Source organism: Stakelama sediminis, assembly GCF_014199335.1.
Taxonomy (GTDB): Bacteria; Pseudomonadota; Alphaproteobacteria; order Sphingomonadales; family Sphingomonadaceae; genus Sphingomonas; species Sphingomonas sediminis.
This window is the reverse complement of sequence record NZ_JACIJI010000005.1, coordinates 1-42,500: the sequence shown is the minus strand read 5'-3', so window position 1 is coordinate 42,500 and position 42,500 is coordinate 1. Positions and strand designations below refer to the sequence as shown.

Annotated in this window: 35 protein-coding genes, 2 tRNA genes, 1 rRNA gene and 2 pseudogenes (1 of these 40 running past the window's edge); 11 read left to right on the top strand and 29 right to left on the bottom strand. The window is 60.5% G+C overall.

Annotation, left to right across the window (positions count from 1 at the left end; genetic code table 11):
• The 3 genes and pseudogenes from FHR23_RS12560 to FHR23_RS12550 all read right to left on the bottom strand — a co-directional run.
• Positions 1 to 1,362, bottom strand: a 16S ribosomal RNA gene (locus FHR23_RS12560) (it extends 126 nt beyond the left edge of the window).
• A 746-nt stretch (positions 1,363 to 2,108) separates the two neighbouring features.
• Positions 2,109 to 3,122, bottom strand: a pseudogene (locus tag FHR23_RS12555) (methyl-accepting chemotaxis protein); the annotation flags it as partial.
• Between the two features lie 327 nt (positions 3,123 to 3,449).
• Positions 3,450 to 3,878 carry a CBS domain-containing protein gene (locus tag FHR23_RS12550; RefSeq protein WP_184004524.1) on the bottom strand — a complete coding sequence of 143 codons (429 nt, stop codon included), beginning with the start codon at positions 3,876 to 3,878 and terminating at the stop codon, positions 3,450 to 3,452.
• Between the two features lie 64 nt (positions 3,879 to 3,942).
• Between FHR23_RS12550 and FHR23_RS12545 the strand changes: the two genes are divergently transcribed.
• The gene (locus FHR23_RS12545; RefSeq protein WP_184004521.1) at positions 3,943 to 4,230 is read left to right on the top strand and encodes a hypothetical protein; all 288 of its coding nucleotides are present in this window, start codon (positions 3,943 to 3,945) and stop codon (positions 4,228 to 4,230) included.
• A gap of 81 nt (positions 4,231 to 4,311) precedes the next feature.
• On the opposite strand, the gene FHR23_RS12540 is transcribed toward FHR23_RS12545, so the two are convergent.
• From FHR23_RS12540 to hisS, 4 genes are all read right to left on the bottom strand, one after another.
• Entirely contained in the window at positions 4,312 to 4,956 is a 645-nt protein-coding gene (locus tag FHR23_RS12540) for a DUF4167 domain-containing protein (RefSeq protein ID WP_343043142.1), read from the bottom strand.
• Positions 4,957 to 5,213: 257 nt separating this feature from the next.
• Positions 5,214 to 6,032 carry a peptide chain release factor N(5)-glutamine methyltransferase gene (gene prmC / locus FHR23_RS12535; protein ID WP_184004515.1) on the bottom strand — a complete coding sequence of 273 codons (819 nt, stop codon included), beginning with the start codon at positions 6,030 to 6,032 and terminating at the stop codon, positions 5,214 to 5,216.
• Positions 6,022 to 7,101, bottom strand: coding sequence for a peptide chain release factor 1 (gene prfA / locus FHR23_RS12530; RefSeq protein ID WP_184004512.1), 1,080 nt, complete (start codon positions 7,099 to 7,101; stop codon positions 6,022 to 6,024). The genes prmC and prfA overlap by 11 nt, the downstream gene beginning before the upstream one ends.
• Positions 7,098 to 8,348 (bottom strand): histidine--tRNA ligase, encoded by a 1,251-nt coding sequence (gene hisS / locus FHR23_RS12525; RefSeq protein ID WP_184004510.1) that lies wholly within the window; start codon positions 8,346 to 8,348, stop codon positions 7,098 to 7,100. The genes prfA and hisS overlap by 4 nt, the downstream gene beginning before the upstream one ends.
• A 122-nt stretch (positions 8,349 to 8,470) precedes the next feature.
• Between hisS and FHR23_RS12520 the strand changes: the two genes are divergently transcribed.
• A tRNA-Gly gene (locus FHR23_RS12520) sits at positions 8,471 to 8,544 on the top strand.
• A 353-nt stretch (positions 8,545 to 8,897) separates the two neighbouring features.
• On the opposite strand, the gene FHR23_RS12515 is transcribed toward FHR23_RS12520, so the two are convergent.
• Positions 8,898 to 9,827, bottom strand: coding sequence for a LysR family transcriptional regulator (locus FHR23_RS12515; RefSeq protein WP_184004508.1), 930 nt, complete (start codon positions 9,825 to 9,827; stop codon positions 8,898 to 8,900).
• Positions 9,828 to 9,953: 126 nt separating this feature from the next.
• Between FHR23_RS12515 and FHR23_RS12510 the strand changes: the two genes are divergently transcribed.
• The 3 genes from FHR23_RS12510 to FHR23_RS12500 are packed head-to-tail and all read left to right on the top strand — an operon-like array spanning position 9,954 to position 14,169.
• Complete coding sequence (locus FHR23_RS12510) at positions 9,954 to 11,153, top strand: HlyD family secretion protein (RefSeq protein WP_343043141.1); 1,200 nt, start codon at positions 9,954 to 9,956, stop codon at positions 11,151 to 11,153.
• Entirely contained in the window at positions 11,150 to 12,673 is a 1,524-nt protein-coding gene (locus FHR23_RS12505) for a DHA2 family efflux MFS transporter permease subunit (protein WP_184004505.1), read from the top strand. Before FHR23_RS12510 ends, FHR23_RS12505 begins: the two co-directional genes overlap by 4 nt.
• 5 nt (positions 12,674 to 12,678) lie before the next feature.
• Entirely contained in the window at positions 12,679 to 14,169 is a 1,491-nt protein-coding gene (locus FHR23_RS12500; RefSeq protein ID WP_184004502.1) for an efflux transporter outer membrane subunit, read from the top strand.
• A gap of 5 nt (positions 14,170 to 14,174) precedes the next feature.
• Here FHR23_RS12500 and FHR23_RS12495 read toward each other — a convergent pair whose 3' ends face one another.
• On the bottom strand, positions 14,175 to 15,398 hold the full coding sequence (locus FHR23_RS12495) for an NAD(P)/FAD-dependent oxidoreductase (RefSeq protein WP_184004499.1): 1,224 nt from the start codon (positions 15,396 to 15,398) through the stop codon (positions 14,175 to 14,177).
• A gap of 103 nt (positions 15,399 to 15,501) precedes the next feature.
• A complete protein-coding gene (locus FHR23_RS12490) occupies positions 15,502 to 16,107 on the bottom strand; it encodes a TetR/AcrR family transcriptional regulator (protein WP_184004496.1) in 606 nt (201 codons plus the stop codon).
• A gap of 49 nt (positions 16,108 to 16,156) precedes the next feature.
• Here FHR23_RS12490 and FHR23_RS12485 point away from each other — a divergent pair, with 49 nt between their 5' ends.
• The gene (locus tag FHR23_RS12485) at positions 16,157 to 17,002 is read left to right on the top strand and encodes an oxidoreductase (protein ID WP_184004493.1); all 846 of its coding nucleotides are present in this window, start codon (positions 16,157 to 16,159) and stop codon (positions 17,000 to 17,002) included.
• A 12-nt stretch (positions 17,003 to 17,014) separates the two neighbouring features.
• Here the strand turns inward: FHR23_RS12485 and FHR23_RS12480 are convergent, their stop codons facing one another.
• Genes FHR23_RS12480 through FHR23_RS12450 form a run of 7 tightly spaced genes read right to left on the bottom strand, consistent with a single transcriptional unit; the run spans position 17,015 to position 25,370 of the window.
• Positions 17,015 to 17,875 (bottom strand): DMT family transporter, encoded by an 861-nt coding sequence (locus FHR23_RS12480; RefSeq protein WP_184004489.1) that lies wholly within the window; start codon positions 17,873 to 17,875, stop codon positions 17,015 to 17,017.
• Entirely contained in the window at positions 17,868 to 18,440 is a 573-nt protein-coding gene (locus FHR23_RS12475; RefSeq protein ID WP_184004487.1) for a nucleotidyltransferase family protein, read from the bottom strand. Before FHR23_RS12475 ends, FHR23_RS12480 begins: the two co-directional genes overlap by 8 nt.
• Positions 18,427 to 19,350, bottom strand: a complete 924-nt coding sequence (locus tag FHR23_RS12470; protein WP_184004485.1) for an XdhC family protein — start codon at positions 19,348 to 19,350, stop codon at positions 18,427 to 18,429. Before FHR23_RS12470 ends, FHR23_RS12475 begins: the two co-directional genes overlap by 14 nt.
• Before the next feature lie 24 nt (positions 19,351 to 19,374).
• The gene (locus tag FHR23_RS12465) at positions 19,375 to 21,585 is read right to left on the bottom strand and encodes a xanthine dehydrogenase family protein molybdopterin-binding subunit (RefSeq protein ID WP_184004483.1); all 2,211 of its coding nucleotides are present in this window, start codon (positions 21,583 to 21,585) and stop codon (positions 19,375 to 19,377) included.
• A gap of 52 nt (positions 21,586 to 21,637) precedes the next feature.
• Positions 21,638 to 23,860, bottom strand: coding sequence for a xanthine dehydrogenase family protein molybdopterin-binding subunit (locus FHR23_RS12460; RefSeq protein WP_184004481.1), 2,223 nt, complete (start codon positions 23,858 to 23,860; stop codon positions 21,638 to 21,640).
• Positions 23,857 to 24,843, bottom strand: a complete 987-nt coding sequence (locus FHR23_RS12455) for an FAD binding domain-containing protein (protein ID WP_184004479.1) — start codon at positions 24,841 to 24,843, stop codon at positions 23,857 to 23,859. The genes FHR23_RS12460 and FHR23_RS12455 overlap by 4 nt, the downstream gene beginning before the upstream one ends.
• Complete coding sequence (locus tag FHR23_RS12450) at positions 24,840 to 25,370, bottom strand: 2Fe-2S iron-sulfur cluster-binding protein (RefSeq protein WP_184004477.1); 531 nt, start codon at positions 25,368 to 25,370, stop codon at positions 24,840 to 24,842. The genes FHR23_RS12455 and FHR23_RS12450 overlap by 4 nt, the downstream gene beginning before the upstream one ends.
• Before the next feature lie 68 nt (positions 25,371 to 25,438).
• Here FHR23_RS12450 and FHR23_RS12445 point away from each other — a divergent pair, with 68 nt between their 5' ends.
• Both FHR23_RS12445 and FHR23_RS12440 read left to right on the top strand, forming a co-directional pair.
• Positions 25,439 to 26,512 (top strand): glycerophosphodiester phosphodiesterase, encoded by a 1,074-nt coding sequence (locus FHR23_RS12445; RefSeq protein ID WP_184004474.1) that lies wholly within the window; start codon positions 25,439 to 25,441, stop codon positions 26,510 to 26,512.
• A gap of 3 nt (positions 26,513 to 26,515) precedes the next feature.
• Complete coding sequence (locus FHR23_RS12440) at positions 26,516 to 26,797, top strand: hypothetical protein (protein ID WP_184004472.1); 282 nt, start codon at positions 26,516 to 26,518, stop codon at positions 26,795 to 26,797.
• A 144-nt stretch (positions 26,798 to 26,941) separates the two neighbouring features.
• On the opposite strand, the gene FHR23_RS12435 is transcribed toward FHR23_RS12440, so the two are convergent.
• Both FHR23_RS12435 and FHR23_RS12430 read right to left on the bottom strand, forming a co-directional pair.
• Entirely contained in the window at positions 26,942 to 27,700 is a 759-nt protein-coding gene (locus tag FHR23_RS12435) for an esterase/lipase family protein (RefSeq protein ID WP_246359875.1), read from the bottom strand.
• The gene (locus FHR23_RS12430; RefSeq protein WP_184004470.1) at positions 27,691 to 28,386 is read right to left on the bottom strand and encodes a TIGR02117 family protein; all 696 of its coding nucleotides are present in this window, start codon (positions 28,384 to 28,386) and stop codon (positions 27,691 to 27,693) included. The genes FHR23_RS12435 and FHR23_RS12430 overlap by 10 nt, the downstream gene beginning before the upstream one ends.
• Before the next feature lie 25 nt (positions 28,387 to 28,411).
• On the opposite strand from FHR23_RS12430, the gene phhA reads away from it, so the two are divergent.
• Positions 28,412 to 29,302 (top strand): phenylalanine 4-monooxygenase, encoded by an 891-nt coding sequence (phhA, locus tag FHR23_RS12425; RefSeq protein WP_184004469.1) that lies wholly within the window; start codon positions 28,412 to 28,414, stop codon positions 29,300 to 29,302.
• A 177-nt stretch (positions 29,303 to 29,479) separates the two neighbouring features.
• On the opposite strand, the gene FHR23_RS12420 is transcribed toward phhA, so the two are convergent.
• Entirely contained in the window at positions 29,480 to 30,307 is an 828-nt protein-coding gene (locus FHR23_RS12420; RefSeq protein WP_184004468.1) for a DUF1134 domain-containing protein, read from the bottom strand.
• 174 nt (positions 30,308 to 30,481) lie between these two features.
• Between FHR23_RS12420 and FHR23_RS12415 the strand changes: the two genes are divergently transcribed.
• Positions 30,482 to 30,574, top strand: a tRNA-Ser gene (locus tag FHR23_RS12415).
• A 51-nt stretch (positions 30,575 to 30,625) separates the two neighbouring features.
• A pseudogene (locus FHR23_RS12410) lies at positions 30,626 to 30,759 on the top strand (transposase); the annotation flags it as partial.
• Positions 30,760 to 31,193: 434 nt separating this feature from the next.
• Here the strand turns inward: FHR23_RS12410 and FHR23_RS12405 are convergent.
• From FHR23_RS12405 to FHR23_RS12365, 9 genes are all read right to left on the bottom strand, one after another.
• Positions 31,194 to 32,153, bottom strand: a complete 960-nt coding sequence (locus FHR23_RS12405) for a CBASS cGAMP-activated phospholipase (RefSeq protein WP_184004467.1) — start codon at positions 32,151 to 32,153, stop codon at positions 31,194 to 31,196.
• Positions 32,140 to 32,778 carry a Thoeris type III anti-phage system protein ThcA gene (locus FHR23_RS12400; protein WP_184004466.1) on the bottom strand — a complete coding sequence of 213 codons (639 nt, stop codon included), beginning with the start codon at positions 32,776 to 32,778 and terminating at the stop codon, positions 32,140 to 32,142. Before FHR23_RS12400 ends, FHR23_RS12405 begins: the two co-directional genes overlap by 14 nt.
• Positions 32,778 to 33,929 carry a Thoeris type III anti-phage system protein ThcB4 gene (locus tag FHR23_RS12395; RefSeq protein WP_184004465.1) on the bottom strand — a complete coding sequence of 384 codons (1,152 nt, stop codon included), beginning with the start codon at positions 33,927 to 33,929 and terminating at the stop codon, positions 32,778 to 32,780. Before FHR23_RS12395 ends, FHR23_RS12400 begins: the two co-directional genes overlap by 1 nt.
• A 21-nt stretch (positions 33,930 to 33,950) precedes the next feature.
• Positions 33,951 to 34,445, bottom strand: coding sequence for a TIR domain-containing protein (locus tag FHR23_RS12390; protein WP_184004464.1), 495 nt, complete (start codon positions 34,443 to 34,445; stop codon positions 33,951 to 33,953).
• A 197-nt stretch (positions 34,446 to 34,642) separates the two neighbouring features.
• Entirely contained in the window at positions 34,643 to 35,248 is a 606-nt protein-coding gene (locus tag FHR23_RS12385) for a hypothetical protein (protein WP_184004462.1), read from the bottom strand.
• Positions 35,249 to 35,431: 183 nt separating this feature from the next.
• Positions 35,432 to 38,641, bottom strand: coding sequence for a type I restriction endonuclease subunit R (locus tag FHR23_RS12380; protein ID WP_184004460.1), 3,210 nt, complete (start codon positions 38,639 to 38,641; stop codon positions 35,432 to 35,434).
• Positions 38,641 to 39,621, bottom strand: a complete 981-nt coding sequence (locus FHR23_RS12375; RefSeq protein WP_184004458.1) for a DUF4268 domain-containing protein — start codon at positions 39,619 to 39,621, stop codon at positions 38,641 to 38,643. The genes FHR23_RS12380 and FHR23_RS12375 overlap by 1 nt, the downstream gene beginning before the upstream one ends.
• Positions 39,618 to 40,913, bottom strand: coding sequence for a restriction endonuclease subunit S (locus tag FHR23_RS12370; RefSeq protein ID WP_221227527.1), 1,296 nt, complete (start codon positions 40,911 to 40,913; stop codon positions 39,618 to 39,620). Before FHR23_RS12370 ends, FHR23_RS12375 begins: the two co-directional genes overlap by 4 nt.
• Complete coding sequence (locus tag FHR23_RS12365; RefSeq protein WP_281377244.1) at positions 40,900 to 42,402, bottom strand: class I SAM-dependent DNA methyltransferase; 1,503 nt, start codon at positions 42,400 to 42,402, stop codon at positions 40,900 to 40,902. The genes FHR23_RS12370 and FHR23_RS12365 overlap by 14 nt, the downstream gene beginning before the upstream one ends.
• Positions 42,403 to 42,500: the final 98 nt, after the last annotated feature.

The following is a 42,500-nucleotide window of genomic DNA, read 5'->3' as shown; positions in this document are numbered from 1 at the left end:
TCCCATGGTGTGACGGGCGGTGTGTACAAGGCCTGGGAACGTATTCACCGCGGCATGCTGATCCGCGATTACTAGCGATTCCGCCTTCATGCTCTCGAGTTGCAGAGAACAATCCGAACTGAGACAGGTTTTGGAGATTAGCTCACACTCGCGTGATTGCTGCCCACTGTACCTGCCATTGTAGCACGTGTGTAGCCCAGCGCGTAAGGGCCATGAGGACTTGACGTCATCCCCACCTTCCTCCGGCTTATCACCGGCGGTTCCTTTAGAGTACCCAACTAAATGATGGTAACTAAAGGCGAGGGTTGCGCTCGTTGCGGGACTTAACCCAACATCTCACGACACGAGCTGACGACAGCCATGCAGCACCTGTGTCCCAGTCCCCGAAGGGAAGGAATCCATCTCTGGAAACCGTCCGGGCATGTCAAACGCTGGTAAGGTTCTGCGCGTTGCTTCGAATTAAACCACATGCTCCACCGCTTGTGCAGGCCCCCGTCAATTCCTTTGAGTTTTAATCTTGCGACCGTACTCCCCAGGCGGATAACTTAATGCGTTAGCTGCGCCACCCAAGTTCCATGAACCCGGACAGCTAGTTATCATCGTTTACGGTGTGGACTACCAGGGTATCTAATCCTGTTTGCTCCCCACACTTTCGCACCTCAGCGTCAATACCAGTCCAGTGAGCCGCCTTCGCCACTGGTGTTCTTCCGAATATCTACGAATTTCACCTCTACACTCGGAATTCCACTCACCTCTCCTGGATTCTAGCGATGCAGTCTTAAAGGCAGTTCTGGAGTTGAGCTCCAGGCTTTCACCTCTAACTTACAAAGCCGCCTACGCGCGCTTTACGCCCAGTAATTCCGAACAACGCTAGCTCCCTCCGTATTACCGCGGCTGCTGGCACGGAGTTAGCCGGAGCTTATTCTCCAGGTACTGTCATTATCATCCCTGGTAAAAGAGCTTTACAACCCGAAGGGCCTTCATCACTCACGCGGCATTGCTGGATCAGGGTTTCCCCCATTGTCCAATATTCCCCACTGCTGCCTCCCGTAGGAGTCTGGGCCGTGTCTCAGTCCCAGTGTGGCTGATCATCCTCTCAGACCAGCTATGGATCGTCGCCTTGGTAGGCTTTTACCCCACCAACTAGCTAATCCAACGCGGGCTCATCCATGGGCGATAAATCTTTGGTCCGAAGACATTATCCGGTATTAGCGCAAATTTCTCTGCGTTATTCCGAACCCAAGGGCAGATTCCCACGCGTTACGCACCCGTGCGCCACTAACTCCGAAGAGTTCGTTCGACTTGCATGTGTTAGGCATGCCGCCAGCGTTCGTTCTGAGCCAGGATCAAACTCTCAAGTTTGATGTTCCACTCTAGCGCCGCGGAATAACGACGCCGGAGCAGCTCATTTCAAGGAGCCGTTCCTGCACAAATCTTTTGATCACAATCAGGCGAACCCGATCGTCATCGTCACGTAATGGAAACGTGTAAGGACATGTAACGGACAACCATTCAGAGCGAACCCTGAAAGGAAATCCTTGGAACGGCTTGGTTTTTCCGAGTATCCGACACCTTGAATGCCGGACCCGGGGCCGCCGCCCACATGTCCCTTCATCTAAAATCACAATGTCAAAGAGCGCAAAAGACCGACGCTCCGCCAAACCCCTTTTTTATCGGGGCGACTAAAGCGCCTGGTTTTTGGTGACCGTTGCGGCGTTCCGTGTGGCTCACCGCGTCGGTGAAGTGGCTTCTACGGATGGACCCCCTACCCGTCAAACCCTTTTTGCAATTTTATGTCACTTTTTTCTGAAAGCGCAGATTTCTGCGGCTTACACAAAGCGACCCAACCCCAGTCGACATCGCCTCCCCGTCAATGCACGCGTCGAATCGACGAATCAGGCCTCGAATCGAGCTGGAATTATGTGCGTGGAACTCCATTCTGCATCCGAATATCGGTTTTCCGGCCCGATCGCCTGCTGGCCTCCGACGATTCGAATCGTCAGCCCTGCCGATAGAGTCCGTTGCAGGCACCTCTGAGTTTCTTTCGTGTCTTGTCGGCGAGGTTCAGGCCCGAAGACTGACGCATGCCATTATCCAGCGCAGCCGCATCAGGCAGCGCGGTGGCTGACCATATCCTTCGAAGCATCGGTGAGACGCATTTTCCCGCCACCCCTGAGTGCCGCGTCGATCGCTGCTTCATCCGGCACCTTCTGCTCGATCACGCAGCGCAGCTTCAGACCGTCAAAGCCATGATAGGGCCGCGGAGGGGCCTGTGCCACGATCGCACCGTCTTCGGCATCGACCGCAGGCTGGTTCAGCACCGAACGGATATCCAGCCTCTGGTGAAACACATAACTGCCGGTGCTGGCGACCACTCGGTTTTCGATGTCGACGACGGATACGATGGCATCTCCGGTGGTTTGCCCACCGGAATGCAGAATCTCATCGGTCTGCCCCTCGAAATCATATTCCAGATAGCACACCCCGATCACCACACCGTCCTGACGAATGGGCGCGACATAGATCAATACCCTGCGACCACCCGACCAGGGGTTGTCCCATACCGCATCGGTAAACCAGTCCTCTCCCGGACCTGCCGCCATCGCCCTGCGATACTGATCCGCCCGGGACAGGTTTTCGTTGCGGACATTGGCATTTTCATGGGCGCAGACGACAATCTCGCCGCGCGCATTGCATATGAATGCATTCAGAAAATAGGGAGAGAAGCCCAGCATGGTCCGTAACCGTGCCAGCGCACGCTCTTCAACATCGGCCGCGGTTTGCGCACGGGCGGCACCGTCGATCACCGCCGGATCGCTGGCCAGGATTCGCACGTCGATCGATCGGTCGTAGAGTGAGCGGCAAATCGTCTGCGCCATCGACTGCGCCAGTTCCGCGAGTCGGGCACGCTCCACTTCGGCAACCAGTTCTTCGGAGATCGCCGAGCCACGGGCAAGCCGTTCCATCACCTCAGCGCGGAATTTGGTGCTGGAGGCGCGCGCCTGCTGGGCCAGACTCTTGACCTCCTGCGCGACCACGGAAAACCCCTTGCCCGCATCGCCCGCACGCGCGGCCTCAATCGACGCATTGAGCGCGAGCAGGTTGGTGCGCCCGGCTATCTCCTCATTTTCGCCCGCATAGAACTGCACTTCTTCCTGCAGCGTTGCGAGCAACTTCTTGATCCTGCGCGGCATTCGCGGTCCCCCGATTGGCCCATTTATGGCAGTTTTACCGATAGTTGGTTAATAAGCCGCCATCATGCCGGGCCGGGGTCACACTGGCCCTGGGGCGGATCGACATTCAGAAGATGATGTGACGGAGTCGCAGACGTTCGTAGAACAATATGATGGATTTTCGTGACCCGGCGCGCAGCGTACTTTCAGTACGTGAGCACCGGAAGCGCGGAAAGCCGCCTTTTGCAGACCACCAGGGCTAAATGCCGATCCGTCCTAAGCCTGCCGGATATAATCGCGCATCGCCTCTGCCTCGGACTCGATCTTGTCGATCCGATATTTGACCAGATCCCCGATCGATACGAAACCGGTCAGCCTGCCGTGCTGCATCACCGGCAGATGGCGGATACGCCGCTTCGTCATCATACCCAGCGCATCGAGCACCGCATGGTCCGGTTCGACGGTCACCGCAGGCGCGGTCATCAGCTCGCGCACTGGACGGTTCAACGCCGCCGCGCCATCCTTGCCCAGACAATAGATGATGTCGCGTTCCGAAAAGATACCGGCGACGGAATCGCCATCCATCACCGGAACCGCGCCGATCCTTCGCTCGGCCAGCAGCGCCACCGCATCGCTTACCGTAACGTCACCGGTAATGGTGACGATATCGCTTTCTTTACTTTCCAGGATTGCCGCTATGGTCATCGGCCTTCTCCTCTTCCCTGTTATGGGATTGAGAGTTTCACGAATCGGGCGCAAATGAAAGACCATGCACGACCAACGGTCCCCTTTGGACGATGACGAATATGCCGCCTTTGCCTGGGCGCGTTATCGCCGCATCCTGAAATGGATGGGTGCCTTTGCCGCATTCGTCGCGATCGGGTGCGTGCTGTTTCTGTGGTGGTGGGCCGACATGATGCCCCTCCACATGGCGATTGCCACGGCGCTCGGGGTCTGGCTGACTATCATGCTGGCGGCGGCGCTGATGGGTCTGATGTTCCTAAGCTCCGGCTCGGGCCATGACGAAGCCGTCGACCGGTTCAATCGCGACGCATAGCGCACCTGATCCAGGCACCGATAAAAAAGGCCGGGCTGCACTGACTGTACAACCCGGCCTCATCGGTGATTTTCAAGACGTTCAGGCGGCGGAGGCCGCTTCGTCCCCGTCATCGTTACGCGCAGCAGCGGCACGACGGCGGCGCGGCTTCTTTTCTGCCGGTGCCGCATCGGATTCGCTTTTCAGCGCGGGCGGCAGGCGATCCGCCTCGATCGCGGCATCGCCGCTTTCCTGTTCGGTTTCGCTCCGACGCGGACGACCGCGACGACGCGGCTTGACCTCGACTTCGCCCTCTTCGTTTGCAGAAGAGTCGTCGGGTTTGTCGGCCTTTGCCTGATCGTTCCGGTCCTCGCCGTTTCCGGCCTGCCGACGCGACCGTGTATTGCGGCGCTCATTGCGGGTGTCGTCGCCCTGCTGCGCATCAGCGTTCTGCTCGTCATCATCGCGATCGTCGGATCCGTCCTCGCGCTGCCGTTTTTCCTCGGCACGCTGGCGATTATCGTTGAGCACGCGGAAATAATGATCGGCAAACTGCAGATAATATTCGGTATTCACCCGGTCGCCCTGCATTTGCGCATCACGAGCGAGGTTTTTGTATTTTTCGAGCAGTTGCGCGGCATTACCGCGATTCCGGCTGTCGATACGATTGGCGCTGTCTGGGCGACCGCCGCCCTGTGGCCGCTGGCCGCCGCGGCCGCGACGGCGGCCGGCTTGACGATTGTTCATCAAGGTCTCAATGTCCTGTTATCAACACTATAGTCCGTCGATCCACCTGATCCCGGATGCGAGTCATACCCGCGAGTATGCCGGCCCCCGGCAATACTCGCCTGCCACGGCCACCGGACTGCAGCGGCACACATGACGTTGGAGTGGGTCAGTGCCCAAAGCTCAACACAATCTGGTTGAAGTGCCTTCCCCGATCTCTGCTGTAACGGGTTCGCAGCCATTCTCCAAGGGGAAATATGGCCATTTCCGTCAATTATTCAAACCGCGATCAATGCACGGGGATGCCCGGCCAGATCATGACGGCATGTAACGTGCAGCATCTGCGCCTCCAGCAACGCCGTCACCGCCACCTGCTGACGATAGCCGATTTCCAGAACCGCCGCGCCGCCGGGACGCAACAGCCGGGGAAGGTCCGGAATGATCGCGCGATAGGCGTCCAGCCCGTCCTCCCCGGCGAATAGGGCATCACCGGGTTCGTGCCCCGCCACCTCCTGCGCCAGCACCGTATCGGCTTCGATATAGGGCGGATTGGCGAGGATCAGATCGAACCGCTGCCCGATCCCGCTTGCCCAGTCACCCGCGCGCATCTCTGCCCGCCCCGGCGCAATCCGCGCCGCATTGCCCCGGGCATAGGCAAGCGCCGTCGCGGATCGCTCGACCCCCAGCCCCGTCGCCTCCGGCCATTGATCGAGCGCGGCGAGCAGCAGCGTCCCCGGCCCGGTCCCCAGATCGAGAACGGTTTCCGGCGCACGCCCTGCGAAATGCGCCGCCGCCGCCTCGATCAGCGTTTCGCTGTCGGCGCGCGGCACCAGGCATCCCGGCCCCACCTCCAGCGTGATCGTCCAGAAATCGCGGCTGCCGACGATATAGGCCACCGGCTCGTGCGCCAGCCTTCGTTCCAGCAAGTCCGCAAAACCATCGGGCACCGCCCGGCTCAACCCGCCCAGCAGCATCGCATCGCGCGTCACCCCCAGCGCATGCGCCATCAGCAGTTCGGCATCGAGCCGCGGAGTATCGCTGACCGGTTCCAGCGCGCGTGCGGCATCGTTCAGCGCGGCGCGCAGGTCAGGCTGCATCTTCCAGCGTCGCCAGCCGCTCCGCCTCATCCTCCGCGATCAGCGCGCCGATCAGTTCGTCCAGTTCGCCTTCCAGTATCTCCGGCAGGCGGTGCAGCGTTAGGTTGATCCGGTGATCGGTCACACGGCCTTGCGGGAAATTATAGGTGCGGATGCGTTCCGAACGGTCGCCCGACCCGACCATCGACTTGCGCGCACCCGCCCGGTCGCTGGCCAGCCGCTCACGCTCTGCCTCATACAGCCGCGTGCGCAGTACCTTCATCGCCTTGGCGCGGTTCTTGTGCTGCGATTTCTCGTCCTGCTGAGTAACGACGATCCCGGTCGGGATGTGCGTGATGCGCACCGCCGAATCGGTGGTGTTCACATGCTGTCCGCCCGCCCCAGACGAGCGATAGACATCGATGCGCAGATCCTTGTCCTCGATCTGCACATCCACGTCCTCCGCCTCGGGCAGCACCGCGACGGTGGCAGCGGAGGTATGGATGCGTCCGCCCGATTCGGTCACCGGCACGCGCTGCACCCGATGCACGCCGCTTTCGAACTTCATCCGCGCGAACACGCCCTGTCCCGTTACCGAGACGACGACTTCCTTATACCCGCCCGCTTCGGAGGCACTGGCGGAGATCAGTTCGACCCGCCAGCCGCGCGTATCGGCATAACGCTGATACATGCGCAACAGGTCGCCCGCGAACAGTGCCGCCTCGTCCCCGCCGGTGCCCGCACGAATTTCCAGCATCGCCGAGCGTTCGTCGGCCGCATCGCGCGGCAACAGCGCCAGCGCCAGCGTGCGCTCCGCGGTTTCCAGCGCCTGCCGGTTTGTGTCCAGCTCTTCGGCGGCCATCGCACGCAATTCGGCATCGCCTTCGCGCGTCATCTCGGTCAGCGTCTCGCCCTCGGCCCGCAACCGGCGGACATTGGCGGCGGCCTTCGCCACCGGCTCGATCTCGGCATATTCCTTCGACACCGCGACGAAGCGGTCCCCCGGCAGGTCGCCGGTCGCCATCAGCGCCTGCAACTCATCGCGCCGCGCCTCGATCTGCGCAATCCGGTCTGCCGGGATACGGGTCATGCTTTCCGCAACGCCTTCGCCAGTTCGCTGAAAGCAACCGGCTGTTGCTCCCCGGAAGCCAGATTTTTCACGCCTGCCTGCCCCTGAGCAATTTCCTCATCGCCCAGAATCACCGCATATCGCGCATTCTGAGCATTGGCCCTCGCCATGCGCTTTTTCATGTTGCCGCGAAAACCAATATCGGCGGTCAGCCCTGCACGGCGCAATTCCGCGACCAGCCCTTGCGCGCGAAGCGTCGCCGCTTCACCCAACGGAATGACCGCTGCATCGACGTAATTAGCCTGCGGCTCTTCAATCAGCATCGCCAGACGCTCAACTCCTGCGGCCCAGCCGACGCCCGGCGTCGAAGGGCCGCCCAGATTCTCGACCAGCCCGTCATAGCGCCCACCCGCCAGCACCGTGCCCTGCGCGCCCAGCCGGTCGGTGACGAACTCGAACGCGGTGTGGCGGTAATAATCCAGCCCCCGCACCAGTCGGCTGTTACGCGTCCACTGTACCCCGGCCGCGTCCAGTCCCGCCGTCACCGCGTCGAAAAACGCCCGCGCCTCATCGGTCAGATAGGCATCGATATCCGGCGCGCTATCCGCCACCGGCCGGTCGCGCGGGTCTTTCGAATCGAGGATGCGCAGCGGGTTCTTGTCCAGCCGCGTCAGGCTGTCCTCCGACAACTGATCACGATGCGCTTCGAAATGCGCGACCAGCGCGGCGCGCCATGCTTCACGCGTTTCGGCATCGCCCAGCGTATTGAGCTGCAAGGTCACGCCGTCTGCAATGCCCAGTTCGTGCAGCAACTGATCCGCCATCACCAGCAATTCGACATCGGCCGCCGGTTCGGCCGCGCCGATAATCTCCGCATCGATCTGGTGAAACTGGCGGAACCGCCCCTTTTGCGGGCGTTCATAGCGGAATACCGGCCCGCTGGTGGTCAGCTTCATCGGCGCGTGCTGCTGCCAGCCCTCGGTGATGAAGGCGCGCACGATCCCGGCGGTGAATTCGGGACGCAGCGTGATCAGATCGCCGCCCTTGTCCTCGAACGTATACATCTCCTTCGACACCACGTCGGAGGTTTCGCCCATCGAGCGCGCGAACACGCCGGTCGCCTCAAACACCGGAATATCGACGCGCTGAAAGCAATAGAGCGCACGCACGCGTTCAAAGGTCGAAAGCACCTGCGCGAATCGGCGCTGATCCTCGCCGAAAATATCCTGAGTGCCGCGAATGCGGTTAGGGGTCGTGTTTCTGGCCATTTGGGCGGGCTATCTAGGACAGGCTTTCCGAAAGCGCCAGTATTTAGCGCATTAAGCATTTGGGCATGCAGGTTGATCTTGCGCCCGCGCGCGGGCAAAGCTACATGCTCGCTCCCGGCCGAGCGGGTATAGCACAATGGTAGTGCAGCAGCCTTCCAAGCTGAATATACGGGTTCGATTCCCGTTACCCGCTCCACTTTATCCCAGCAGCCGCAGAAAACCGCCACCCAGAGGCGGCCATGCGAACCAATGCTCACTCCACGCTGATCGCGAACAATTTCGAACGCGGAACGCTCACCATCGACGAGCAACGCTGCCTCAGGCGTCAGGCGCTCGAAGATGAGCTCGCCCATGCGATGCGCCAGATGCTAATGGCGAAGCGGACAGGTATTTCGCGAAAGCGGCTCCTCACCATTGAGCAGGGCGATCGGATATCGCGAGCGGCGCTTGATGCGCTTGTCCAGATATTAATAATGTCACCCACCCACTTCTGGTTAGGCGCAGCGGCGACCAAACAGCCAGGAATAAAAGTGCCTCAGCGGACATATTTCAGCGATGGTCCGGGTCGCGGCCGAACGCCCGCAATTTATCCAGCAGCCATAAAATCCCGGCATCCTGCCGCAGGCGACTGTGCCACAGCGCCGACAAGGTGAAGAGGACGTTCGGTTCAGCGGCATCGACTATCCTCACCCCCATCACATCGCCGACACGATCAGCCAGACGGCGCGGCACCTGTGCGATCAGATCGCTTGCGCCCACTGCGGCAACGGCGGTCAGCCCCTCATACACGACCGCATCGGGATGCCGTTCGTGCGGCAGTTGCAAGCCGACGACTTCGGACACCTGACGTATCTCAATCAGCGAAGTGGGCAGGCCAAAGGGGTGAACCGTACCGATCTGCAACCGCGGACAGGCATCAAGTTCGGCGCGATCTATCGAACGCCCAATCAGCGGATGCTCCCTTGCCGCAATCCATACGAAATCATCTGAAAACAACGTTTCCGTCACGAAGCGGTCGGGGACGTGCTCAAACAATCCGACCGCCAGATCCACCGCGCCCGCCTCCAGCATCGCCGGCAATTCCTTGTCGAGCGGCACCAGCCGGATCGTAATGCCGGGCGCCACGTCGCGCGCCCATGCGATCAGCTGCGGGGCCATCAGTGTGCAAAAATAAGATCCCACCGCCAGAGTGATCGTCCGCTGTACCGTAGTCGGGTCAAAACTGCCGGGTGCCAGCGCGCTGCGCAGGCGGATCAGGCCGGCATGCACCTCCGGCGCCATCTCAATCGCGCGTGCAGTCGGTTGCAAGGTTCGCCCCGAACGTACGAACAACGGATCATCCACCGCATCCCGCAACCGGCGCAGCGCATGGCTGATGGCCGACTGCGTCAGGCCCAGCCGGTCGGCGGCACGCGTAGTGCTGCGCAATTCATACAGCGCATCGAAGGTCTGCAGCAGGTTGAGGTCGATCTGAATCATGAATCTTGTTCATAGTATAATCGCCAAATGACCATTTTGTAAATTATTGCACCGCACTATATTCGTATTTCTGCGTATGCGCGGCCGTTGCCGCCCTTTCAGTTTGCATTTTGAGGAACAAGCGTGGTGGACAAGGCCTCTACCCTGGAAAAATCGCGTCCGGCCCAGGGCCATGACGTTCTCGGTGACGAATGGACTGAGGATCGTGCCTTTTCGGAAGAAACCGGCACCGAAGCTGAGCCGGATCTTCAGACGGAGCGGCCTGCGCGCGCCAGGCGCTGGCGCAAACCATTGCTGCTGCTGGCCCCCATCATTCTGCTGCTGGGCGGCCTCTATGTCTATCTCAGCGGTGGGCGGTATGAATCGACCGATGACGCGTTTCTGCAAACCGGTCTGATTTCCGTCAGCCCCCAGATTTCCGGCCGGGTCGTGGCAGTCGCAGTGCACAACAACGAACGCGTACATAAAGGACAGATACTGTTCCGCATCGACCCCGCCCCCTATCAGGCGGCGGTCGAACAGGCACAGGCGCAACTTGCCAATGCCCGTACGCAAATCGCTTCCCAGCGGGCCGATTATCGCAAGGGCGAAGCACAGCTTGCCGCCGCGCAGGCACAGGTGCGCTATGCCGACCGCGAAGCAGCGCGGCAAAAGGAGTTGCTGGCCGAGGGGATTTCCAGCCAGAACCAATATGATCAGGCCGTGCTGGCGGCGAAGACCGCGCGGCAGGATGTCGCGACCGTCGGCCAGCAGAATGCGTCCGTGCAGGCGCAACTGTCCGGCAATGTCAGCGCACCGATTGCTACGCAGCCCGCCGTGCGCGCAGCACAGGCGGCGCTCGATCAGGCACAGCTCAACCTGAGCTACACGGTCGTGCGCGCTGCACAGGACGGCATCGTCGCCAAGGTCGATCAGCTTCAGGTCGGCGATTATGTCACCGCCGGACGCCCCGTCTTCACGCAGGCCAATCCCCGCATCTGGGTGGAAGCCAATTTCAAGGAAAACCAGTTGCAATATATGCGGCTGGGTCAGCCCGCGACGATCAAGATCGATGCCTTTCCCGATCTGAAGCTGACCGCGCATCTCACCAGCTTCAGTCCCGGCACCGGTAACGCCTTTTCGGTGCTTCCCGCAGAAAACGCGACAGGTAACTGGGTGAAGGTGGTACAGCGCCTGCCGGTCGAACTGACCATCGACAAGCTGCCAGCCAGCATATCGCTTCACGCGGGGCTTAGCGTCGAGGTGACGGTGGATACCGGGCATCAGCGCCATTTGTTCAGCCACGATACGCCGCCCACCCAGCCGGAGGCCGCGCAGGCACAATGACCGACGTCTATCCCGCCCCGGCAACGCGGCGGTTCATCACGGCGTCGGTGATGGCGGCGACGGTGATGAATTCGCTCGACAGTACGATTGCGAATGTCGCCCTGCCGCATATACAGGGCAGCGTCGCCGCCTCTGCCGATCAGATTACCTGGGTTCTGACCAGCTATATCATCGCGGCCGCGATCATGACGCCGCTGGCCGGGTGGCTGGCCGGACGGATCGGGCGCAAGCGGCTGATCCTGGCATCGATCATCGGCTTTACCTTCGCGTCGGGCCTGTGCGGACTTGCCACCAGCCTGGGCGAACTGGTCGGCTTTCGACTGCTTCAGGGCATGTTCGGTGCCGCCCTTGTGCCGATGAGTCAGGCGATCCTGCTCGACATCAATCCGCCCGAACGCCACGGCCCGGCCATGTCGATCTGGGGCATGGGAGCGATCCTGGGGCCGATCATCGGCCCGGCACTGGGCGGTTATCTGACGCAGAATTACAATTGGCGCTGGGTGTTTTATATCAACCTGCCGGTTGGCGTCATTGCGTTTATCGGTCTGTCGCTGTTTCTGAGCGAAACCAAATCGGGGGAGAAATCCCGGCTGGACCTGTTCGGCTTCGCCATGCTGGCGCTTGCCATTGCATCGCTGCAACTGATGCTCGACCGCGGCCAGTTGCTTGACTGGTTCAATTCCTGGGAAATCTGCATCGAAGCAGCGCTGGCGGCGACCTTCTTCTACCTGTTCATCGTCCACACGCTGACGGCGGACAAGCCGTTTATCGACCTCGCCCTGTTCAAGGACCGCAATTTCGTCTCCGGATCGGTGCTCGGCTTCTTCCTCGGCGTGCTCATCTTTTCGGTCCTCGCACTGCTGCCGCCGATGCTGGAGGGGCTGATGGGCTATCCGGTGGTTCTGACCGGTCTCGTCACCGCGCCGCGCGGTCTGGGCACGATGGTATCGATGATCATCGTCGGTCAGTTGATCAAGCGTGTCGATGCGCGCATCCTGATCGGCGCCGGCCTCGCAATCGCCGCCTATGCAACCTATTCGATGAGTGGCTTTTCGCTGGGCATGGACGAAAGCCTTGTCGTCAGCAGCGGCTTTGTACAGGGGATCGGCACCGGCCTGATCTTCGTGCCGTTGTCGACCATCGCCTTTGCCACGCTCAATCCGCGCCTGCGCAATGAAGGGGCGGCGATGTTCACGCTCATCCGCAATATCGGGTCGGCAATCGGTATCTCGGTGTTGCAGGCCATGACGATCCGCAACGGTGCCATCGTGCATTCCCGGCTTGTCAACGGTGTTCGACCCGACAATCCGGTATTTCAGAATGTCATGCCGAATTTCGATTTTTCGATGAGCGGCGCAGTGGCGAAGCTGAATGCGGAAATCACCCGGCAGGCCGCGATGGTGTCCTATATCGATGCCTTCCATTTCCTGTTCGTGACCACGCTGGTGGTCGCCCCTCTGATCCTGTTGATGCGCCCGCCGAAAAAGAACGCGGAAGCACCCGCCATGCATATGGACTGAAGACCATGCGTTTTCCTCTCTCTCCCCGAACCCTGCTGCTTGCGACCGGTACGGCGACGTTGCTCGCCGGATGTACCGTCGGTCCGAACTTCACGCCGCCCGCCGCACCCGGCACGACCGCATATCGCCCGGCAAGCGACAAACAGCAGGCAGCCGTTGCCAATACGCCGGCGGTCGAGCAGGGTAACGGCCCCGCGCTGCGCTGGTGGACGGCGTTCGGATCGCCGCAGCTCGACACGCTGGTCAATCAGGCGATTGCGCATAATGCCAGTCTGGAAGCGAGCAACGCCACGCTGGCCGCATCCCGCGAAGAGGTCGCCGCGATCCGGGGCAAGCAATTGCCGCAGGTCGATGCCAATGGTCGGATCGAGCATGAACAGGCCAATCTGGCCGCGTTCGGTTTCAAGCCGAATCCGGCACTGGGGTTGAGCGGCAATCCCGAATTCGACCTGTATTCGGTCGGTGGAGGCGTGTCGTTCGACCTCGACCCGTTCGGCAAGCTGCGGCGCGGGACGGAGGAAGCAGCGGCAAAGGCCGAGGCGCAACTGCGTCAGACTGAGGCCGCGCATCTGACGGTTGCCGGACAGGTGGTCAATCAGGTGCTGACCATCGCCGCGATCCGGGCCCGCATCGCCACCGCCAACACGCTGTTGCAGGACGATCAGCGCAACGTCGACCTGACCCGCAAGCGCAAACAAGCGGGCGAAGGGACGCTGGTCGAAGTGCTGAACGCGCAGAGCCAGTTCGAAAATGATCGCAGCGACATCCCGCAGTTGAACCAGCAGCTTGCCGAGGCACGCCACCTGCTCGCAACGTTGTGCGGCATCGCACCTGCCGATCTGGGGCCGACCGATTTCGACCTCGATACGCTGACTCTGCCGCAGTCCATTCCCGTCGCATTGCCATCGAAGCTGGTGCACAAGCGCCCGGACATTTTGCAGGCGGAAGCCAATCTGCACGCCGCGACTGCTGCCGTGGGTGTCGCAACCGCGAACCTCTATCCCGACATCACCATCGGCGCGACGATTAGTCAGGGATCGAACGATCTGGCGCATCTGCTCAGCAATTCGACGCGCGGGTTCGACTTTTTCGGCGGTCTGCTCGCACCGATCTTCCACGGCGGCACGCTGAAAGCCGAAAAGCGCGCGGCTGTCGATCGCGCCAAGGCGGCGGACGCCACCTATCGCCAGACGGTGCTCGACGCCTTTCGTCAGGTCGCAAACCTGTTGCAGGCGGTCGACAGCGATGCGCAGTCCGTCCATAATCAGCAAGAGGCCGTATCGGTGGCGCAGCATTCGCTGCACCTGTCACGGCGCAGCTATCAGGTCGGCAATACCGGCATTTTGCAAACCCTGGACGCCGAACGGCAATATCAGCGCGCGCAATCCGGGCTGGTCGAGGCACGGGCGCGCCAGTTCCTGAACGTCGCGCACCTTTATGTCGCGACCGCGGGCGGCTGGACCGGCGACCCGACTCAGACCGCCGCCAGTCACTGAACGGCCTATACCAGTTCTTTGAGCGGCACTTCGACATTCGCCAGCCGGTCCAGATCGGGCATTGTGCCCTGCATCACCAGCTTGCGGCCCTGTGCATAGTCGCGCATCTGATTGACGCAATCGAGCGCGATCACCCGCCCGCCGCGCAGATAGACCAGTGCGAATTTGCGATCCGCCGGATCGCCGCGCAGCACCACCTGATCATGACCGATGGACAGGCCCACGGTCTGCAGTTTCAGGTCATACTGGTCGGACCAGAACCATGGCACCGCATCGTATGCGGCATCCTGTCCGGTAATGGTCTTTGCCGCTACCGTCGCCTGATCGTTCGCGTTCTGCACCGATTCCAGCCGGATGTTCGTCCCATCGGCATAGGCATTGGCATGCAGGGCGCAATCGCCGATGGCGAAGATGTCGGGCAGGCTGGTCCGGCACTGCACATCGACCGCCACCCCGTTGCCGCCCTCGGCACCGGCACGCAGCAACGGCTCGACTGCCGGAACAATGCCGATCCCGACCACCACCATGTCGCAGGGCAGTTCGGTACCATCGGCCAGCCGAACCGCGCGCACCGCATCGCCGTCACCCAGAATGCAATCGACCGCGGTGCTGAGGCGCACATCGACGCCATGTGCGCGATGCTCCTCTTCATAAAAGCGGGACAATGCCTCGCCCGCGACCCGCGCCAGCACGCGGTCGAGCGCTTCCAGCAACACCACTTGCTTGCCTTGCTTGGTAAGCGCAGAGGCAGCTTCCAGTCCGATATAACCGCCGCCGATCACCACCGCGCGCTTCACATCGGGTAGTTCGGCCATCATCCGGTCAGCATCGGCGCGGCTGCGCACCGTATGCACCCCCTTCAGATCGATGCCCGAACAGCTCAGGTGCCGCGCATGGCCGCCCGCTGCCCAGATCAGCTTGCCATAGCCGATGGCCTCCCCGTCGGCAGCGGCGATGCGGTGCGCCGCCGGGTCGACGGTTTCCACCCGAAAGCCGGTGATAAAGCGGATTGCGCGTTCTTCCCAGAAAGCGGCCGGCCGGATCAGCATCCGTTCGAATGGTTTATCCCCCGCCAGATACTCTTTGGACAGTGGCGGGCGTTCATAAGGAAGTTCCGTTTCTTCCGTGACGATCGCAATCGAACCTTCGAATTTCGCCTGACGCAGGGCGATTGCCGCCTGCGCCCCGCCATGTCCGCCGCCGACGATCACCACATCGAATTGCCGCATGTCCTTCTCCTTCAGCGGTGCTAGTCGGAAATTACAGGCGAGGAGTCAATTTGAAGCGTGAAGGGCAGATATAGGGCCTGCCCGGCTCAGGCGGCGTCACGCCTCAGCTATCGCTGCGTGCGCCCCGCAACAGGGCCTGCGCCATTTGCCGGGCGCTTTCACCCAACGCTGCATCCGGCAGTTCGCCCGCTGTCCAGAATGACAGCACGCCGCGAAAGGCGAAAGCGAGCTGTCGCGGCAGACAATCGACCGGTTGTTGCCGACAAGCCGAGTCCGATCCGGCTCCCTCGCCCAGCGCGAGCGCCCAGAGCGCGGTCGAATGCGCCAGCACGTCCCCGGCGACTGCTCCGCTGGTGCCGATCCAGCCCATGACTGCCCGGTTGACCGCTGGTTCTTCCAGCATCACCGCCGTTGCCGTATCAACGGCGAACAGGACACGATTCAAGGCATTGCCCGATGGTTGCGCGGCAACATAGCGTTCTTTCATCGCATCGATACGACACGCCGACAGCGCCAGCATCAGCGCATGCTTGCTGCCGAACTGATTGAACGGCGTCGCGAAGCTGACTCCGGCTTCGGAGGCCAGATCCCGCATCGAAAATTCCGCCTTGCCCTGTCGAAGCAGGCGTTCCGCCGCATCGATCACACGCTGACGAACAGGGGCACCTCTGACGGCACTGGAAGAAGAAGGCATCTTGTCCTTTCGCATGGCATTTCTATATCATGATATAGTTATTCACTTCAATGCGGAGTTTGGGATGTCGGGCGACACAATCAAAACCTTTCTGATTACCGGGGTCAGTTCCGGCCTTGGCCGTGCCTTTGCGATAGGCGCGCTCAAAGCTGGACATCGCGTGATCGGCACCGTGCGACGCAGGGGGGATGCGGACGCGTTTGCCGCATGTGCACCCGGCCGGGCATATCCCCTTGAACTGGACGTTACCGATTACGACGCAATCCCCGCTGCCGTGGCGAAGGCCGCAGAACAGGCGGCACCGGTCGAGATTCTGGTGAACAATGCCGGCTATGGGCATGAAGGCATTTTGGAGGAATCGTCAATGGACGATCTTCAGCGGCAATTCGCGGCCAATGTGTTCGGGCCGGTGGCGATGATCAAGGCGGTACTGCCGTCGATGCGCGGGCGCCGCAAAGGCCACATCATCAATGTCACGTCGATGGGCGGTTTCATCACCATGCCGGGCATCAGCTTTTATTGCGGTAGCAAATTCGCGCTGGAGGGCATTTCCGAAGCACTGGGCAAGGAACTTGCGGGATTTGGAATCCACGTCACGGCGCTGGCGCCCGGCCAGTTTCGTACCGACTGGGCGGGGCGTTCGATGGACCGGGCACCGCGCAGCCTTGCCGATTATGACGCGGTGATGGATCCGATTCGCGCCGGGCGACAGGCCAAGAGCGGTCATCAGCCGGGCGATCCTGCGAAGGCCGCACAGGCTCTGCTCGCCCTGGTCGAAGCGCCGAATCCGCCGGTCCGCCTGTTCCTTGGCGACGATGCGCTCGGCCTGGTCGGGCAGAAGCTGGACGCCATGAGGACGGAGATTGCCAACTGGGACGACGTCTCCCGCTCCACCAGCTTCGCGACATAGTATGATGCTGCGTCAACCGCCGAACTGAAGAAGGACGAGGCCCGCCGCGAGCACCAGTGCGGCAACGATGCGGCGGGCTCCGAATCCCTCTTTCAGCCATAATGCGCCCATAATCGCCGCCCAGACCACGGCAGTTTCGCGCAGAGCGGAAACTTTTGCCGTCTCGACAAAGGAAAAGGCATAGAGCGCGGCACCGAAAGACAGGATCGACAGCGCACCTGCCGCCGCGCCATAGCGCCATTTCTGCCGGAAGACCGTCAGGAGCGCGCCCCGGCGCAACACGATCGCGCTCATCGTCACGCCGATCCAGTCGAACAGGAACAGCCAGACGATATAGGTGACGGGCGCAGGCGCGGTACGCACGCCCCAGCTATCGGTGGTGTTATAAAGCGCCACCCCGCCTGCGGTGGCCAGCGCCCAGCCGAGCGCGCGCTTGTCGGGATGCGCGCTCAGCCGCATGCCACCGGGCGGCAGGGCAAAGACGATAACCGCGCCTGTCGCGATGGCCAGCCCCACCCATTCGATCGGCGCCAGCGGCTCGTGCAGCGCGATCCCCGCCACCACGGCGGTAATCAGCGGAGATGCGCCGCGCATCACCGGGAATACCAGCGACAGGTCGCCGCGCCCCAATGCCTGAATCAGAAAGCATTGATAAAGAAAATGGGCGGGAATCGCGAACAGCAGGACGTGAAAGGTCGCGGCATCGGGCGCGGGCACCAGCAACGTGAAGGGCAACAGCATCACCGCCGCGCTGATCGACAGGATCGAACGGCTGACCATGATGTCGCTGCCCAGCTTCACCGCCAGATTGGCAAAGGCGAGCGCCACCGCCGAAAACAGGCCAAGCGCAACGCCCGCGAGCGCGCTATGCATACGTCAGCCGCGCCAGATCCTCCGGCGTATCCACATCGGCCAGTTCACCGGCAGCGGCGATTATGGATTTACCCGTCCGAATCAACGCGCGCGGTCCTGCATCGCCGGTGCGACCCGATAGCGCATCGAAATGCCGCCGCCCGAACAGCACCGGCGGCATTGCAACCTCGCCATTGCTCGAAGCGACCACCGCATCCGGCCCGTCCGCTTCCGCCAGCAGGTGCCCGACATGCGCCGCCGTGATCCGGGGCATGTCGGCGAGCGCAATCAACACCGCCTGCACTCCTGCTTCCCGTGCGGCCTGCACGCCCAGCCCGATGGAATGGGCAAGACCATCCGCCTGGCGATGATTGGGTACGCAGTGAAAGCCATGCGCGGCAAGATCGAGCGCGGTGCCGGACACGACAGCGATCCGTATCGCGAACGGAATCGATGCCAGCGCGGCGACCGCGTGCAGCCCCAGCGGTTTGCCGTCGAAAGGCGCGATCAGCTTGTCACCGGCTCCGAACCGTCGCGACGCGCCCGCCGCCAGCAGCACCAGTGCAGTATCCTCAGCCCTTGTCATGAAAGGCGCTGACCATTGCGGCGGCAATCGACAGTGCGATTTCGGCAGGACCGATGGCGCCGATATCCAGCCCGGCGGGACCATCGATCCGGTCGATCTGCGCTGCGCTCAGTCCTGCTTCGGTCAGGCGGTCGCGCCTTGCGGCATGGCTTTTGCGCGACCCCAGCGCGGCGACATAGCCGGCATCGGCGGACAACGCCGCGATCAGCGCGGGATCGTCGATCTTGATATCGTGCGACAGCGTGACCACCGCCGTCGCCGGGCCGGGCTTGTACGCCGCCACCGCCTCATCGGGCCAGCGATCGTCGAGCGTGACGCCGGGAAAGCGCTCTTCGGTCAGGAACCGGCCGCGCGGGTCGATGACCACCGTATCGATGCCCAGTTCGCGTGCCAGCCCCGCCAGCGCCTGCGCGATCTGCACCGCGCCGACGATCAGCAAGCGGCGCGGCGGATCGTAACGGTTGACGAACACCTCCCCCGTCGCCTGTTCGCGCAGGTCGCTATGGCCGGTTTCCAGATCGGTGGTGACGGTCAGCGCTTCCCCCGCCCCGCGCGCTTCAGCAATCCTGTCGAACAGTTCGGGATCAAAGCCCTCCGCGTTCACCGGCTGCACCATCACCGCGATCTTGCCGCCGCAGGGTAGCCCGACTTCCCACGCTGCGGCATCGGCAACGCCATAGTGCTTCACCTGGAACGGCGCGCCCGCGATCACCTCGGCAGCGGTGGCGAGGATATCGGTTTCGACACAGCCGCCCGACACCGATCCTTCGAACCGGCCGTCCTGATGCACCAGCATATGGCTGCCTTTGGGCCGCGGAGCGGAACCCCAGGTGGAAACCACCGTGGCAAGCGCCATGGGCGCGCCCTTCCACTGGCGCGCGGCGGCAAGGACGGGATCGCTATCGGCCATCGCAGCCTCCTTGACAGGTCACGGTCATACCGGCGGCAGGTCCGCGATGATCTTGTCCAGCGTCAGCGGAAAATCGCGCACGCGCACGCCGCAGGCATTGTAGATCGCGTTGGTCACGGCCGCTCCCGCGCCGGAAATGGACAATTCGCCCAGCCCCTTCACGCCCACCGGATTGGCATGGAGGTCCGGTTCCTCCAGAAACAATACATCAAGCGGCGGAACATCGGCATGGGCAGGAATATGATATTCGCCCAGATCGTGATTGACGAACTGACCGGTGCGTTTGTCGAGCACGGCGTCTTCGTGCAGCGCATAGCCGATACCCCAGATCATGCCGCCGATCGCCTGACTATGCGCGGTCTTGTAATTCAGGATGCGCCCGGCATCGAACACGCCCAGCATCCGGCGCACACGCACCTCACCCGTCACCGCATTGACCGCGACCTCGGCAAATTGCGCGCCATAGGCGGCCTGGCTGTAGGTTTCAGCATTCCTGCCCTGCTCGATAGTGCCCAGTCCCTCAATCGGTGCGCTGCCCACCAGTTCGCTGAACGGTACACGGCGATTGCCGGCGATCGCATGACCGTCTTTCAGCGTCATATCGGCGGGGTCTGCATCCATACGCTTCGCCAGTTCCGCGACGATGTCCTCACATGCCAGCGCAACCGAAGACGCGGTCGCCGCCGCGCCGAACGATCCGCCCGAGCCGGAACCGGGGGGAAAAGCCGTATCGCCCAGCGCCACCTTCACCTGCTCGACGGGCAGGCCCAGCGCCTCGCCCGCGACCTGCGCGGTGACGGTATAGGTGCCGGTGCCGATATCGGTCATGTCGGTTTCGACCGTCGCGGTGCCGTCGGGCATCAGCTGCACCCGCGCTTTGCCGGTGACGAGCAGGTTGATCCGGAACGCGCCCGCCACGCCCATGCCGATCAGCCATTCGCCTTCACGACGCATGCCGGGCGTGGCTTCTCGGCGGTCCCAGCCGAACCGCTCCGCACCGGTTTCGAGGCACTCGATGAAGCGGCGCGAGGAAAAGGGCTTGCCGGTGGTGGGATCGACCTCCGGCTCGTTGCGTTTGCGGAACTCGATCGGGTCCAGCCCGACTTTTTCCGCCATCTCGTCCATCGCACTTTCCAGCGCGAGCATTCCCACCGCTTCGCCCGGCGCGCGCACCGCACCCGCCATAACCATGTCGAGCGTGACGACACGGTGCGTGAACCGCCGTGCGGGCGCGCCATACAGGCCCAGCGACCCCAGCGCGACCGGTTCCATGAAACCGCCGTCCGGCCCCTGGCTCAACAGGCTGTCATGGCCGAGAGCGGTCAATCGCCCCTCTGCATCCGCCGCCAGCCGCAGGCGCTGATGCGTATCGGTACGGCGATAGACATTGTGAAACAGTTGCTGCCGGGTCATCGCAATCTTGACCGGGCGGCCCAGTTTTTGTGCCGCGATGACGGCGAGCACGGTTTCCGGGCCGATGCCGCCCTTCCCGCCGAATCCGCCGCCGATATAGGGGGAGATCACGCGCACCTTGTCATGCGGCAGGTCAAATGCCTGCGCCAGTATATTGCGCGCGTTGCTGAGGATTTGCAGACTCGACCAGACGGTCAGCGCGCCATCGTCCCAGCGCGCGATCGACGCGTGCGGCTCCATGGCGGCATGGACATGATTAGGCGTCGAATAGCTTTGGTCGAGCGTAATTTCCCCATCAGCCATCGCGCCGTCGAAATCGCCGATAGTCCGATCCTGAAGACGTGAATCCTTAGGCGGCGGGCTGGCATCATTGCGCCCGGCAAGCGTGTCATAGCGCCCCTCTTCCACCGCGATATCGACCACCACCGCGCGCGCCGCCGCACGGGCGGCCTCAAAAGTTTCGGCGACCGCAACCCCGATTACCTGATCCCAGTGGTCGATCCGGTCATTACCGGTAGCCGCGGGCGCAAAGGCCGCCGCCTGCCGCGCGATACGCGGATCATCGACGATGATATCGATCACACCGGGCAGCGCGCGGGCAGCGTCCGTATCGATGTTACGCACCGCCCCCTTCGCGGCAGGTGCGGTAATCGCGAAGCCATAGGCGATGTCCCCTTCGACCCGGCGCTCATAGCCATAGGGCGCGGTGCCCGTGACCTTTGCCACGCCGTCGATGCGGTCGAGCGGCTTGCCCAGTACGTTTTGAACGCCGCGTGTTGCCGCCACGCCGGGATGATCGGCGTCCATCCGGTAATCGGCCATGTGCCCTCCGCTTGATGAGTATGCCGCCCATGTAAGGCGGCATGGAGTTGGTTCAAACCGGCGGGAGGCCGGAAAGCAGTTTATCGAGCGTCAGCGGATAGTCGCGCACCCGCACGCCGGTCGCATTATAGACCGCATTGGCGACCGCCGCGCCCGCGCCTGCTATGCCCAGTTCCCCTATGCCCTTTGCCTGTAACGGATTGGCATAGGGATCGCGTTCGGGCAGCAGCACGACATCCAGTTGCGGAATGTCGGCGTGCACGGGCACATGATATTCGGCAAGGTCGTGATTGACGATTCTGCCGTCGCGCGGATCGTGTACCAGTGCCTCGGTCAGCGCCGCACCGATACCGAAAATAATACCGCCATAGCATTGCGAACGGGCGGTTTTTTCATTGAGGATGCGTCCCGCGGCATAGACCGCCGTCCAGCGCGCCACACGCACTTCCCCGGTCACGGCATTGACGCGCACTTCGCAGAAATGCGCGCCATAACCCGACTGTGTATGGCTTTCGCTCGTCTTGCCGGGTTCGATCCTGCCATGCGCCTCCAGCCCGTCACCGATCAGGTCGGTGATCGCAACCCGGCGATTGTCGGCAATGGCTTCGCCATCCTTGAGCGTGAGTTTCGCCGGGTCGCAGTCAAGCTTTTCGGCCAGTTGCTCGCGCAGCTTCCGACAGGCGAGATACACCGACGATCCGCTCGACCCCGCCCCCCAGGAGCCGCCCGATCCGGCGGCGGGCGGGAAGCGGCTGTCGCCCAGATGCACGTCCACGCGATCGGCAGGCAGGCCCAGCATCTCACCGGCAATCTGCATCAGGACGGTATAGGTTCCGGTGCCGATATCGGTCATATCGGTTTCAACCACCAGCCGCCCCTCCGGCGTCAGCCGTGCGACCGCTTCGGATTGCATGAGCTGGTTGGTGCGCGCCGCCGCCGCGACACCATGCCCGATCAGCCACTCGCCCTCGCGCATCGCGCCGGGAGTACGGTTGCGCCTGTCCCAGCCGAAGCGTTTCGCACCCTCCTCAAGGCACTCGACCTGCTTGCGCGCGGAATAGGGAATCTGTTTTTCGGGATCGATATCGGGGATGTTGCGCTTACGCAGTTCGACCGGGTCCAGTCCCAGCTTTTCCGCCAGCTCATCCATCGCGCATTCCAGCGCAAGCAGGCCCACCGCTTCGCCCGGCGCGCGCATCGATCCGGACAACATGCGGTTCATCCGCACAATGCCATGGGTGATCCTGCGATGTTCGCCGCGATACAGGAAATGCGTTGCAATCCCCGCCGGTTCAAAGAAATCCTCATCGGGCAGGTTGCTCGACAGGCTTTCATGGCCGATCGCGTGCAGAACGCCGTTTTCATCCGCGCCCAGCCGGATGCGCTGACGCGTATTCGACCGGCGAATGGTGGCGTCGAACACCTGTTGCCGGGTCATCACCGTCTTGACCGGACGGCCAAGCTGCTTCGCGGCAATCGCACTCGCCACCGCTTCGGAAGAAATGCCGAGTTTCGAGCCGAAGCCGCCGCCGACATAGGCGGAAACGATCCGCACCTGTTCAGGGTCCAGCCCCAGCGCATCGGCAAGCTGCATCCGGTCGGACGCCACCATCTGATACGCGCCGTACAAGGTCAGCCCGTCGTCATCCCAGATCGCAGTGGAGACATGCGGCTCCATCGCCGCGCTATTCTGTCCCGGCGTGGTCCAGATGCCATCGACGGTGACAGCGGCATCCACCATCGCCTGATCGATATCGCCCTGGCTGGTAGCGGGCGGTATGACGCCGTCATCCGGCGTATCGGCGGTGTCGAGCCGAGCTTCGAAATCATACTCGCCGTCAATCGGTTCGCCGCGCACGACCACGGCAGCGGCTGCCGCACGCGCCTGTTCGAATGTTTCCGCCACCGCCAGCGCGACGGGCTGGTGCATGTAAAATACTTCATGCGCATTCTGGACGGGCGCTTCGTTCTGTCCGCCCTGACCGGAATTGCGCAGAAATTTGTCAGGGTCGCTGACGATCGCCAGCACGCCGGGAAGCGACATGGCGGCGGTGTCGTCAATTGCCGTAATGCGCCCGCGCGCGAAGGGCGCGCCGACCAGCACGCCATAGGCAAGATTGTCGAACGCATACTCCGCCGAATAGGGCGCTTTTCCTGCGACCTTTTTCGGACCGTCCACCCGGTCGAGCGGCTGGCCGATCAGACCCTGAACCCCGTCGTCGAGCAGACTGTGCTCAGCAGCCGCATCCATTTTCAGGGTGGCGCTGTTACTCATGCCGTGCCCTCCGTCAGGTCGCGCAGACAGGCGATCAGCGTGCGGCGCACGAGCGGTATTTTGAAATCATTGCCGCCATACCCTTTCGCATCGGCCAGCAGCGCATCCGCCGCCGCTTCGAATGCAGCGGTTCCGGGCACTTTCCCGACCAGCGCGTCTTCGACATCGACATTGCGCCAGGGCATTGGCCCCAATCCGCCGAACGCCAGCGCGGCGGATGCAATTTTGCCGTCTTCCACCGCAATGACCCCCGCGACCGACACCAGCGCAAAGGCATAGGAAGCGCGGTCGCGCACCTTGCGATAGAGCTGCCGTCCCCTGGGCGGAGCGGGCAGTTCGACATGGGTGATCAGTTCACCCGGCTCCAGCACCGTTTCCTTGTCCGGCGTGTCACCGGGCAGGCGGTAGAAATCATGGATTGAAATGCGCCGCTTGTCGCCATCGGGCTTCAGCGTGACGATCACGGCGTCGAGCGCGCGCATCGCCACCGCCATGTCGCTGGGATGGGTAGCGATACACTGGTCCGACGTGCCGAGGATCGCATGAATGCGATTGAATCCCTCTTTTGCCGGACAGCCGCTGCCGGGATCGCGCTTGTTGCACGCGGAAGCGGGGTCGTAGAAATAATAGCAGCGCGTGCGTTGCAACAGGTTGCCGCCGGTCGATGCCTTGTTGCGCAACTGTCCCGAAGCGCCCGCCAGCAGCGCGCGGCTGAGCACCGGATAGCCGGCAGTGACCTTCGGATGCGCGGCAAGATCGGCATTAGGCACCAGCGCACCGATGCGCAGCCCGCCCGCTTCCGTCTCTTCAACCTCGTTAAGAGCAAGCCGGGAGATATCGACCAGCTTTTCCGGTGTTTCGACCTGCAATTTCATGAGGTCGAGCAGGTTGGTGCCGCCCGCGATGAACTTCACATTGGCGAGCGCGCCGTCACGAGCCGCCGCTTCGGGGCTGTCGGCTCGAGCATAGTCGAACAGCTTCATGCGTCTTCTCCCACGACTTCATGTTCGACCGGGGCCAGTCCTGCAGCTTCGCGAATGGCCGCGACGATATTAGGATAGGCCGAACAGCGGCACAGATTGCCGCTCATCCGTTCGGAGATTTCGGTGTCGGTCAGATCGACCTGCCCGTCCAGCGCCTCGCTGACATGGCTGGGCCAGCCCTTCTTCACCTCGTCCAGCATGCCGGTCGCCGAACAAATCTGTCCCGGCGTGCAATAACCGCACTGAAACCCGTCATGTTTGACGAACGCCGCCTGCAACGGCGCGAGCTCGTCAGGGGTGCCGATCCCCTCAATCGTCGTAATTTCGTCATCCTGGTGCATTACCGCCAGCGTCAGGCAGCTATTGATCCGCCGCCCGTTCACCAGCACAGTGCACGCACCGCACTGGCCGTGGTCGCAGCCCTTTTTGGAACCGGTAAGCCCCAGATGTTCGCGAAGCAGATCAAGCAGCGAGGTACGAACATCGATATCCGCCTCGTGCACCGTACCGTTGATGGTGAATTGCATGTTGTTCCCTGTATCTGGCCCGGAACCGGAACGCCTCGGGCAGCAATGGTTTCCACAGGAGCGATAAAATGCCGGAAATACCGCGACGAACGCTACTTGGTGGCGGAACGCTGTTCCTGGCGGGCTGTACCCGCCTTTCATCAGGTAAGTCGTCCGTGACCAACGGCAAGCCCCTGTCCGCCCCGATTGTCATCGCCCATCGGGGTGCCAGCGGCGAACGCCCCGAACATACGCTGGCATCCTATGAACTGGCGATCCGCGAAGGCGCCGATTTTATCGAACCTGATCTTGTGCCGACAAAGGATGGCCACCTGGTCGCTCGGCATGAAAATAATATCGCCGATACCAGCGATGTTGCCGACCATGGCGAATTTACCCACCGCAAAACGACAAAGATTATCGACGGGGCAAAGACGACCGGCTGGTTCACCGAAGATTTCACGCTTGCCGAACTGAAAACGTTACGCGCGAAAGAACGCCTGCCGCTGTTGCGTCCGGCCAATGCGAAGTTCGACGGCCAGTTCGAAATTCCCACACTCGCCGAAATCATTGCGCTGGCGAAGCGCGCCAGTTCGGAAACCGGACGGACCATCGGCATCTATCCCGAAACCAAGCACCCGACCTATTTCGCCTCGATCGGGCTGGGCACCGATGTGCCGCTGGTCACACAACTCGCCGAAGCAGGCTGGGACAGCGCCGATGCTCCGGTATTCATCCAGTCGTTCGAGGTCGACAATCTGAAGCGGCTGGCCGGATTGACTAAAATTCGGTTGATCCAGTTGCTGGATGCCAAGGGTGGCCCCGCTGATGGTGCTGTGTCCGACTATGCCGCAATGACGACGCCGGAGGGATTACGCGACATCGCCGCCTATGCCTGGGGCATCGGGCCGAACCATTCGATGATCCTCGATTCCGGTCTCGATCTGGTCACCCATGCCCATGCGGCGGGCCTGCGCGTGCACCCCTGGACCTTCCGCGCGGAGAATTATTTTCTGCCGTCGGCGTTTCGCAAAGGCATCAACCCGCGCGGCCATGGCGACCTGATCGGCGCGATCCGGCAACAGCTTGCCGCGGGCATCGACGGTTTCTTCACGGATTTCCCGCATATTGGTGTAGAAGCGATTCACCAGAGGGAAATCTGATCCGTGCGTATTGTAAAGTTTCTGCCCGTTCTGTTGCTGCCGTTAACCGGTGCATGCGTCGCAAAAACTGCCTGGAATGTCGCCACCCTGCCGGTCAAGGCAGCGGGCAAGGCCGTCGACTGGACCACCACCAGTCAGGATGAGGCCGATCGCAATTACAGCCGCAAGATGCGCAAGGAAGAGGCGAAGGAAGGCCGCGAACGCCGCAAGCATGACAAGGAGTGCAAAAAGCATCCCGATAGCTGCCAACCCTATGACGGCTATCGCGCCGGATATGACCATTAGAGTCAGGAGCTGTTAATTTCGTGGAGCGTGATGTCGCCATACAGTTTATGGCGAGGAAAATGGCTGAAGGCGGGGTTGTTCCGTTTGATGCTGCCACGAATCTGCATGGCAGCATCCGTCGGGCAAACGGCTGAAACGAACGGGTTAGTCGGTCGTACCGGCAAGGAGGTCGGCAACGAGGCGAAGCACCGCCGGATTGACCTGCACGCCGACATGGCTGGACCGTACCTCGACATTGCGGCAATGACCGTCTTCGGCACGACAGATCAGGCCGTTGACCAGTCCGTCGCTGGCGCTCCAGATCGCGGTGGCGGGTACGGGCAGCGGGCTTGCCGCCTCCGCCTGCATCGCCTTCATCCGCGGATCGTCAATCCGGTCGCCCGACACGCGTTCGAATGTCCGCCAGACATTGGTGGCGGTGGCAGGACCGGCAAAGGGCGAGCTGATGGTTATCACCTCCCGCACCAGATCGGGCCTGCGATGGGCGGCCAGCCGCGCCATGATACCGCCCAGGCTAACCCCGATCAGCGTCACCGGCGCGCCCGTCTTGCCGGCAATATGCTCAATCCGCGCAATCAGCTTTTCGGCATCCGCACCGACCGTACGCGTGCCGAAATTCCGTCCCAGTTTCCAGCGATAGGCGCGATAGCCGATGCGATGCAGATAGCGGCGCAGGAAAAGGTTGGAACTATCGCTGTTGATCAGGCCCGGCAGTAGCAATACCGGCCGTCCGTCCCCGGCAGGCGCGGCATCGAGCGCGCGCCGCGATACCGCCAGACTAGCCAGCGACCACAGGCCGCGCGGCCATTCGGCAAGCATCTGGCCGCGCGACGGAGGAAGATGACGCGGCAATACGCCCGCGTCCACGGCGCCCCTGCCAAAGCCTGCAAAACTCAAAGCCATGCCATCACACTCCCGGAAAACGGCGTCCAGCGTCCCATCGGCACCCCTGCATTGCGCAAGGCACGCCCGGTCCAGCTATTACATGTCGTAAAACTGTCATACTTGCCAGTGGCTGAATAAAAGGCATCGTAGGGACCATAGCCGCGCACGCTGACCGTGCGCCCGTCCGGCGTCAGGGCAAAGCTTGCGCGGATAAACGCCGCCAGCCGCCGATATTCATCCACCCGTAGCATGATGGAACGGACGCTCGAATCCGGGATGGGTTCCGGAATGTGCTCGACATGCAGCACCGTATCATCGCTGCCCATCGCGGCGTGCAGTACCGTAATCAGGCTGATATCCGACCAGTTCGGCGTGTCCTCATAGAAATGCCGGTCGCCCCAGCCAAAGGCCAGATACCCATATCGGGCATAGCGCGGATCGGCGATGTCGTCCGCGTGCACCAGATCGCGCCAGTCCATCCCCGCCGCGTCCACCGGCACGACGATACCGGTATGGATGCCGTTATCCTCGACATAGATGCGCACGCCATGTTGCGGCACCGTGCGCCAGGAATTGGCGGGAAGAGCGCCGCCGATCAGCCCGGCAACGCCATAGACAACCAAAACTGACAACAGTGCCACGAACGCCCATGCCAGCCAGCGAACGGGCCGGGAACGAAGCAGGGGCAAAGCATTTCTCGTCATGATGCTTTCATGCTAGGATAGTGCCATGAATAAGGAAACGCATGTACTGGAACGCCTTCCGGAAGGCGCGGCGCAGGACTGGACGATTCCGCAGGACTGGGATCGCTATTCGCAGGAAGACCATAACACCTGGGACACGCTGTTCGCCCGGCAAGCGAAATTGCTGCCCGGTCGCGCGTCGGAATCCTATCTGCGCGGGCTGGACGTTCTGAAACTGTCGAAACCCGGCATTCCCGATTTCGAGGAGCTTTCCGAGCGGCTGATGAAACTGACCGGATGGCAGGTGGTGGCGGTGCCGGGCCTTGTACCCGACGCAGTGTTCTTCGACCATATGGCCAATCGCCGCTTCGTCGCGGGCAATTTCATCCGCCGTCCCGACCAGCTCGACTATCTGCAGGAACCCGACGTCTTTCATGACGTGTTCGGCCATGTACCGATGCTCGCCGACCCGGTATTCGCCGACTATCTGGAAGCCTATGGCCGCGGCGGATTGCGCGCGCTCGAACACGGGTCGTTGAAACAGCTTGCCCGGCTTTACTGGTACACGGTCGAATTCGGGCTGGTGGAGGAGGATGCGGGCCTGCGCATCTATGGCTCCGGCATTGTCTCAAGCTATTCGGAAAGCCGGTTCGCGCTCGAAGACCCCAGCCCCAACCGCATCCGTTTCGACATGAAACGGGTGATGCGTACCGATTACCGGATCGACGATTTCCAGCAGAATTATTTCGTTATCCCAGGCTTTGAGGAATTGCTGCGTCAGACGGTCGAAACCGACTTCGCGCCGCTCTATGCCGAACTGGCGACCCTGCCGGACATTCCGATCGCGGAAATCCTGCCCGAAGACGATGTTATCACGCACGGCACACAGGCCTATGCGGAAGCAAAGGCCGCGGGAAGAACGCCCGAGCCGGCTTAATATCGGCAGAAGGCACCTTCGCTTTTATTGAGGACGGCGATGGTGTCGGCGCTCTGCTGGGCGGAAGGTTAAAAGCCTTCCGCCTTCCACATCTCTAATCCGGCGTCTTTCCGGTCAGACGGGGTGGAGGCGAATGCCGCACCATCCCCATGTCATCAGGCGTGCAAGGGCAGCGTCTCAGAACGGCAGCCATTTGTGCTTTTTGGTGAACTTCATATAGCCGATATTCGCACCGAGCCGCCAGCCGACGCCCAGACGCACCGGAATGAGCACGACATTGCCGCGCCGCAGATAGCTGGCGGAGAACCCGCCGACGAAATAGGCGCGTCCCTCGACCGCCGGAAAGCGTTTGTACAAGTCATTCGAATCATAAAGATTATAGACGAGCACGAATACTTTCGTCGCATCGCCACCGACATCGAAGCCGACGGACGGCCCCGTCCAATAGACCGGCTTCTGCCCCTCGATCTTGTGGTAGAGGATCCCTGACCCATAGCGCAGCCCGACGACGAACGCGCCGGCAGCTTCGCGTCCGGCAATATAGGCATCGGGCTGCCCCTGATCCTTCAGGATTTTCTCGATAATATCGGCCAGCCCCTTGGCGCCCTTGCCGAACACGCCTTCGGCGGCAGTAATCAGGTCATCGCGCTGATAGGTGGAAGCGCCGTTTTCCGCATCATCCGCAGCATTGGGAACGGTAGCGTTCGGTGTCGTCACAGGCGCGGAAGTCGTCCCGTTTTGCTGGGCCGGTGTTGCATAGGGATCGCTCTGCGGCTGGGCCGGAGCCGTATTTTCGGGCGCATAATCATTTTGCGTTGCTGGGGGAGTGTAAGCATCCGAAGTGCCTTGCGTGGCTTGCGCTGCCGGAGTGTAAGGCGTCGTATCAGACTGCGCGGCCGCGCTGCCGTTCATCACCGTGTTTGGATCGACGGTTCGTATCTGCGCACTGACAGGCGTCGCAACCGTGAAGGCTGCAAGCACGGCGGCTACCAAAAAACGACGCATAAACTTACCCCAGACCCCGGAACATTCGGCCCTATTAACCCTATTGCGCCTTTCAGCACAATGAACCGGCGACAACCCGAGTCCGTTTCACGACAGATTCCATGACGACACCGTCATTTGCGCGGTTGCGGGCGCGCACGGACATGGCTATAGCGCTGCTCCGGCCGGCCATGCGGAGACGTGGGTGAGTGGCTGAAACCAGCGGTTTGCTAAACCGCCGTATGGGTAAATCCCGTACCGAGGGTTCGAATCCCTCCGTCTCCGCCACCTCGCTGTTCCATAATTTTCTATCGTTAAGATCCCCAAAATTCGGTGTTTAGGCGACGTTTCTCGGATGAGGACAACATCCGTATTGTGACCGATGGCCTGCGCGGCGAGGACAGCATTGCTGAACTGTGCCGCCAGGAAGGCCTGTTCAGAGCCTCTATTACAACTGGTCCAAGGAGTTCATGAACTGAGCGGCGCAGCCATGCCGGGGACATGGGAACCAACGAAGGGTATGCGCCGTCTCGTGATGGCCAGGGCGTTCAACACACTTGAGTACGGCTAGTGGAATGATTCCAACGTTTGGTGCGCTCGCCGGACAGCGGCGATAATCTGCTCTGGATCGGCCCCCATCTTCGACCGAATATAGGCGAACAATGGTGAACGTCAGCGGTAAAGCCGGCGTATTTTTTGGCAGATTTTCGGGGGGGTTTTGCAATCATTCGCGAATGCTGGCGAATGGAGAAATGGTGCCCCATAAAGGACAAAACTGGGCACTCAGATCATTGGACGATCTCAGTGCAAAGACCGCTTTAAGTCTGCATTCGCGCCCTAATCTCGGCCTTTCTTGTTTGCGATACGGCCGACCGAAAGCGGCCATTCGCTTACCGTTTGCAGGCAGTTAAGAAGGCCAGATTTGCTTCAAAGGCGTGCCATTTAGAAATGCTTTCTCAACACCTTCCCGGTTGATTTTCTTTTGCGCCTCGCCGCGCCCGAGCTGTAAAAGTTCTGCGATCTTTTCGCTTCGGCCATCGTCCATTGCGTATTGGCCTCCTTTGACGAGCGTGTTGATCCTGTGAAACCTTTTCCCGAGTAAAAGTCGAGCCTGTGCATTTGCCGCTTCAGACTGTCCCTCCATCATGAGTGACAAAAGCCCAACGTTCCATTTCGCTACGCCCGAGTTCGTGTGCTGGGAAATATTGAAGGGCTCCGAGGTCGTTCCGACGCTTAAAAGGTGGATCTCTTCTAAAGGTTGATTGAGAAAAGCCTGAGCTTCAACAATACCAATCATCGCAGGATTGTTGGCCCAAACTCCGCCGTCGACGTGCTGAGCGCCAAGCCTCTCTTTTGATTTTGCGGCCTCGAAATATGTGGGAGCTGCTGATGTCGCCAAAGCAACATCCGCCGCCTTCATATCCATATCTTGCTTGCCGTTTGATCCGTGGGCGGTCTTAAAAAGGTAGATGCGGCCTTCAACCGCGTCGTATGCCGGTATCACTAACGGCGTCATGGCATCACTAAGCCGCTTTTCCCCGAGAATTTCCTCTAACGCCTTTGCTAAGGGCTGGGCTGAGAGTTTCGAAGAGAAAAGTTGCCGAATGCTGGCACGGGTTCGGGAAACACGTCCTGTAAAGGGGAAAATCTTAGGGCCTTCATTGACGTAGAAATCGAGCAAAGTTTTGGCTTCAAAGCCAAGGCTCAAGCCGAGCGCTAAGATCCCACCCGTCGAGGTTCCGACGATCAGATCAAAGGAGTCTTGGATCCTTTTACCACAAAGCGTCTCAAGTTCCGCTAACACAGACGCGGTAAAGGTGCCCTTTATGCCACCGCCATCTAAGCTTAGAACTCTAAACATCGCCATGCTTTAAAGACGTATCGCTATCTCTATGCGTGCGCTGACGTTCTGCATCGAAGCCGATATTAGTGATTTCTCGGAAAAGGGGAATATAATCAAGATCGAAGGAGAGTCGTTTCGAGGTGGCAGGTGAAGAAGAGGACATGGAAAGCAACTCCTCAGCCGCCCCACCCGTCGAGGCAATTGGGTAACATGGAACATCGCTCTGCATGCTCGAAAATAACTCATACTCTTCGAAAACGCCCCTCATTCCCCCAATAAAAATGGCACAATCAAATATGTTTTCCTCGAACATCTGCTTCCTCATCAAGAATAAGCTTTCTTGAAGGTCGTCGCCCGCAGCTGTCAGCACAATATTTGAAAATTGCTCGTTCTCTTCCGGCATGCGATCGAGAAAAAATGAAGATTGGTAGAGCTTGGTCCACTCGTTGTAATTGGTATCGAGCGAATGAGCGACCGAGGCGACCATTGGTGTGATGGCGGGATGTCCTCCCCACACGATCCGCTTTCGCCCAAGCGCTAAATATACAAGAGCCGTAACCGCTGACGTAATCGCAACTGTGTCAGCGTCTTTTACGAAGTTGGGCGACCGACGATTGGGCACGCTAGCTGACAAAAAGATATCGCCCATCAAGCTCTCTTTCTCAGTTCGCTGCCGGCTCGCGAAACTCGCATGAAGTCTACCTCTGGGATATGCGTATTAAGCCAAGCCAGATGTTCGAGCCATTGATCCGTCAAACCCTGCTCATCATAAACCAAAAATGGGCATCCCTGATTGGCGTCGGCGGCCTTCCTAGCTATATCGTTCATTATATTAGCAGTTGGAACGCCGATTACGGGATAAACCCAGACGTCCTTTCCGGTAGCCAATCGAACCGAGACAGCCCTAAAAGCCCCCGCCCCTAAGATTGAGGCACCCACAATTTTCGCCTCGTCTTTAAGCTTGCCGGTTATTTGCAAATGTCGGGCCGCGATGCTCCTAGCCCTCAGCCGTTCTGTTTTCTGAGCAACTTCGTCCAAAACCGTATCGACCAGAGCCAGGTGATCATCGAACTCGTCTGTGCTGAGCTGCATCGTCTCGGATAATGCAGTTTCATCGACAGGTGAATGGCCTGGCCAAACGAGACGTAGAATCGAAATCTCGCTTGACCTTGCCTTACCGAATTCTTCTTTTGTCCACTTGCTCTTGAAGTAAGATCGTGTGTCGAGCATCACCAAGACATCTGAGTCGCACAGATTCTGCCAAAGGACACCTTGGAAAAACTCTCCGGGACGTATGGAATGCGTGTCTAAGAAGACGCTAAAGCCCAAGCTCGAAAGATGATCATGAAGCTGAAGTGCTACACCTGAGGCCTCATTCCTTCGGTAGCTTATGAAGACCCGGCGCTGTTCGCGTAGTAATCCCAAAGCATCCAAGGCGGCTTGCACGATCCGATCGGCTTGAGCTTGATCACCATCATAAGGTAGTCCGTTGATTGCCTGCAAAATCTCCGGGAAATCCTTCGGCTTTTTCCCGAAAGCAAAGACCGGAATGACCGGAACGCGCCGTTTGATGAAGTCTTCCAATACCGAAAGATCTGTGCCGCTGGGCTCATCAAACGTGACCGCCGCTATAGGTCGCTTCATATTGCGCCAATCACCGCGATCCTTGTCGGACGAGAAAACTGATATGTCTGAAGCTTCCACCCCGCCATGTTGGGCGGCTTGAAATAGCCTGTTTTCAAACAGACCGATCAGACAAGGATCAGACACTCCGAAAATATGGAAGTCATACAAGCTCACAGTAACTGGCACTCCTGCCGATCAACTATATTTTGCTCTTGTCTCAATAGCCTCCTCTATCCAGTCGGAGATATTGGCGCTGATTGACGCATATGCTTCTTTGCTAGTCGTGCCTGACGGGATTTTCATAGGGGGGACACCACTGAGGTTCATCCCATTTGCGGTTACGGAAGCAAACGGGCTCGCGCCTCTAGTTGACGTATTACCGTTTAAATCCTTGAGCTTATTTACGTAGATCCCAAGAACGGCTCTCCCGTCTTCCCAACCCTTTTTGATCTCATACTTAACCCATCGACGGCTGGCGGTATCGCTACCGACTAAAACTACGACGCAAGTTTTGCCACTCATGTTGGATTCGATCCAATCTTTGACCGCTTGGTCACCCTTCTGTTTGATCTCTTCCCAGCGATTAGCAGTGGCGAGAGAGTTACCGTCAAGCTTGCCCATGTTGCGGACGAGTTGCGTTCTCGAAAAATCGTTGTTGAAGTGAAAACTGAAAAATACCCTACGAGCCATTTCCCTCTCCTTGGTAAAAGAAATGAGCCGGCGCTCTACCCTGTTACGACGGCGGCACAGGCGCATACCGTAAGGCAGTCTAGCATTAAGAAGCAAGATCGTTCGCCGGTCGCTTTTCCTGGGTCATCAATCCGATAGCGGCTTTGCGTTCCAACTCCCAAGATCGGACTGCCGTCTTTCGGCCCAAGATGCGATATCTAACTGTGATCCAAGCCATTCACTGCAACGATTTTTTTAGTCTTCGGGTTGAACGTTACCAGCGCCGTCCCGCCAATCGGGCGATAGGTCAGCAAAGCCGCGAGATCATCTTCGCTTAATAGGCCCGCATGAAGGTCACGTAGCATATCGAGAAACGTATTAATTGCTTCCTCCGCTTCAGCGCCAAGTATGTCGCAACGCAGCAACAGCTTGAAGCTTACATTAGGTTCGACCTCCCCAGTGATCGAATACACAACAGAAAATTTTGGAGCGGCAGCCAACTTTCCGGGCGTGCCGGTCATTCCGATTCTCAATTGTGACGACTGCGTCCACAGGCGCTTCGCCGCTTCCTTTAGCGCTGAGTAGTGCTCTTCTCCGATCTTGCTAATGATTCCGCCAAAATAGCTGGACGCGATAAATAGACCAACGGCCGCAGGCAGGTATAGTTCAAGGCCAGCGAAGGGGCCTCTAGGGATACGCAGCACGTCAAATGTATAATCTTCGCAACTTAGTTGTTCGGCAAGTCCCGACTCGAAGTCATCGGGCAAATCCTCATATAATAGGAGAGCGATCGTTGGCCGTTGTCGATCGTTTGTGGTCGTCATGCTAGCCCATCCTCGTTTCACGCTCATCTTATTGCAAGGTTTTCTTATCACCGAATCCTGATAGCGACTTGTATATTCCCAGCCCACGTTATGGTCATTAATCAATGGGCTGCGTGATGTCCGCTCGGGCCAATTCGAGCTTCTAATCGGACAGTCCGCAATTGGCCCATTAGCCGCCGTCAGTCACCACTTCGCGGCCAACAGCTCAGCTTGCTGGATCACGGTTTGTACCGCCACGTCCTGAAGATCAGGCGGATATCCATATTTTCGAAGAATTCGCTTCACGAGCACGCGCATACGCGCACGCGCAGTTTCACGATGCGCCCAGTCCACGCTCGCATTGGCTTTCAGGCTCTTCACCAGCTCGGCCGCGATCACCTTCAGGCTGTCATTGCCCATTACATCGACCGCGCTCTCATTGTCGGCAAGCGCCTCATAGAAAGCGATTTCCTCGTCGGTCAGACCTTCCTCTTCGCCTCGCGCCATCTTTTCGCGGATTTCCTTGGCGAGGTCGATCAACGTCTGGAGCACCTCGACAGTGCTGATCGCGTTAGTGTGATAGCGGGCGATCGCGGCCGTCAGGCGCTCCGAATATTTTCTGCTTTCGACGGCATGCGATTGCGACCGCGACCGTATCTTGTCGGTCAGCAGCTTTTTCAGAGCTTCCAATGCCAAATTCGGACGCTCACTGTCGCGCATCTCGGCGAGAAACTCGTCCGACAGGATCGAGATGTCCGGCGATTCCATGCCCGCGGCCTGGAGGATGTCGACAATCTCGGTCGAGACTACCGAACGGTCGATCAGTTGTTGAACCGCCAGCTCGCGATCCTTCTTCGATTTGCCCGAACCGCTGCTCTTCACGAGCGCAGCGCGAACCGTCTGGTAGAACGCGACCTCGTCGCGGATCGCTCTTGCCTCGTCGCTGGCGGCAGCCAGCGCGAAGGCCTTGCTAAGCGCGAGAACCGCGTCCTGAAAGCGCCGGTGTGCTGCCTTTTTCGCGTCGTCGCTGGTTTCCTTCTGCGCGGCTTCGTGCTGGCGCGCGAGGATCCATTCAAGGGCCTCGGCGAGGCATTTGAGCCGTTGGCTGGCGGTGCCGTGCATGCCCGGTTCGCAGTCGAAGCCATGGAACATGGCCCTCACTATCTCGAACCGTTCCAGCAGAACCCGGATCGCCAGCTTCTCGTCGATGCCCGTCTTCTCGCGATCGGACGGTGAATAGATCCCAAGCGCCGCCTTCAGATTCTGGGCGATGCCGATATAATCGACGACAAGGCCAGCTTCTTTGTCGCGGAATACGCGGTTCACGCGCGCGATCGCCTGCATCAGCCCATGCCCGCGCATCGGCTTGTCGATATACATGGTGTGCATCGACGGCGCGTCGAACCCGGTCAGCCACATATCGCGCACGATCACCAGCTTGAGCGGATCATCAGGGTCCTTGGCGCGTTTCGCAAGCGCATCGCGCCGCGCCTTGCCACCGATATGAGGCTGCCATTCCTGCGGGTCGGAGGCGCTGCCGGTCATCACTACCTTGACCGCACCCTGTGACACATCGTCGGAATGCCATTCCGGGCGGAGCGCAACGATCTCATTGTAGAGCGCAACGCAAATGCGGCGGCTCATGCACACGGCCATCGCCTTGCCGTCGAGTGCTTCAAGCCGCCGTTCGAGATGCTCCACCAGATCGGCTGCGACAAGCTGGAGCCGCGCCTTCGATCCCACAAGCCGCTCGACCGCCGCCCAGCGCGCTTTCAGCTTTTCCTGGTCCGACGACGCCTCGTCCTCGGTCAGTTCCTCGACCTCGGCATCGATCAGCGGCACCTGATCTTCCGGCAGCTCGATCCGCGCGAGCCGGCTCTCATAATAGATCGGCACCGTCGCGCCATCCTCGACGGCGCGGCTGATGTCGTAGATGTCGACATAGTCGCCGAACACGGCGGGCGTGTTCACATCGTCCTTTTCGATCGGCGTTCCGGTGAAGCCGATGAACGAGGCGTTCGGCAGAGCATCGCGAAGATATTTGGCATGGCCGTAAGCGCGCTTGCCCGTCTTGGGATCGATGCGCGCGCGGAAGCCATATTGCGATCGGTGCGCCTCGTCCGCCATGACGATTACGTTCTGCCGCTCGCTGACGGGTGGTAGGACATCGTCCCCTTCCGCCGCAGCAAACTTCTGAATCGTGGTGAAGATCACTCCGCCCGATGCGCGATCGAGCTGCGCCCGCAGGTCATCGCGGCTATCGGCCTGGACCGGCTTCTGGCGGATCAGGTCGCTGCACATCGAGAATGTGCCGAACAGCTGGTCATCGAGGTCGTTGCGATCGGTGATGACGACGATGGTAGGGTTTTCGAGCGCGGGATCGCGGACGAGTAGGCCGGCATAAAATGCCATCAACAGGCTCTTGCCCGAACCCTGGGTATGCCAGATCACACCGATGCGCTTGTCGCCGGACTGCTGATGCGTCTGGCTCGGTAAACCGTAGTTGAGCGGGCTTTCACGAAGCGACCCGCTTTCGACCGGCGCATAGGGCAATGCCCGCAGCGTAGCCGACAGGGCGTGCTGGGCAGCGAAGAACTGGTGATAGGCTGCAACGATCTTGACGATGCCGCTGCCGGTATCGCCGAAGACGGTGAAATCACGCAGCAGGCGGAGCAGGTTGCCGCGATCGAACACGCCTTTCAGCAGCGTTTCGAGTTGCGGGTCGCTGGTCGGTGCGATGGTTTCGCCATCCTCCGAACGCCACGGCATGAACCGTTCCTCATCGGCCGTCAGCGATCCGACGCGTGCCTTGATACCGTCTGAAGTGATAAGCAGCGCGTTGGTGCGAAACAGCGACGGGATCTGCGACTTGTAGGTTTGTAGCTGGTTGAACGCGCCGGAAAGCGTGGCGTTCTCGTCGCCGGGATTCTTCAGCTCGATGACGCCAAGCGGCAGGCCGTTGACGAACAGCACCACATCCGGTCGGCGGTTATGGCCATGCTCGATCACCGTGAACTGGTTGACCGCAAGCCAGTCATTCTGATCGAAGCCGCCGCTTCCGTCGAAGTCGATCAGGCGGACGCGGTCGCCGCGCACGCTGCCATCGTCGTAGAATTCGACCGGCACGCCTTCCACCAGATAGCGGTGCAGTCGCCGGTTCTCTTCCACCAGCGAGGGCGTTTCGCTCGCCATCAGACGTCGGATCGCCTCTTCGCGCGTGTCGAGAGGAATAGCCGGGTTGAGCCGTGCGACTGCATCACGCAGCCGGTCGATCAGCACGACATCCTGATAGGCCGCGCGGATCAGCTGCGCGCTGTCCGGTGAGACGACTGGCCCCAGCGCGACAGTCCATCCCAACTCACCGAGCCATTCGAGCGCGGCTTCCTCGACATGGTTCTCGATGAACTTGCTCATCAGCTCGCCGCCTCGATATCGTCCAGATCGAGCGCTACGATGCGATTGCGGAACGCCTTGTTCATGCGCACCAGCTTATCGGCCAGCCAGGCATGCTGCTCCGGCCACTCGCTTTCCTTAGTAAAATCGGTGTTGTCGCGCACGATCTCGACACGGGTGCCGATCCGCTCCGGCAGCTCCTGCCAGTCGAAGGTCAGCCCCGCATCCGTTTCGATCGCATCGCGATCCGCCATCAGCAGTTCGAGGAAATCATTGGCGCGCACATGGCTGATGAACAGCTCACATCCTATGACATGCGCTTGCGAATTGACCTTGGTGCATAATTTGAACTTCGACCGGCCGATGCTGAAATTATGCCAGTGCTGGGGTCGCGCGGTGCGCGTGCGCAGCGGCACACCCTGTTCTTCGAGAAGCTGGTTCAGCCCCTGCCAATAGCGCTGCTGCTGCAGCTTGGTTTCGCTCAGCGCCTCGGAGTCGATCTGGCTGGCGGCACGCTCGACGGATCGTGTCCAGTCATTCGGCTTGGAAATCACGTTGAAGCGCGGCGCGGGCATCGAATCCGCGATGCGCCATAATTCCACCTCCAACCCGAAGAAGCGGAAGCGGCTGTTGGTGATTTCGTTGAGCCAGTCGAGCGCGGCGCGATGTTCCTCGGTAAACTTGGCCGCGACCCAGACGATCGTCACCGTCTGCAAGCCCGCAGCATAGGTAAGTAGCTGCCCAAGATGATTGTGGTCGGTGCGTTCGAGCTGGTTTTCGATCAGCACCCAGCTGTCATTATCGCTGTCCTTACACAGAATGTCGGCGCGGAACGGCCCGACATATTTCTCCTGCGCTTCCAGTTCCAGCTCGATGCCGATCGTTTCACCCAGGATCGACAGGTTTTCGGCCTTGGCGAGCCAGGGTGTGAAGTCGGACGATTCCGACAACCAGATGGTGCGCAGATCGACCTTGCGCAGCGTACCGAGCGAGGGCGTCATGCAACCTTCTCCACTTCGCGTTCCGCTTCCCCGACGCGGATTTCGCCGGACATCAGCTTGGGCAGTAGCAGGTCGCGGGTTTGGGCGAGGGTTTGGTTTTCCTCCGCATTCGCTGCGATCTTATAGAAGATTGGATCAAGTAGGCTCCCAAGCACTACCCAAGTTTTCTCGTCATCTGGGATAGCAGCAAAATAGGCCGTCAGAGCATTGACAGATGCGCGTTGTCGACCTGACGTGCCGGACATACTGCGGATAGCGGTTCCGCGAAATTCTGGATCGCGCGCAATCAGATATGCGACCTGTGGTGGGACCGGGGACTTTGAGCGCATAACGATGAATTCGGTTGAACCCCAGCCAATCGCGTCTTCAGCAAGACCGTCTACAAACGCTGTTTTGCCATTTTCCAGACAAGGGGTGATGCGCGCCAACAGGGCATCCCCATTGCGAAACTTGGAGCCGGAGGTGAAGGCGCGAACCGCAGGAGCGTCCGCACCGGAGCCACGTGTCGGCAAGGAAGCCATATCGAGATACGGCGCATCTTTGCCTTTGGTAAGCTTTTCGCGAGGGTTAAATTCGATCAGCTGATCGAGACTGCCCAAAGTCCACCCCTCCGGCACACCGTCATCATCGAGGCGGTCAGGGAAGAGGGACCAAAGGTCCGGCGCGAGATAGGGGGCATCGCCGGCTTGTCTGGCCTTCACCGGGCCGAAGTCGACGAACCAGTCGCGGAACAGCGCCCGCGCTTGGTGCTCCAGCGTCTCATTCATCCGCTGGTTCAGCTCCATCTTGTCGTCGAGCGCAATAATCGTAGCCGCAATCGCGCTCTCTTCTTTAGGCCAGCGCGGGATTTCTATGGCCTCCATAACGGGAATGCGGATGTTACTGACTGTTGATCCCGTCCCCTCGTTCCAGAAAATTTGTTTGCGAACAAACGGCGATTGTAGTGCGCAATATAGATACTCCGGATCGACGTTCGGCTTGGGGCGCAGCAATACCTGTCGCTGTCCTAAGCAACACTCGACACCATCGGGCACCAAGCAAACTTCCCCCATCGGAGCTTCGCGGGTAATTACAATGTCGCCAGCCTGAGGCTTTGCGCGGCGAATACGGCGCTCAAAATCTTCCCGATGCGTGAAGCTAGGCGACGTAAGATCTAATCGCCCATTGCGGATGTTTTGATTGCGGATGACGATGTAGCCATCGTCGGTCCATGCGGGCGTGAAGTGAGGGCAATCCACCACCAGCTCGCACATTTCAGCGATGGTTGAGGTCGGAATTTTATCGGCCGACATAGCTAACCAATTTCAATCTATGTCGGATTTCGTTCTCGAGGCGCTCCCCGTCCTCGAACTGCTTCTCCAACCTCGCCTGCAACGCCGCGAACCGCTCGGCGAATGGCACGCCGTCATCCTCGACATCTTCCGCGCCAACATAGCGCCCCGGCGTCAGCACATAGCCGTGCTTCGCCACCTCTTCATGGCTCGCCGAATAGACGAAGCCGGGCACGTCCGCGTATCCCTTGCCCTCGCGCCAGGCGTGATAGGTGTCGGTGATCCGCGCGATGTCCTCGTCCGAAAATTCGCGCCGGGTGCGGTCGACCATGTGGCCCAGCTTGCGCGCGTCGATGAACAGGATTTCGCCGCGCCGGTCGCGCAGCTTGGCATCACCGACCAGCCCGTTCGACTTGTCCTTCGCGAGGAACCACAGGCAGACGGGGATCTGCGTCGAATAGAAAAGCTGGCCGGGCATGGCGATCATGCAATCGATCACGTCGCCCTCGACCATCGCCTGCCGGATCTCGCCTTCGCCGCTCTGCGTCGACGACATCGACCCGTTGGCTAGCACTACGCCCGCTGTTCCCGCTGGCGCCAGATGGTGCAGAATATGCTGCAGCCAGGCGAAGTTGGCATTGCCGGCGGGCGGAATGCCAAATTTCCAGCGCGCATCCTCGCGCAGCCGGTTGCCGCCCCAGTCGGACACGTTGAACGGCGGATTGGCGAGCACATAGTCGGCGCGCAGGTCCGGCAACTCATCGCGGTGGAAGCTACCGTCGCTGTTCCAGCGAATGTCCGCATCGATCCCGCGCACCGCCAGGTTCATCATGCACAATCGCCAGGTCGTGTGATTCGATTCCTGGCCATAGACGGCGATGTCGCCGATGCGCCCGCCATGGTTCTCGACGAACTTTTCGGATTGCACGAACATACCGCCCGATCCGCAACACGGGTCGTAGACGCGGCCGTCATGCGGCTGCAGCATCTCGACCATGGTGCGCACCACCGATCGCGGCGTATAAAATTCGCCGCCGCGCTTGCCCTCGGCGCCTGCGAACTGGCCGAGGAAATACTCATAGACGCGGCCGAGCACGTCGCGGCTCTGCCCCTCGTCCGATTTGAAGCCGATGCCGGAGATCAGGTCGATCAGCTCGCCCAGCATCACCGGGTTGAGCGCGGGACGGGCATAATCCTTGGGCAGCACGCCTTTCAGCGAGGGGTTCACCTTCTCGATCTCGAGCATCGCCTCGTCGATCAGCTTGCCGATGCCGGGCTGCTTGGCGCTCGCTTGCAGGTGCGCCCAGCGCGCGGGCTTGGGCACCCAGAAGATGTTGTCCGCGCGATATTCGTCCTCGTCCTCGACGCCTTCAGGATAATCGCGCTCGAGCTCGGCGCGCTTGGCCATGAAGCCGTCAGAGATATGCTTGAGGAAGATGAGGCCAAGGGCGATATGCTTGTAGTCGGACGGCTCCATCGTGCCGCGCATCTTATCCGCCGCCTTGAACAATTCTGGACTTGTACCGGTTTTGTGCCGGTCACCTATCTCATTATGCCACCTTGGCTTCAAACGCGAGTGGGCTAATGCCCCCCAGATATGAATGGCGG

Bases quoted from the DNA above. Each gene is read 5' to 3' on its own strand.
- FHR23_RS12475 (WP_184004487.1), bottom strand. From the start codon at position 18,440: ATGACAAGGGCTGAGGATACTGCACTGGTGCTGCTGGCGGCGGGCGCG.
- FHR23_RS12420 (WP_184004468.1), bottom strand. From the start codon at position 30,307: ATGCGTCGTTTTTTGGTAGCCGCCGTGCTTGCAGCCTTCACGGTTGCG.
- FHR23_RS12485 (WP_184004493.1), top strand. From the start codon at position 16,157: ATGTCGGGCGACACAATCAAAACCTTTCTGATTACCGGGGTCAGTTCC.
- FHR23_RS12500 (WP_184004502.1), top strand. From the start codon at position 12,679: ATGCGTTTTCCTCTCTCTCCCCGAACCCTGCTGCTTGCGACCGGTACG.
- FHR23_RS12400 (WP_184004466.1), bottom strand. From the start codon at position 32,778: ATGGGCGATATCTTTTTGTCAGCTAGCGTGCCCAATCGTCGGTCGCCC.
- FHR23_RS12480 (WP_184004489.1), bottom strand. From the start codon at position 17,875: ATGCATAGCGCGCTCGCGGGCGTTGCGCTTGGCCTGTTTTCGGCGGTG.
- FHR23_RS12460 (WP_184004481.1), bottom strand. From the start codon at position 23,860: ATGAGTAACAGCGCCACCCTGAAAATGGATGCGGCTGCTGAGCACAGT.
- FHR23_RS12545 (WP_184004521.1), top strand. From the start codon at position 3,943: ATGCACGACCAACGGTCCCCTTTGGACGATGACGAATATGCCGCCTTT.
- phhA (WP_184004469.1), top strand. From the start codon at position 28,412: ATGAATAAGGAAACGCATGTACTGGAACGCCTTCCGGAAGGCGCGGCG.
- FHR23_RS12505 (WP_184004505.1), top strand. From the start codon at position 11,150: ATGACCGACGTCTATCCCGCCCCGGCAACGCGGCGGTTCATCACGGCG.
- FHR23_RS12450 (WP_184004477.1), bottom strand. From the start codon at position 25,370: ATGCAATTCACCATCAACGGTACGGTGCACGAGGCGGATATCGATGTT.
- FHR23_RS12470 (WP_184004485.1), bottom strand. From the start codon at position 19,350: ATGGCCGATAGCGATCCCGTCCTTGCCGCCGCGCGCCAGTGGAAGGGC.
- prfA (WP_184004512.1), bottom strand. From the start codon at position 7,101: ATGACCCGTATCCCGGCAGACCGGATTGCGCAGATCGAGGCGCGGCGC.
- FHR23_RS12370 (WP_221227527.1), bottom strand. From the start codon at position 40,913: ATGTCGGCCGATAAAATTCCGACCTCAACCATCGCTGAAATGTGCGAG.
- FHR23_RS12375 (WP_184004458.1), bottom strand. From the start codon at position 39,621: ATGACGCCCTCGCTCGGTACGCTGCGCAAGGTCGATCTGCGCACCATC.
- FHR23_RS12385 (WP_184004462.1), bottom strand. From the start codon at position 35,248: ATGACGACCACAAACGATCGACAACGGCCAACGATCGCTCTCCTATTA.
- FHR23_RS12380 (WP_184004460.1), bottom strand. From the start codon at position 38,641: ATGAGCAAGTTCATCGAGAACCATGTCGAGGAAGCCGCGCTCGAATGG.
- FHR23_RS12390 (WP_184004464.1), bottom strand. From the start codon at position 34,445: ATGGCTCGTAGGGTATTTTTCAGTTTTCACTTCAACAACGATTTTTCG.
- FHR23_RS12465 (WP_184004483.1), bottom strand. From the start codon at position 21,585: ATGGCCGATTACCGGATGGACGCCGATCATCCCGGCGTGGCGGCAACA.
- hisS (WP_184004510.1), bottom strand. From the start codon at position 8,348: ATGGCCAGAAACACGACCCCTAACCGCATTCGCGGCACTCAGGATATT.
- FHR23_RS12435 (WP_246359875.1), bottom strand. From the start codon at position 27,700: ATGGCTTTGAGTTTTGCAGGCTTTGGCAGGGGCGCCGTGGACGCGGGC.
- FHR23_RS12490 (WP_184004496.1), bottom strand. From the start codon at position 16,107: ATGCGAAAGGACAAGATGCCTTCTTCTTCCAGTGCCGTCAGAGGTGCC.
- FHR23_RS12455 (WP_184004479.1), bottom strand. From the start codon at position 24,843: ATGAAGCTGTTCGACTATGCTCGAGCCGACAGCCCCGAAGCGGCGGCT.
- FHR23_RS12515 (WP_184004508.1), bottom strand. From the start codon at position 9,827: ATGATTCAGATCGACCTCAACCTGCTGCAGACCTTCGATGCGCTGTAT.
- FHR23_RS12495 (WP_184004499.1), bottom strand. From the start codon at position 15,398: ATGCGGCAATTCGATGTGGTGATCGTCGGCGGCGGACATGGCGGGGCG.
- FHR23_RS12540 (WP_343043142.1), bottom strand. From the start codon at position 4,956: ATGAACAATCGTCAAGCCGGCCGCCGTCGCGGCCGCGGCGGCCAGCGG.
- FHR23_RS12445 (WP_184004474.1), top strand. From the start codon at position 25,439: ATGCCGGAAATACCGCGACGAACGCTACTTGGTGGCGGAACGCTGTTC.
- FHR23_RS12405 (WP_184004467.1), bottom strand. From the start codon at position 32,153: ATGGCGATGTTTAGAGTTCTAAGCTTAGATGGCGGTGGCATAAAGGGC.
- FHR23_RS12430 (WP_184004470.1), bottom strand. From the start codon at position 28,386: ATGACGAGAAATGCTTTGCCCCTGCTTCGTTCCCGGCCCGTTCGCTGG.
- prmC (WP_184004515.1), bottom strand. From the start codon at position 6,032: ATGCAGCCTGACCTGCGCGCCGCGCTGAACGATGCCGCACGCGCGCTG.
- FHR23_RS12550 (WP_184004524.1), bottom strand. From the start codon at position 3,878: ATGACCATAGCGGCAATCCTGGAAAGTAAAGAAAGCGATATCGTCACC.